The organism is Sphingomonas sanxanigenens DSM 19645 = NX02, from assembly GCF_000512205.2.
Lineage (GTDB): Bacteria > Pseudomonadota > Alphaproteobacteria > Sphingomonadales > Sphingomonadaceae > Sphingomonas_D > Sphingomonas_D sanxanigenens.
Map to the genome: position 1 here is coordinate 1,804,299 of NZ_CP006644.1, position 57,073 is coordinate 1,861,371.

Here is a 57,073-nt window from a genome sequence, read left to right on the forward strand (position 1 = left end):
GAATATAGGCGCCGGGCGCCAGATCGATACCGGAGCCGTTCTCAACGTCCGCGACCTCGGTCGTGATCGTTAGCCGGCCTCCATCGGGCATGGCATCCCGCGCATTGACGCAGAGGTTGAGGATGGCGAGCTCGAGCTGGTTGGGATCGGCCATCGCCGGCGGCAATCCTGCGGCGCACTGCAGGCGCAGCTCGGTGGTTGACCCCAGCGAACTGGCGATCAGGTCGCGCATGCCTTCGATCAGGGCGGCGATGTCGACAGGGCGGTTCTGCAACTCCTGCCGCCTTGCGAAGCCCAGCAGCCGCTGGACCAGTGTCTTGGCACGCTCGCCCGACTGCAAGGCGTTGCCGATCCAGCGTTGGACCGAGGCATCTTCGTCCTTGAACCGCCGCTGCAGAAGATCGAGCGCACCGATGATCGGTGTGAGCAGATTGTTGAAATCATGCGCGACGCCGCCGGTCAGTTGGCCGATCGTCTCCAGCTTCTGCACCTCGTGAAGCTGCTTGAGTGCGAGCTGGCGTTCCGCGGTTCGCTGTTCGACGCGCTGCTCGAGTTCGGCTGCAAGTCCGTGAAGTTCCTCCAGCCGGGACCGCGCATCATATTGCCGCCGCCGGGCGCGGCGGGCCGACTGGGCCAGGCTGATCATCGTCGTGGGATGGAACGGGCGCTCCAGGAAGGTGACGTTGCCCAGCATCTCCAGATAGCGCCTGGCGGCCGGATTGCGCTCCAGCCCCCCGCCGCGCAACGTCAGCAGGATGAAAGGAAAGTCGGACCATTCCGGCTGCGCCGAGATCCAGCGCGACAGAGCGTTGAGATCGGCCGTGCGCAACTGCTCTTCGGTCACCAGCGCGAAGCCGGCGCCTTTTTCCATTTCCTCCACGAGGTGCCCGATGGACCGGCAGGACAGGCTCGTGAACCGGGCTTCGCGGAGCATGGCGCTCGCGACGTCGGCATCGCGGCCTTGTGGTGCGAGGATCAGCGCGCGTTCGGATATGTACGGAGTCAATTCTCGGGGTCCAGAAGCGGCATCGGGCTTTCGTCGACCAATGTCGGCACGCCGCGCAGCACGCCGTGAAAGCGCTTGAGCGGGTGGCCCAGCGTGATGCCCCGGCTGTCGATCACATATTCCCGGATCGTGTTTTCGTGCGGGCCAGTCCGCTTCTTGATGACAGACATCGCGCGCCGAACCTCGCCGACGGCCTCGAAATAGCGCAGCAGGACGACGGTGTCGGCCAGGTAGGTGACGTCGACCGGAGCCTTCATGTCACCGACCAGCCCGTGTTGCGCAACGGTGAGGAAGGTCGACGCGCCTTGGCGGTTCAGATATTGCAGCAACTCGTGGATGTGCAGGATCAGTGCCTGTTCTTCAGGCATGGCGGCCTGATAGCCGTTGAGGCTGTCGATCACGACGGTCTTCACCCCACGGGTCTCAACGCAGATCCGGACCCTCTCGGTAAATTCGCCCGGACTAAGCTCAGCCGCATCGACCTGTTCGATCACGAGCATGTCGGCTGCGACCATCGCCCCAAGGTCGATGCCCAGGCCGAGCGCCCGGTTGAACAGAAGGTCCCGCTCCTCATCGAAGATGAACATCGCGGCGCGGTCGCCGCGTGACACCGTGGTCACCACGAACTTGAGCGCCAGCAGCGATTTGCCGGTGCCGGCCGGTCCCAGGATGAGCGTGCTCGATCCGCGTTCGATCCCGCCGCCGAGCAGAGCGTTGAGTTCCGGTGAGTTGGTGGTGACCAGGCTGCGGTCGTATCCCGTCCGGTGCTCCGCGGAAACCAGGCGTGGAAAGACCCGCACGCCGCCGGGTTCAATCACGAAGTCGTGATATCCGCCGCGGTACTTCTGGCCGCGATACTTGATGATCCGGGTGCGGCGGCGCTCCGCGCCATAGTCGGGCGACATCTCTTCGAGATGGATCACCCCATGCGCGATGCTGTGCATCGTCTTGTCGTTCTGCTCGGCGGTCAGGTCGTCGAGCATCAACACGGTGGCGCCGTTTCGGGCAAAATAGTGCTTGAGCGACAGGATCTGGCGGCGATAGCGCAAAGGGCTCTGCGCGAGCAGCATGATTTCCGAGAGGCTGTCGACCACGACGCGCTGCGGCTTGACCTCTTCGAACACCTTGAAGATGCGTTTCGTCGTTTCGCCCAGTTCGAGATCCGACGAGTAGAGCAGGCTTTGCTGCTGCTGCTCGTCGAGAAGATCTTCGGGCGGAAGCAGTTCGAAGATATCGATGCCGGACAGGTCCCAGCCATGCGATGCGGCGCCGACGCGGAACTCGTCCTCGGTTTCGGACAAGGTGATGTAGAGGCACCGCTCGCCCGCCGCGGCGCCGGTGATCAGGAACTGCGTGGCGATGGTGGTCTTGCCTGTTCCCGGGCTCCCCTCCAGCAGGTACAAGCGACCGCGGGCGAGCCCGCCTGCAGTAATGTCATCCAGACCCGGAATACCGAGTTTCGCCTTCTCGCTCAGCGCCATCGTTCCTCGCTTTCACCTGCTGCCTAAACAGGTCGATGGCCGCTTTCTATCCGTCCGTTCGACAAATAGGAGCGATCGAGAGGTTTCGCGGCGGACGGGACAATCGGCCTTCAAGGTCGCGTCGCACGCCAAACCGCACCTGATCCGTCAGCACGTTCTCCGCCGACCCGCCCCTCCGCCTCGGCAAGAGCGCCGGGGAGAGGGGCAGTCGAGCGGAGCGGGCAGCGTCGTCATGTTCAGCACCCGAATGCCGCGCATTCCGCGGATCGTGCCCTGCCGGATCTGCTCACCGGCGCTGACGCCATCAATGCGCCTGCGCCTCGGGCGCCAGCGGGTGGACTGCGTCCACGGCAATTCCCGTGCTCCGCGCCGTCACGATCGCCTGTGCGGCGTCAGCATGCGGGCTGCGCAGTCCGTCGATCATCGCACCGCGCACATCGTCGAGCAGCACTGCCGGGCGGCCGTCCGGCTTGTCGACCGCGAAGCTCACATCGTTGAGCGCGATGTTGCGGGCGTGGCGCACGTAGAGGCCATGCGCGGGGAAGACGCCCATGAAGCTGGGCTCGAGGCTCGAATTCACCCGTTCCGGAATCTCGCGCATCGCGTCCGCCGCGGTGCCGCCGCCGGCGGAGCGGATATGAACGTCGGAAAAGCTGACATCCTCGATGATGCCTTCGGGGATGCCGACCACGCCGCAGCTATAGGCGCTGGTGGCGCCGGAGACGTTGATCCCCTCGAAGCGCAGCCGTCGCACGATGCTGGTGCCGGCGCCCTTCGGCGCACGGTTGCGCATCGAGAGGCGCACGAAGATCGGGTGGTTCACCGGGTTGCGCAGGTTGATGTCTCGGAAGGTCACGTCTTCCAGGGTACCGCCGTCGATGCCGCCCATCTGCAGCCCGCGCGTATTCTCGCAGGTGCAGCCGGAAACGAGCACGTTGCGGAAACCGCCGGCGGAATCGGTGCCCAGCTTGATCCGCCCGAGCACGCCGACATTGTCCGTCGAACGATAGGGGGAAGGGCGATAACTGCCATCGACCACCGACCCCAATATATAGCCGCTGGTCTTGCAGCCGATCACGCTCACATCCTCGCAGACGATCTTCTCCTTCAGCGCCATGCTGCTCTTGAGCACGATCGCATCGTCCTTGGGTGCGTTGACGATGCAGTTGGAGATGCGCACGTCGCGGCAGCAATCGATGTCGATGCCATCGCGATCGGTATCCACCGTGACGTTGTCGATCGTCACGTTGCGCGACCCGAGGACATAGCAGGCGAAATGCCCGCCCTGCAGGATGGTGAAATCGCGCAGCAGCACGTTGCGGCAGCGGGTGAGGCCGATCGCCTTGTTGCCGCGGCCTTCATAGACCATTTCGCGCGGATCGGCCCGCCGGGCGGCGTCGGGGCTCAGCCCCTGTTCGGCGGGACTGCGCCAGCCCTTCACGCCGTGCCAGCGGGGTGCCGGCCCCTCGCGATCCAGCCCGAGGCCATGGATGAGCCCGCGGCCGACGATCGCGATATTGTCCGCGCCATCGCCATAGAACAGGCTGTTGTGGAAATGGGCGAGTCCGTAATCGACGAACTGCTCCTCGAACACGCCTTCGGGCAGATCATATTGGCCTTTGTGGCGGCGCGGATCGGCGGCCTCGATCACCGATCCGGGCATCAGCATGATCGTCACATGGCTCAGCAGCCGCATCGAAAAGCAGATGTAATGGCCCGCAGGCACGACAACCGTGCCGCCGCCCGCCTTGTAGGCCGCCTGGATTGCGCGGTTGATCGCAGGGGAGTCGATCGCGATGCCATCACCCTTCGCGCCGTAATTGCGCACGTCGTGAAAGCCGGTCAGCGATCCGGTCGCGCCCAGCGCCGACGGGGCCAGCGCGAAGGCCGCGCCGAAGCCGAGCGTCACCGCACGACGGCTGAACGCTGCGCGTTCAAGAAAAAGGGTCATCCATTCCTCTCCATGATCAGATTATCGCGTGTCAGTTCGTTCACCGCTCGCGCGCCGCTAAGCGCCATCGCCACGCGCATGCCGTCGGCGATCAGCCGCAGCAGGTTGGCCACGCCGGCTTCGCCGTCCGTTGCAAGCGCATAGACATAGGCGCGGCCGAGGAGCACGCCGCGCGCCCCGAGCGCCAGCATCCTCACCACATCCAGCCCGGTGCGGACGCCGCCATCGACGAGCACGGTCAGCGCATCGCCCACCGCATCGGCGATCGCGGGCAGGGCGCGCGCGGTCGACTGCGCGCCGTCGAGCTGGCGGCCGCCATGGTTGGACACGACGATGCCGTTGGCGCCGAAGCGCACCGCGTCCCGCGCATCCTCGGGATCGAGAATGCCCTTCACGATCATCTCGCCGCGCCAGGTGTCGCGAATCCATTCCAGATCGCGCCAGCTGATCGAGGGATCGAAGTTCGCCCCCAACCAGCCGATATAATCCTGCAGGCTGGTCGGTTGGCCGCGATAGGCGGAGATATTGCCAAGATCGTGCGGACGGCCTCGCAGCCCGACATCCCATGCCCAGGCGGGGCGGCCGACCGCTTGCAGCATCCGGCGCAGGGCGGCGTTGGGGCCGCTCATCCCGGAATGGCGATCGCGATAGCGCGCGCCCGGCAGCGGCATGTCGACGGTGAACACCAGCTTGGTCGCACCCAGCGCCATCGCCCGATCCAGCGCATCGCGCATGAAGCCGCGGTCCTTCAGCACATAGAGCTGAAACCAGATCGGCCGGCCGCAGCCCTCCACCACCTCCGCCGCCGAACAGACGCTGACGGTGGAAAGGATGTAGGGGATGTTCGCCGCGCACGCCGCGCGCGCCGCCTGCACCTCGCCGCGCCGGCGCGTCATCCCCGCAATGCCGATCGGAGCAAGCGCGATCGGCATTGCCATTTCTTCACCGAACAGCTCGGTTTCGAGGCTGAGCGCCGAGACGTCGCGCAGCACGCGCTGGCGCAACTGCACATCGGCAAGATCATTGCGGTTACGCGACAGCGTTTCCTCACCGAACGCCCCGCCATCGATATAGTCGAACAGGAAGCGCGGCAGGCGCCGCCGCGCGGCTTCGCGATAGTCGGTCGGCGAGGAGATGATCATCGGGCGTCCTGCGGTCGGCGATCGGCGTCGAGCCGGATGGTCAGGTCGGCGCGCGTGGGAATTTCGGCGAGAATCGCGCGGGTCAGGCGCTCGTAATGCCGGATGAAACGGTCGATTCCGGCCGCGTCCATCAGGCCGGAGGTGTCGTCGCCCTCGATGGTGCGGCGACGGCGCAGCGCCTCTTCCTGCTCCAGCCGCCAGCCATGGACGACCTGGAAGCCGGGCGCGGCGAGCAGGACCAACCGGTCGATGCGGCCGAACAGAGCGGCATAGGGGCCCGCCAGCGCGGCGTTGACAGCGCGGCGCCAGATGCCGTCGCCATCCTCGTCGCGTTCCAGTGCGTTGACCGGCGTCACCAGCGCGGCCTCATCCTCGGGCCGCGCGCCGACGCACCAGCCTTCGAACAGGATCAGGTCTAAGGGCGGCGAGACGCTTTCCCACTTCGCCTCTGGCAGCGGCTCGTCGGCCGCCTTGTTGAAGCGCGGCACACGCACGGGTCGGCCGGCGCGGAGGTCGTCGATCAGGCGAATGCCCAGCGCAACGTCGTGCGTTAGCGGCACGCCGCGCGTCCGCAACAGCGGGTGGATGTTCCGCGCCAGCGCCGCGCGTGCTTCGCCGGCCAGGTAGAGATCGTCGAGCGAAAGGATCGCCGTCCGCCGGCCCATTGTCGCCAGCCGTTCTGCAAGGGCGGCGGCGAGCGTCGTCTTGCCCGAGCCCTGCGAGCCGCATAGCCCGAGCACCAGCGGCACGCCGCCCGCCGCGTCCAGCCACCGCAGGGTGGCCGTGGTCACGCGGTCAAGCGATGCGGTCAAGGGGCGGCTCGCCGTCGAAGAAGCGATCCAGATTGTCCGCAACCTTCATCCCCATCGCCGTGCGCGTCTCGATCGTCGCGCTGCCGAGATGGGGGAGGAGGACGACATTGGGCAGCGCGATCAGCGCGCTCGGCACGTTGGGCTCGCGTTCGAACACGTCGAGCCCGGCGGCGGCGATGGTGCCGGCCGCCAGCGCTTCGGCCAGCGCGGGTTCGTCGATCAACGTGCCGCGGCCGGTGTTCACCAGCACCGCGTGCGGCTTCATCCGCATGAGTAGCGCGGCATCGACCATGTGCCTGGTCTCGGCGCCGCCGGGTGCGTGCAGAGAGAGGATGTCGACAACCTCCGCCAGGCCCGCCAAGGTCGGGTAATAGGCCTCTTCCGGCATGTCCGCCGCTGGCGTGCGGCTGTGATAGGCGATGGTCATGCCGAACGCCTTTGCACGTTCGGCCATGGCGCGCGCGATGCGGCCGTAGCCGACCAGCCCCAGCGTCTTGCCGGCCAGCGACTGGCCCAGCATGTGCGTCGGCCGCCAGCCGGTCCAGCGACCAGCCCGCAATTCGCGCTCGCCTTCGCCGGCGCGGCGCGTCGCCATCAGCATCAGCAGCATCGCGATGTCAGCGGTGGCGTCGGTCAGGACATCGGGCGTGTTGGTGACGGTGATGCCGGCGGCGCGCGCCGCCTCGAGATCGATATGCTCGAACCCGGCGCCGTAATTGCCGATGATCCGCACGCGCGCGCCGGGCGTGGCGATCACCGATGCGGGCACCTTGTCCGTCACCGTCGGGCACAGCGCGTCATACTCGCGCATCGCCGCCGCCAGCGTGTCGAGGTCGAGCGGCTGGTCGCCCTCGTTCAACGTCACGTCGTACCGTTCGGCCAGCCGTGCCTCGACCGCCGCAGGCCAGCGGCGGGTGAGCAGGATGCGCGGGCGGCTCACAGCAGGCCCCGCGCCGCCAGGTTGCGCATCAGCGCGGCGGCGCCGAACTGCCACGGCGGGCAGGCGTCGGTGGCGGCGACGCGGTTGACGAGCGCGCCCAGCGGGGCGCAGGCGATGCGGACGATGTCACCGGGCTGGTGCGTGAATCCCATGCCCGGCGCGCCGCGGTCCTTGGTCGGTGCGAACATGGTGCCGAGATACAGCGCCAGCCCGTCCGGATAGCAATGGTGCGTGTTGATCGCCTGCGCGGCGAGATCCGCCGGCGGCCGGCTGATCGCCGCCATCGGCGATCGTCCATCGAGCACGAAACCGTCGGTGCCGCTGATCGTCAGCGCGACCTCGATCGTCTCGACATCGGTCAAGGTGAAGCCGGCATCGAACAGCCGCACGAACGGGCCGACCGCAGCCGCGCCATTATTGTCCTTCGCCTTGCCGAGCAGCAGCGCCGAGCGTCCCTCGACGTCGCGCAGGTTGACGTCGTTGCCCAAGGTCGCGCCGACGATCGCGCCGCCGGAGGCGACGATGAGCACGACCTCCGGCTCCGGATTGTTCCAGTGCGATCCGGGATGCACGCCGATCTCGCCTCCGGTGCCCACCGTCGACAGCGGCTGCGCCTTGGTGAAGATCTCCGCATCGGGGCCGATGCCGACTTCCAGATACTGGCTCCACGCCCCGGCATCGATCAATGCCTGCTTCAGCGCCATCGCCTCGGACGAGCCGGGGCGGAGCTGGCGAAGATCGTCGCCGACAAGCGCGCGCACCTGATCGCGGATGCCCGACGCCGCGGAAGCGTCGCCGCGGGCGCGCTCCTCGATGACGCGTTCGAGCATCGAGGTGGCGAAGGTCACGCCAGCGGCCTTCACCGCCTGCAGGTCGATCGGGCTGAGCAGCCACGGCTGCGACGGATCGCGCGTGGCGGGATCGGTGTTGGCGAGCAGGTCGGCGATGCTGCCGACATGCTCGCCCTCGGCCATGCGCAGTGCCGTTGCGGGCCCGGCGGCTTCGCACAGGTCTCGCGCGGTGGGAAAAACGCGGGTGACGTCGATCAGCCGGTCGCCATCGACGCGGACGACAGCGGGACCGTTCACGTCGGGGCGCCAGACCCGGCCGAACAGGCAGGCGCGCGGATCGGCGGGGAGGATGTCTTCGGCGGACTGAATCATCATTCAGCGCCGGCGAAACACGGGCGCGCGCTTCTCCGCGAACGCGGCACGGCCTTCCTTGGCGTCGTCGGTCGCGAAGCAGATCGCCTGCAGGTCACGCTCATATTCGATCGCCTTGTCATAGGGCATCGTGTGCGCGGCGCGCAGGTTGAGCTTGCCGGTTTCCGCCGCGATCGGTGCGCGCGACGCGATCGTCTTCGCGATCTCCTCGGCGCGCGGCAGCAGCGCATCCGGCGCATGCACCTCGCTGACGAGGCCCCAGGCGAGCGCCTGTTGCGCGTCGATCATGTCGCCGGTCAGCAGCATCATCGCCGCGTTGGAGGCGCCGACCGAATGGGCGAGGCCCGCGGCCATGCCGCCACCGCCGATCCAGCCCAGCTTGATCTCCGGCGCGGCGAAGCGGGCATTGGTGGAGGCGATGCGGATGTCGCACGCCATCGCCGTTTCCAGCCCGCCGCCCAGCGCATAGCCGTTGACGGCGGCGATCACCGGCTTGCGGCAAGCGCGCAGCGCGTCGCAATAATCGGCGCGGTTGCGGAAATCCCACGGCGTTTCATAACCGTCGAGCGTGCTGATGTCCGACCCCGCGGAGAAGGCCTTCTCGCCCGCGCCGGTGACGATCAGCGCGCGGACATCGTTGGAGCCGTTGCAGGTCGTGACCGCGGCCACCAGCGCTTCGGCCATCGCCGGTGTCATCGCGTTGAGCTTCTGGGCGCGGTCGATTAAGATCTTGGCGACGCCATCCGCGATGGTGAAGCGCAAATCCTCGGTCATGTCTCGGTCCCTGCGGGGTGATGGTGGCGATAGGCGGCCTCGACCGCGTCGAGCGTCGCGTCGGCATCGGCTTCGGAAAGCAGGGCATCGCGCAGCAGCTTCGAAGCGTCGGTCTGGAACAGGATCGCGCCGTCGTGGCGCGGGCGCAGCAGCGCCTGTTCCACCGTGTCCTTCGTTGCATGGTAGAAACCGTTCGCGGCGGCGTTGACGGCCTCGTCCTGCCAGGCCGAACGCAGCGAGGGCTGGCCGTCATGCTGGGGAATGAAACCGCGCTGCACCGCGTCGGACATCAGCCAGCGGAGATGGTCGAGCAGTTCGGGCGTCACCGTTGTGCGGCGCGACACGGCGATGCCGGTGCCGCCCAAGGTCGATCCGATCCGCCCGCCGGGGCCCTTCGGGGCATTGGCATAGGCGACCGAGCCGGCGGCGGCATAGTTTACATAGCCGTAGATCAGCGGGCACAGCGCCGGCCCATCGCCCGCCCCCATCGCTTCCAGCATCGCGATCGGGTTGTGCGTGGCAAAGCGGCGGGTGGCATCCCCGGTAAGGCGCGCCATGATCGCGAACGCTTCATGCGCGAGAGCGCGGTCGACGAAGTCATCGCGGGGGCTCAGCGGCTCGAAGCCGAGCGCGCCGCAGATCGATTGGAAGCTCAGCGCTGCGTGCGGCCCCGCGAGTGACAGCGCGACATTCTCGGTCTCCGCCAGCGCGATCACGCCGTCCCAGTCTGTCGGCGGCGTCGTCACCTTGGCCGGCTGATACGCCATCACCTGCGTGGCGGCATCGAGCGGCAAGGCCCAATGCTGGCCGGCATAGCGATAGCTCAAGAAGGATGGGCCGGCGGTGCCCGCCTGCCACGCGGCGATCTCCTCCGCGTCGAACAATGCCTCGATCGGCACCAGCGCCTCGTCCGTCACCGCCTCGCCGACATGGGGATGATCGATCACCACCAGGTCGAAGCGCGCGCATTGATCGGCGATCGAATGCGATTCGAAGCCCTCCAGCGGATGGCGATGCCAGTCGATGGCGAGACCATCGAGCGTTTCGGCCGCGGCGGCGAGCGCGTTGTAACCGCGCGGATGGTCCCAGGTGAGCCCCCGATACTGCGCCGTCATGCGTGCTGCCGGACCACGCCGGATTCGATGAGTTGCTCGATCGTCTCGGCGTCGAAACCCGCCTCCGCCAGCAGTTCGCGGCTGTGCTCGCCGACCAGCGGCGCGCCACGGGTGATGGCGGACGGGGTGCGCGAGAAACGGATCGGGAAGCCCGGCGTCTTCACATGGCCCTCGGTGGGATGATCATATTCCACGAAGGTCTGGTTGTGCTTGATCTGCGGGTCCTCGACGAGGTCGGCGTAGCCGTAGACGGGGCCGCTCCAGATATCGACCGCGCGGAACCGCTCCAGCCATTCGGCGCTGGTCGCGCCGACCAGCTTCGCCTTCACCGTCGCGAAGATCGCATCGCGCAGCGTCCAGCCGTCGCGCTCTTCGTCCAGCCCGGCGAGGAATTCATCCTTCAGCACGGCGCCCAGTGTGGCGAGCTTGGCCATGGCGAGCGTGATATAGCCGTCGCTGGTCTGGAACACGCCATAGGGCGCCCGGATATAGCTGTGCGCGTGCGCCTCGGCAGAGCGCGCCTGCGGCTTGTTGCCGACCGTGAACACCGACAATTCCTGCATCTGGATGGTCGTGATCGCATCCAGCATGTTGACCTGCACAAGCTGGCCCTCGCCGGTGCGCTCGCGGTGGAACAGCGCCGCGAGCGCACCCTCGAACGCGCTGTAGGCGGTGACCGCATCGACCAGATATTGCCCGGCGGGGGAGGGCGGGGCGTCTGCGGAGCCCGCAGAGAGCATCGCGCCCGACATGCCCTGCAGCAGCAGATCCTGCCCCGGATACATGCGGTAGGGGCCATCCTCACCATAGCCCGACATCGAGACGTAGATCAGCCGCGGGTTGATCGCGGAGAGCGTCGCATAATCCACGCCCAGCCGCTCGGCGACGCCGGGGCGGTAGTTCTGCAGGAAGATATCGGCATTCCTGACCAGCTCGATCAGGATCGCCTTGCCCTCGGGCGCCTTGAGATCGACCGCCAGCGAACGCTTGTTGCGGTTGAGCGAAAGGAAGGAGACGTTGATCTTGTTGCCGGTGGCGCCGCCCGCCGAGGCATGGCGCTGCCACTCGCCGCTGGTCGGCTCGACCTTGATCACGTCGGCGCCCATGTCGCCCAGCCGCTGCGCGGCGAAGGGGCCAGCCATCGCGATCGAACAGTCGAGCACGCGGATGCCGTTCAAAATGCTCATTCTGTTCTGGTCCTCAGGCCATGACCCAGCCGCCGTTGACGTGCAGCGTCTGGCCGGTGATGAATCCCGCCTCGTCGGCGGTGAAAAAGGCGATCGCGTGCGCGATGTCGCCGGCGTTGCCCCGGCGCTTGATCGACTGCGCATCGAGCACCATGCGGTCATAGCCTTCGGGGTCCGGGTGAATCTTCTCCGCGTCGGTCGGGAAGGCGCCCGGCGCGATCGCGTTGACGGTGATCCCCCAGCCGCCGAATTCGCGTGCCCAGGCGCGCGTGAGGCCGATCAGCGCCGCCTTCGATGCGACATAGGGCGACAGATTCTCCCAGCCGCCGGAGATGGTGATGCTGGAGACGTTGACAATCCGGCCGAAGCCGCGCGCGCGCATCCCCGGCAGCGCGGCCTGCACCGCGACGATGCCGGCATCGACATTGATGCGCTGGACGTGCTGATGCTCCTCGATCGAGAATTGCTCGAACGGCTTGGCGGGGTAGATCGCGGCGTTGTTGATGATCACGTCGATACCGCCGGTCTCCGCGATCAGCCGGTCGAGTTCGGCGCGATAGGCGGCGAGGTCGGAGAGGTCGGTGGTCGAGACGATCAACTTGCCCGGGCCGGCACCGGCCGCCGCGCTTTCCAGCGCCACAACCTTCGCCGGATCATTGTCGACCGCGATCACCGTCGCGCCACGCTCGATCAGCAGCACGCTCGTTTCGAGCCCGAGCCCGCCCGCGGCGCCGGTGTAGAGGATGGTGCGGCCGTTCATGCCGCGGCTCCGTTGATCGGCGGATACTTGCCCGAGGGCTGCGGATAATCCTCGTCCGGCTGGCGCGCGACGTCCTGGATCCGGCGCACCGCATCCGCCACTGCCACACCGTCCGGCAGAATGCGGAAGATGCTGTCGTAGCGCCGCTCCTCGCCATGTTCGAGCCAGATCAGCTCGCCGCGTTCGCGCGCGAATTCCTTGCCGAGAACATGGTTGGTCGAGGGTTCGATCGCGATGGCATAATGGCCGGCGTGAAGGTTCTGCCACTCGTACATCGCCGGGAACTGGCTCTTGAGCGTTTCCACCTCGAAGCCGAAGCCCCGCGCCTCGTTGACGATCGCGACATTGACGCGGCCCTCGGCATCCGGCGCCATGTCGTGCTGCCAGACTTGCTCGTGGAAATTGACGATCGGAGCGGGGACGGTGCGATAGCCGGTGCCCTGCGCCCGATAGGTCTCGACATGCGCCGCCCACAGCACGTCGCGGATCGGCGCGACATAACGCGCGCCCTCGTCGACCACCGGATAGCCGACATTGATGTGATAGCAATACATGTGCGGCGTGCGGTAGAAGCCGTGGTTGACGACGCGGTCGTGCAGCCGGATCTCGTCGCCGCCCACCGTCGCCTCGATGCGGCGGATCAGGTGGAGATCCTCGCCGAAGACCGTCGCCTGCTGGACGATGCCCTCGGCCCACAGGATGCACTCGTCGCCCACCCAGGTCTCGCCATAGCCGGTAAGGCGCGCGGGAATGGTGCCGACCCGTCCGTGCAACGAAGAGGAGACCGCCTTGCGGGGCGCATAGACATAATGCTCCGCCGGGTCGTCGTGCATGAACAGGGTGTGGTCGAGACCGCAGGTGACGACGAGGCCGGAAAGCGAGCGCAGCCAGGCGAGGCCGTCTTCGCCCTCATAGTCATGCAGCCCCGGATGGCGAAAGCCGGCGGGCGAATGCCAGGCGACGGCGCGGCCGGCATGCTCGCATTCGGCGATGTCCATCGCGCGATCGACAAGTATGGTGAAGCGCAGTCCGCTGCCGGTCCGGAACTCGAGCTGGCGCACACCGCGCTCGAGCCCGTCACCCAGCGTCGAGAGCCTGACACCGGCGAATTGGGAGAGGGCACCGGTCCGTTCGGCCAGGCTTCGCCGCGTCAACGACTGAGCGTAGAGGGAAACCAAGATCCACTCCCGATTATTACTTGTAAGACGTATGATGTCTAAGCAGAGTGACTCGACCAGTCAACCGCCGGGATGCCAGAATGACGCTCGTCCGCCGCTGTTTCGCCGTCGATCTTCATGGCGACCCCGAACGGATCGCCCGCTACCGCGCCTGGCATGCGGCAGGCGCGGTGCCCGCCGCCGTGTCGGCGGCGATCCGTGGCGATGGCGTCGCGTCGCTCGAGATCTGGCTGACCGGCGATCGCCTGTTCATGATCATGGAACAGGACGCAGAAGCCGCCGAGGACGACGCAGCCAAACAGGCACGCGACGCCGCCAATCCGGACGTGCGGGCATGGGACGCATTGATGCGCAGCTTCCAGAAGCCGCTCCCGTTCGCGCCGGAGCAGACCTGGGTGGAAATGGAGCGAATCTACGCGATGTCGGAGCAGGTGTGAATTTCCGCTCCTCAGAAGGAAGGCAGGTCAGCCGTTCTGTGGCCCCTGCGCACGCCGGCGCGCCCAGCTTCCTTCGATATGCTCGCGCATCGCGCGCGCTGCGCCATCCGAATCGCCGCTGACGATCGCGTCGCAAATCCGGCGATGGGCTTCGTGCGTCTCGCGGACATGCTCAACATTGAGCTTGCCGCTGTAGCCGTGCGTGCGCAACGCTTCGGACTGCACGCCATCGATCACCGCTTTGCTCAGCTTGTCGCCCGAAATGCGCATGATGATATCGTGGAACGCAACGTCCTCATGAACATAGGCGGCAGGCATCTGGATAAGCGATTCGAGCTTCTCGATCTGCGCTTTCAACTCGGCAATGGTTTCCGGCGTACGGCGCTGTGCCGCCTTGGCGGCCATCGCGCCTTCGAGCAGCGATCGGATCTCGGATAGATTGTCGAGATAGGCGAGGCCATCCTCGCGGCGGAACAGCGCGGCGAGGATCATCGGGTCGAGCATGTCCCACGCGTTCGCCTCCCGCACGATCGTGCCGCGGCCCTGCTGCGAGACGACCAAGCCTTTTTCGGTCAGCGCCATCGTCGCTTCGCGCACGACAGTGCGGCTGACCTCATACATGTCACCGAGAATGCCCTCCGGCGGTAGCGCGGAACCGGCCGGATAGGTCTCGGTGACGATCGCGTTGACAAGATCCTCGACGACCGCTTCGGCGAGGCGGGGGCGGCGGCGGACACGCTGGAGAGAGGGCGGCACTGGGCTGGTCATCTGTTGGTCTTGCCTGCAACGGGTCGAAACTGGACGCCGACCGTACCATTTTGTGAAACCGCAATCGTATCACCCCGTCAAGGCTTGCCAACCGTCAAAGATAATACATAATATGTGTTATCCCGCGCGCTGCGGGAATCCTGTATCAGGGGCATGTGGATGAAAGTTACTGGCTATCGCAGCCTCGTCACCTCGCACGATTGGGGGCGTCCGGTTGGCGACGCCAATGGGGTGGTGCAGGGCGGCGTCACCGACACGCCTATCCTGATTCTGGAAACAGACGGCGGTCTCGAGGGTGTCGGGCTCGGCCAGCACGCGGATATCGCGAGAATCTTTCCCGCGGTCGAGGGGCAGGATCCACGCGCGACCACGGCGCTCTATGATTCGATGCTCTCGCATGTGTTCAAGAGCGGTCATGCCGGCGCGACATATGGCGCAATCGCCGCCGTCGACATGGCGCTGTGGGATCTGAAGGCGAAGCTGGCGGACGAGCCGCTCTGGCGCACATTGGGTGCTGCGGACCGCTTCGTGCCCGGCTATGCCTCCGGGCTGTGCTACGGCCTCGACGACGACGCCTTCGGTGCGCTCTACCGCCGCTTTGCCGATCGCGGTTTCAGTTCCGCCAAGGTGAAGGGGGGCAGGGACATCCGGCGGGACATCGCGCGACTGAAGCTGGTGCGAGATATATTTTCGGTGAACAGCGCGCGTCCGGCGCTGATGCTCGACGTCAATGAGAGTTGGAACCGCAAGCAGGCGATCCGCCACCTTGCGGAGGTCGAAGCGGCCGGCATCGACCTGACCTGGATCGAGGAGCCGGTGCGCCGCTGGGATGCCGCCGGCCATGCCGCGATCACCCGTGCCGCGCGCTGCGCGGTCGCGACCGGCGAGAACCTCACCGGGCTCGATCAATATGCGCCGTTGCTCGATGCCGGTGGGGTCGATGTCGTCCAGGCCGGAAGCGTGTGGGGAATCACCCATTTCATGCGCGTGGCGCTCGCGGCGCATGCGCGCGACCTGCCGGTTTCGCCGGTGGGTTATGACGCCAACCCGGTCGCGCATGCGGCGGCGGCGATCCCCAACATGATCGGCATCGAGGTGCAGGATCTTGATTGGCCGACCGGGCTCGACGTCGACCAGCAGATTGCCGACGGCGGCATCGTCCTGGGCGATCGGCCCGGCCTCGGGATCGTTGTCGACGAGGCGGCGATCGCGCGCGACCGCAAGGACGGGGCATGGAGCGCCGATGGCGGCGGCCCGCACCGCCGGCCGAGGGAGGCCGGGCTCAGCCTCGTTCCCGACCGGCGCGTCGCCGGCGGATAAGAAAAGAAGCGTGGAGAGGACAGGATGCACGGCATGACCAGCCCGGCTTTCGTTACCGGCGGGCAGCGCACGGTGCTGCAACTCTCGCTGATGGTCAATTTCTTCCTGCTGATGGCGCTCTACAGCGGCGTGCTTGGCGTGCTGTTACCCAACCAGATCGCGGCGCTCGATCCCGGCAACAAGGCGAACAACCTCGCCCTCATGTTCGCGATCACCTCGATCTTCTCGACGCTCGCGACGCCGATCGCGGGAGCGCTTTCCGATCGCACGCGCGGACCCTGGGGCCGCCGTGCGCCGTGGATCGCGATCGGATCGTTGATCGGATCGATCAGCCTGTTCGGCGTGTCGTGGATGACCAGCTTCTGGTCGATGATGGTGCTGTGGGTGATGGCCGCCATCGCCTACAACTCGATGCAGCCGGCGATGACGACCTTGATCGCGGATCGCTTCACGCCTGAAACGCGCGGGTCGGTCTCGGGCATCGTCGGCGCGGGGATGACCGCGGGGCTGACCGCCGGCACCTTCGTCGCCGGCCACCTCGCGGGGCAGCAGATGCTGGCCTATGGCCTGTTCGCGGCGGCGATCGCCGCCTCCTGCCTCGCCTTCGTGCTGATCAACCGCGAGCCTTCGAGCGCGGCGCTGCCGGCGCGGCGCTTCGACTGGGGCGATTTCGCGCGCGGCTTCTGGATCTCGCCGCGCGAACATCCCGACTTCGCCTGGGCGTTCCTGAGCCGCTTCACCATCTATATGGGCTATCAGGCGGTCGCCGCCTATCTGCTCTACATCCTGCGGGACTATATCCGGCTGAGCGACGACGCCTCCAACGTCGCGATTGCGAACATGGCGATGGTCACCTTCGTCTGCCTGGTCGTCACCTCGCTGGCTTCGGGCTGGCTGTCTGACCGGATGCAGCGCCGCAAACCCTTCGTCATCGCCGGCAGCCTGATCATGGGATGCGCGATGGTCGCGCCGCTGGCGGCGCCCAACATGTCCGGCATGTGGGTCTACGCCGCGGTGATCGGCGTCGGCTACGGCATGTTCATGTCGATCGACATGGCGCTGATGACGCAGGTGCTCCCCAAAAGCGAACTGGGTGAGGAGGGCAAGGATCTCGGCGTGCTCACCACCGCGGTGAACATCCCCCAGATCATCAGCCCGGTCATGGCGGCGGTGCTGCTCTCGCTGAGCGGTGGTGACTACCGCACGATCTTCTGCGCGGCGGTGCTGTTCGTGTTCGGATCGGCGCTCTGCGTGCTGCCGATCAAGTCGGTGCGTTAAATCATATTACGTATGACGACAGTTGACATATCTTTCGTATAGCTTCAGATTGACCCTCATAAGCTTGGAGGGGAAAAAAGATGAAGTGCCGCAAAGGACAGGTTCGTACCGCGTTGCTCGCCGCCACAGCGATGATGGCGATGGCAGGAACCGGCACCGCGTTCGCGCAGACTGCAGAGCCCGCGGCCGCAGCCGCTGCTCCGGCCGACCAGCCGTTGAGCGATGGCGAAGCGGAAGAAATCATCGTCACCGGCATCCGTGCCAGCCAGGCCGCGTCGATCGACATCAAGCGCGAGGCGATCGGTGTCGTCGACTCGATCGTTGCCGAGGATCTCGGCAAGCTGCCCGACCAGAACGTCGCTGAATCGCTTCAGCGCATCGCCGGCGTCACCATCGAGCGCAACCGCGGCGAGGGCCGCTTCATCACCGTTCGCGGCTTCGGCCCGAAGTTCAACGCGGTGACGGTCAACGGTCGCACGCTCGCCACCGACAATAATGGCCGCGAATTCTCGTTCGACGTGCTGCCCGCGGAAATCATCAGCGGCGCCGACGTCTACAAGTCGCCGCAGGCCAACCTCAACGGTTCGTCGATCGGTGCCACCGTCGACGTTCGCACGCTCCGTCCGCTCGACCAGAAGAAGGCGTTCGTCGCGACCGGTTCGGGCACGATGCAGTGGGCGGAACTCGCCGACTCGTTCAACCCCGAGGTTTCGGGCGTGGTGGGCTGGCGCAACGAGGATCGTACGTTCGGCGTCGCGGTCTCCGCAGTCTATTTCGATCAGGATCTGCGCAACGATGAATTTACGATCGGTGCCGGCCATGTCCGCCGTTCGAGCACCGACAGCTATTACAACCGTGGCGGTGTTGCCGGCGCCCGGATCGGCCCGGACGTCGCGCCGTTCAACAGCGTGTCGATGCCGTCCAACCTCTCGCCCTTCTTCTTCGAACGCCAGCTCAAGCGGCTCGGCCTCAACGGCTCGATGCAGTTCCGTCCGGTCGACCGCCTCACCATCACGCTCGATGGCCTTTATTCCAAGGCCGATTTCACCGAGCAGCAGACCGGCCTTGCCTATGACTTTGCCGGCGGCACGCTGGTGGAGCAGGTCGTCGAGGGTGGCGAGGCGCTCTATCAGCGCTATCAAGGCGGATTCGTCGACGAGATCATCCAGTATGACGAGCGCAACGTCACGACCTATCAGTTCGGCGGCAACCTCAAATGGGAAGCTAGCGACCGCCTGACGGTAAGCCTCGACGCGTCGCGTTCGAAGGCGGAGCGGCGCGGCAAGGAGAACAACCTGTTCACCACCATCCGCCGCAAGAATGTCGACCTGTGGTTCGATCGGCGGACCGGGAGCCCGATCTACAGCTATGGCTTCGACAGCCCCAACTATGCCAATGCCGCGACCAATCCGCAGGGTCTGACCGCGCATTACTATATCTGGGGCGGCGGCACCGATGTAGACGACAAGATCGAGGAATATCGCGGCGACGTGCAGTGGAAGGCCACGGACACGATCACCCTGTTCGCAGGCGGCCTGATCGCGAACCGTACGAAGACGCTGACCGGTGACGAGATGCCGTTCGGCGAGCAGTGCGCCTATTGCGACTCCAACCGCGTGCTCCCCACCTCGCTGTTCAGCTCAACCAACCGCAACTTCTTCCAGGGCGGCGGCGGTGACATCCTGCATGACTGGATCATCTACAGCCCGCAGGAACTGGTTCGCCTGATCGATCAATACGCGACGCAGGATGGCAAGGCGTTCAACCCGGCGGTGTTCTCGCCGTCCGCCTCGTCGGTGGTCGATGAGAAGGTGAAGGCTGCCTATATCATGGGCACGCTCGACACGGAGGTCGGCGGCATGCCGCTGGCGGTCAATGTCGGCCTGCGTTTCGAGGACACCGACTATACCTCGACCGGTGCCTCGCGCACCGTGATCAGCGCGCGCCCCACCGGCGGCGGCCAGAACGAAATCGTCGTCTCGCCGGTCGTGCCGGTCGGCTTTGCCGGCCATTATCAGGACTGGCTGCCGTCGTTCAACGCGCGGCTCTCACTCACCGACAGTCTGATCTTCCGCGTCGCGGCGTCGAAGGTGCTGACGCGGCCGACGCTGTCGGACCTGTCGCCGCGCCAGAGCATCCAGACCAACCCCGGCAACGAAACGATCCGGCGTGGCAACCCCGATCTGCAACCGTTCCGCGCGACGCAGTATGAAGCCGGCGTCGAATGGTATTTCGCGCCTTCCTCGCTGCTTTCGGCAGCCGCCTTCTACAAGGACATCAAGTCGTTCGTGACGTTGGTGACGACGCCGCAACTCGTCGATCAGGTGACCTTCCAGGTCACGGTGCCCGACAATGGCGAGGGTGCGACGGTGAAGGGCGTCGAAATCGGCTATCGCCAGGCATTCACCAGCCTCCCGGCACCGTTTGACGGCCTCGGCCTGCAGACCAGCTTCAACTATACCGAATCCAACGCCGAGTATCGGAACGCCGTTGCCAATGTGAGCTTCGGTCTCGAAGGGCTTTCCAAATATTCGTACAGCCTCGTCGGCTTCTACGAGAAATACGGCATCCAGGCGCGCGTCGCCTATACATGGCGTGATGACTTCCTGCAGGTCGCCTCGGGCCGCAACGGCGAGCCGGAATATTTCTCGTCCTACGGCCAGCTCGATACGGGCCTCTCTTATGACGTGAACGCGCAGTTCACCGTCTTCGCCGACATCACCAACCTGAACAACGCCAAGGAATTCATCTATTCGGTGAGCCCGGATCGGACGAAGGAATATCGCAAGGTCGGCCGGCGCATCGCCGCGGGCGTTCGTTTCCGCTTCTGAGCCGCCAATCCGGCTGAACAGGCCCCCTTCGTCCGGCGCGAACGGAGGGGGCTTTTGCTTGTGTCGCGGTCGATCAGCTCCGCACCAGCCCTTCCATCGGCCGCACGGCACGACCGGTCTGTGCGAGCGTCCGCGCGACCAACGCGGGATCGAGACCGAACGTCTCCGCACTGCATCCGGCGATCAATGCGTCCAGATCCGTGGTCGGCCGCAAATCCCGCCCATCGAGCAGCGCGTTCTGACCGAGCCCCGGCCAGTCTGCCAGAACCCGGCCGCCCTTCACCGCGCCGCCGATCAGCATCGCCGCGGATCCCGTGCCGTGATCGGTACCGCCGGTGCCGTTGGCGGCGGCGGTGCGGCCGAACTCGGTTGCGACCAGCACCACCGTATCGTTCCACACCGGGCCGAGGCCCTCCCGAAACGCGCCGAGCAGCGTATCGAGCTGCCTGAGCTGACCCGCCAGCCGCCCGTTCTGGCCGCTGTGCGTGTCCCACCCGCCGGTCTCGATCATCGCGATACGCGGGCCGTCTGCCTGGGTGAGGAAGGTCGCGGCGAGTTTGCCGAGGCTGGCCGGATCCTGTTTCGGCCCTGAATCGCCGGCAAGACCACGCGCCTCCATCGCCGCGCTCCACAGGCCGTGGAGCATCGGATCGCGGGCATAGAGCTGCTGCACGCGCGCGAGCAGATCGTCGCTCGCCTGCGGCAGGTTGGAGGCGGCGTAGGAACTCACCTCGGTCTGCCCGCGCAGCGCCAACGGGACGGTCGGCGCGAAGGCGATCGCCTCGTCGCGCTCCTTGGGAAGCAGCCCGGTCAGCCGGTTGAGCCAGCCATCCTTGACCGCATAGGGCCTGGCCCCGCCGGTCTCGAGCACGTTCTGGCCATCGAAATGCGAGCGTTCGCGATAGGGCGAGGCGACCGCCTGGACGAACAGCGCCTGGCCTTCACCGTAAAGTTTGCCGACACCCGCCAAGGAGGGATGCAGGGAAAACTGACCATCCAGCTTGATGGCGCCAGCCGCGTCGATCGCCAGCGCGCCGCGCAGCCGGGCGTAATCGGGATCGCCGTGCGGCACCACGATATTGAGTCCGTCGGCGGCACCACGCTGGATCACGAAAAGAAAGCGGCGGTCGCTGACGACGCGCGCCAGGGCGAGGTGCGGCGCGACGAACAGGCTGCCGGCACCGAGTGCGGCGACGCCGAGGAAGCGGCGGCGGTCGAACATCACATCATCTCCTCTGGAACTCGGGCGAGACGAGCAGCAGTGCAAGGCCCGTGGGCTGGCTCTCGGCGCGGCCGATCGCCTCCACCGTCTCGGCGCTCGCGGCGCCTGGCAGCAGCTTGGCCGCGGCGCTGCGCGGATCGATGCGGTCGCCCACGCGCAACGCGATCCGCTGCGCCACCTCGACGCGGCGGACCAGCGCGTCCGGTGCCGCCCAGCTCTGCGCGATATCGTCGAACCCGGCCGGGCTGCCCGGCCGCCACACCGGCTGGCCGAGTTGCTGCATCAGCGGCGCGATCTGCATCTCACCCGGCGCTTCCATGCCGATGCCGCGCAAAGACGATACGAGCCAGTCCCACGGCGTCTTGAACTTGGCGCTGGTCCCCGCCCAGCTTTCCGGCGCGTCGACCAGCGCGCGATAGACCGTCGGCAGGTCACCGCCGCTCTCCTGAAACGCGGTGGAAAGGCGCTTTACCAACCCAGCTGGCGGCTCGTCGGCAACGAAATGCCGCGCGAGCTTGGTCGCGATATGGTCGGCAGTGGCCGGCGCGCTGCCGAGATCGTGCAGCACCGCGCGCGCCTGCGCCTCGCCAGCCTGGGCATAGCTCTTGCCCATGATCGTGCGGGTGCCGGGCTCGTGGATCGCGGGGCGAAAGGCGAAGCGGCCCGGCTCGGCGCGGTCGTTGGCGGCCTGCCGGCCCAGCCCCCCGACGCTCCACCCCGTCATCGCGCGCGCGAATTCGGTCACGTCGGCCTGAGCATAGCCGCTGCGCACACCGAGCGTGTGCAATTCCATGATCTCGCGCGCGAGATTCTCGTTGAGGCCGGGCTTGCGCGCCGGCCGGCGCATCGCGACCCGCTCGGCAAGGCGGCTCTCGGGGCCGGTCGAGCGCACCTGATCGAGATAGAGCAGCATCGCCGGATGGCGCTCGGCGGCGAGCAGCAGATCCTCGAACTTGCCCAGGATATTGGGCCGGATCGCCTCCGCCTCGAAGGCACCGATGAAGGGCAGGCAGATCATCTTGTCGGCCGAGACCGCGAAATGATTGGCCCAGAAATGCACCAGCCGCTCGGCGAAGGGGGCCGGCGCAATGAGCGCGCTGGCCATGCGGGCGTTGACCGCGGCGCGATAGAGTTGGCGATTGTCCTGGCGAAGCTGCTTGCGCGCCATCTGCTTGGCCTCGCCATCCGCCTGCCGCATCTCGCGCCGATCCTCGACATAGTCGCGGGCGATCTGCGGACTTGCGGGCAGACCGCCCCACGCAGTCGGGCGAGGCTCATAGCGCGCGAGTTGGTCGAGCAGCCAGTGCCGGGGTCGTTCGGGCGGGGCCTCGTCAGGGCGGGCTCCCAGACCGAAGCGGTTGAGCGCGATGGCAGGTGCGGACACGCCTGTCTCCTTTCGGCCGTTCAACGGATGGGAGGGCGGGTATCCGTCGCGAGCGGGAAAGGATTTTTCCGGGACATGGGAAAGGGGTTTGTGCCGCTACCCCGATCGATCGGGAAAGGGGGCAGTTTCGCCACCGGCCCTTGCCGCCTTGCCCCGTCGGTTCCGCGGCATGCGCAACGCACCGGAATTCTCCAGGCCCTTCGCGAGCACTCGCCGTTCTTCAACGGGCAGGGTGGCGACGACGCCGATGACGCTTTGTTCAAGCCGCGTGCGGATCGCCAGATCGTCGGCGCGGGCGCGGGCGAGCGCCGCATCGAACGCGGCGCGATCGAAGTCGGGCTTTTCCAGCAATTCACGCGCCTCGATCCGCGCGGCACGAGCGCGCTGTGCCTGCGGGCGTACCGAGCGCACCGCGCCGCGCACCGCCTGCCTTAGAGCGCGGCGATTGTCAGGTTGCAGCTCTTCCGATGCCTGGCGCAGCCGGGCAGGGCGACCGATGCCGTTCAGCGGCCGCTTGGTCTCGGTCCGCGACCACATGATCGCGGCACCGGTGATGCCACCCACCAGGAACATGTTGAGCACCAGCGAGACGATCAGCAGGATGCGCAAAGAACGGCTCGTCATCGGATCGCTCCGTTCAGGTCGATGTCGCCGAACACGGTCTGGCTGTCGGCGCTGTCGGCAAAGCGATGCTCGGCGAGCATCGGCGTGGCGAGCCACAATGCGGCCGCGCCGGCAAGACCCCCGGCCAGCCCCGCACCGGCGAGACCCAGCCCGGACCACCATAGTTTGGCGCGCGACCAGCTCGATCCTGACTGCGGCGCGTGCGCCAGAACCCGTCCGATCAACGCTGCGCCAGGCGATGCGACGCGGTAGGCGGCGAGCAGATCATCGAGACGGGCGGCATCGATCAGCACGCCGCGGGATTGCGGATGAACGGCAAGATGCGCTTCTGCAGCAGCGCGCAGATCGGCGGGCCAGCGCCGCAGATCGGCGCCATAGGCCTCTGCCAGCGTCGCGAACCGCTCGGCGCTCAGAATATGCTCATCCATCCGCAATCTCCGCCAGCGACGCGCGCAACGTCCTGCGGCCGCGCGCGAGCAGGCTTTCCAGCGCCTCGACGCTGATCCCCATCACTGCGGCCGCCTCTCCATTGGACAATTCCTGATAATATTGCAGCACGATCGCTTCGCGCTGGCGATCCGGTAGCGCCCGAAGCGCGCGGCCGACCCGGTCCGACATTTCGGCTTCGACCAGCCCCGCGTCGGGCGCTGCTTCGGGATCGGCGCGGTCCGGCAATGTGCCGGGCAGATCCTCGCGCCGTTTGCGTAAGCGATCGTAGCAGAGGTTGATCGCCACGCGGTGCAGCCAGGTGTCGAACCGCGCACCGCCCGTCCGCCAGCGCCCCGCCTGCCGCCACAGCCGCACGAAGCTCTCCTGTGCGACATCTTCGGCCTCCGCAGGATCGCCGAGCATCCGTGTCGCCAGTCGCAGCAGGCGCGGCAGCTTGCGGTCGACCATGGTCCGTGCGGCAAAGCCGTCGCCGCGTCCGATCCGGTCGAGTAGCGCGACGTCCTCGTCGTCGCCGGAGTCGGCGGTCAAGCGGGTGGTCTCCGGCCGCGTTCAATCGTCGGCGGCCTTCCTGCCTGCCGTGCGCTCCTCGGGCATGACCATCCCGTCGCCATTCGCATCGAGCCGCTTGAAGCGGCGCGCAAGCAGAGTGTCGATTTCGCTCGCTTCCAGTTGGCCGTCACCATTGGCATCGAGCCTGCCGAACATGCGTGACGGATCGCGCTTCGCGTTCTTGCGGCCCGCAGCCCATTCCTCCTTGCTGATCTTGGCGTCGCCATTCGCATCGGCACGCAACAGTCGCTGGCGACCGGCTGCCTGAAAATCGGCGAGCGATACGCCCTCACCCTCGCCGGCGGCGAGGGCAGGGATCGGCATCGCCAGCAAGGCCGCCGCCATCGTGATCAGGTTCATCTCGACTCGCAACATTATCCGACCTCCAGCAGGCAGCGTCTCTCTCTCCGCGCGGGAGAGGCATTTCCTATCACCATCCCCGGCGATTATGCTTCTTGGCATAGATCCTGGCGCTTGCGCGATCCTGGCGCGCGTGCAGACGGGCGCGTTCGCGATAGCTGAAGTGACCGTCGGAGCGCATCCGCGCCTCGGTGCGGCCGATGCGATATTGCTGCCGGCCCAGCCGGTAGGTCTCACGCGGGGTGAGTTCGCCCGATCGCCAGCCCTGCGCAATGCGATCACGCTGGTTGTGCTGGCGTCCGTTAACACCCGCGACGGCGGGGGTCGCGACAAGGGTGCCGATCGCGGCGATGGCGAGGATGATCCGCTTCATGTCCATACTCCCGAAACGCTTTCACGCGGCCGCCACGCATGCGGCGGCCATCGCTTGAACGGGGCAGGCGCGCATATCCGTCGCGCTTTTTTTCGGGAGGCCGGAATCAGAAGGGGCCGCCGGATCGCTCCGGCGGCCCCATCCGATCAAATCGATCGTGATCGGCTTACTTGGTGTGGCAGCTCTGCGCGCCCTTGCCGGGCAGCGTGATCGTGACTTCCTCGCCGTTGCCGGCCAGCTTGACGCCATCGGCCTCGAAGGCTTCGCCGGCCGCCGCCGCCTTCAGGACATTGGCCTTGCCGTCCTTCTCGGTGCGCAGGTTCGCCGTCATGTCGTCGGTCATGAAGTCGACATAAGCGACGCTGTTGTCCTTGCAGCGATAGATCTTCTGCGCCTTGATCATCAGCGGCATCGGCGTCGCGACGTTCGCCGCGTTCAACTCCGCGCTCTCGGCATCGTTCGCCGTGTCGACGGTGGTGGAGGTTTCGCTGCCGCAGCCGGCAAGCGCGAGGAGAGCCGCCATGGCGGCAAGCGGAAGGGAATGCTTCATGGTCATAGCATCCATGCAATGAAGAGCGCTTTGCAGTGCGTCAACTGTAACAATGTTACAACGCGTTGGCAGCGTCGTGCCACCCCCCTCCCGCACAGCCGTTCGATTTGCCATCAAGAAGAACATATCTGACCGGATGCAAATAGAGTGCCCACGCATGCGGGATTCAAAATATGAGTGTCGAGTTGAAACGCGTTATGCTGCCATGCAGCGACTGATTGGCGAAAACTCACCGGAGTTCGTCTAGACGCATCGCTTCGCAGCGTGCGTCCATCACAGCTTGAAAACACTGCGGGCGTGGCTGCAGGTGACATAAATTTTAGTCGGAACGAGGTGCACCCTTTAAAGTCGGGACTGTCGGCCCCCCCCCGCAAAAATTTTTTTTGCAGTGCACAAGTTTTACTCATGAAATTCTGCCATCTCGGGTATCCGGCCGAACGCGATTTTCGTGCCGACCGAATCGATGCGCCCCCCCGTCAATGGCCCCAGCGTCACCGCGTTGCGGCCGAAACGCTCATTGATCCGGTCCATTGCGCGGCTGAGCGACAAGGTGCGCGTCTCGCGCGCCAGCGGGTCGTGGGGGTCGAGCAGCGCGAACAGCGAATCCTGTTCGCCCGCCACTGGCTCGATCTCCGCCAAGGTCACGCCCACCATCCGTACGCGAAAGCCCCCCGGGCGGGCGCGGCCGGTGGCGACGAGCTGTGGCCAGAGATGCTCGAGCGCGGCGAGCATCGCGAAACTGTCCTGCGTGGACGGCAGTCGGCGGCTGATCCGCCATGCGCTCTTGTCGTTCTCGAAGCGGACGTGGAGCACCAGCAGCCGCGCGTAATAGCCCTCGCGGCGTAGCCGGCTCGCCGCTTTCAGCGCGAGGCGGCGGGCGGTGAGCCGGGCCGGCTCGGGGCCCCGGTTGCGCGGCGAAAGGACATGGCTGTGGCCGACGGTGCGATGCTGCGTCGGCTTTTCCGGCAGATCGACGCCGTGGAGCAGCCACCACAGCCGGTCGCCATTGACGCCGCCCCATGCCGAACCGGCATCGCGCGGCCGGCGCGCGCAGAGTTCGGCGATGTCGTTGATCCCCTCGCGTGCAAGGCGTCGCTCCATCTTCGCGCCGATGCCGGCGATGTCGGTGAGCTTGAGATCGAAGAGGCGTCCGGGGAGCTGGTCGGCTGACAGCACGACCAGCCCGTCCGGCTTCATCATGTCCGATGCCAGTTTGGCAAGCAACCGATTGGGCGCGATGCCGATCGAGGAGGTCAGGCATTCGCCCACATTAGCGCGGATGCCGGCCTTGATCCGCGCGGCGAGCGCACGTGCTTGCGCCTCGCTATTCTCATTGTCGAGGAGGCGGCAGGCGACCTCGTCGATCGAGCAGACGCGCGTGACCGGGACATGCTTCCACACCTCCGCGATCACAGCATCGTGGAATTCGACATAGCGGCTGTGCTGCGCAGGCACGACGACGATGTCGCGGCATCGCTGCCTGGCCTCCCACACCGGGGTGCCGGTGCCGATGCCGAAGCGCTTGGCCTCCACCGAGGCAGCGATCGCAACGGTAGTATCCGTGTTCACAGGTGCGACGATGATCGGCCGTCCCCGCAGGGCGACATCGAGTTGCTGCTCGACGCTGGCGAAATAGCTGTTCAGGTCGAGGAACAGCCAGCGCAGCGGTCGCGGCGGCAGATCGGGCGCGGGGCAACTCGTTCCCATGCAGGGAACATTATGGGAACATCGAATGGAAAGCTAGTCGGTGGCGACGAGCGGACGGAGGCGCAGCCAATCGGCTTGCCGAACGGCGGTGGTGACCGCGCAGGCACCGCTGCTCGACAGCAGCCGGATTATTTCATAGCCCTCCGCCACGGGCCCGAGCTGGCTCAGGCCCAGCCGCGCCGCTGTGGCGCCGTTGAAGGCGATCGCGCGGAGCGCCGGCAATGAGCGTACGACCGCAGCGAGGTCTCGCACGCGGGGATCACGGATCGCGCTGTCGAGGCTGCCGGCGCGGGTCGCGTCGGCGATGACATCCCATAGGCCGATGCCGTGGCGGAGAAGCGCCGCGAGACGGTCATCATAGGCCAGCGCGGGAAGATCCTCGCCGGTCACTAGTCCCATCAGCCGCCAGAAATGATTGCCGCGATTGGCATAATATTCGCCCGCCGCGAGCGATTTCTCGCCAGGCAGGCTGCCGAGCACGAGCAGCCGGGTGCCGGCATCGGCGACGAGCGGGAAGGAGGCCTTTCGGGGAACGGACGTCATACCCCTTCAGATCGGGCGATGCCGGTGGGCGCGCAAGCGTCGCCGTCGGCGAGCAGGTCGTTGACCACCGCGCCGCGGGTTTCGACCAGCAGCGTGATCGCGCGGTCCATCGCATCGTCGAAGCGGCGGCGGCGCGCGTCACTCACCGCGTCGCGATAGAAATGACAGAGGTTGGCGGCGGCGAGCGGCGAACCGAACGCCGCCATGTAGCGGCCGCACAGGTCGGAGCCGCCCGCGGCGATTTCGGCGATCATCGCCGGCGTCAGCAAGCCGACATGGTCGATCGCGGGGAAGGGGTGGCGGGTCGCCATTCGCGTGAGCAGCTGGGGGCCAGCAATCGTGCGGGGGATGGGACCATCGGTGTGCCGGCGCACGATCTCCTCGACCGCCCACCGATAGGTCGCGAAGCGCGGATCGTCCGGCGCGCTGCCGAGGATCGCGCCGTTGATGTTTTCGGGGCCGATCGTCGGGCACCGGTTTCGATCGAGCAGCAGCGCGCGTTCGCGGATACCGAAGAATCCCGGTGTCGCGTCGATCGCCAGCGAATCCGGATCGAAGATCAGCACGTCGGCATCGATCCAGACCACGAAGCCCGCGCCGCGATCGAACAGCCGCTGCATCAGCACCAGCCGCGCGATGTCGGTCATCGGGCCGGTTTGGGGGCCGCAGATTGCGCGGAACCAGTCCGGCACAGCCTCGAAGAAGCGATCGGTGAAGGCGTAGCCATAGCTCCGCGCAGCCGCCCACTGCCGCACCGAATCGAGGCAGCGCGCAATCCAGCCGGGCAGCGACGGCGCTTCATAGGCCTGGAGGATCGTGATCGGCGGCATGCCCGGTTGCTTCTCCTCATACCGGGCTGGCGGGGGCGGCCCGGAGCGCCTAAATCGACCCCGTGTCCGAGAAGCCCCAAAGTCCCGATCGTTTCAACGAGGAAAAAGCCACCTACGCCATCCGCGGAACCGACGTGCCCGACATCGAGGCGGGCGTCGCGGCGATCCGCGAGGTGGTGAAGACCCTGCCGCAGCGCCCCGGCGTGTATCGCATGCAGGATGCGCGCGGCGACGTGCTCTATGTCGGCAAGGCGCGCAGCCTGAAGAACCGGGTGACAAACTACATCCAGGTCGCCCGACTGCCCAGGCGACTGAGCCGGATGGTCGCGCAGACCCGCTCGATGACGATCGTCACGACCAACAACGAGGCCGAGGCGCTGTTGCTGGAAGCGCAACTCATCAAGCGTTTCCGCCCCGCCTACAACGTGCTGCTGCGCGACGACAAAAGCTTTCCGTTCATATTGCTGCGCTCGGATCATGAATATCCGCGCATTCAGAAGCATCGCGGCGCGCGCCGCTTCAAGGGCGATTATTTCGGGCCGTTCGCGAGCGCTGGGGAGGTCGGGCGAACGCTCAACGCGCTCCAGAAATTGTTCCTGCTCAGAAGCTGCACCGACAGCTTCTTCAACAATCGCGATCGACCCTGCCTGCTGTACCAGATCAAGCGCTGCTCGGCGCCCTGCACGGGCAAGATCGACGAGACCGGCTATCGCGAATTGGTGGGCGACGCGCGCGACTTCCTTTCGGGCCGTTCGACCAAGGTCCAGGCCAAGCTGGCGGAATCGATGCAGAAGGCCAGCGCCAACCTGGATTTCGAGCAGGCGGCGGTGTTGCGGGACCGGTTGCGCGCGATGACCTTCATCCAGGGCAGCCAGGCGGTGAATGCCGAGGGTGTCGGCGATGCCGACGTGTTCGCGCTGGCGCACAAGGGCGGCACCATGTGCGTGCAGGCCTTCTTCATCCGCGGCGGCCAGAACTGGGGCCACCGCGCCTTCTTCCCCGCGCACACCGCCGAGGTTGCGGAGGACGAGGTGCTCGCGAGCACGCTGATGCAATTCTACGAGGAAGTGCCGCCGCCGCGCACCATCCTTACCGACCGCGTGCTGCCCGAGGCCGAACTGCTCGGCGAAGCGCTATGCGAGCGCGCCGGGCACAAGGTGACCGTGTCGGTGCCGCAGCGCGGCGACCGCCGCCGATTGATCGACCAGGCCAGCCGCAACGCGGTGGAAGCGCTCGACCGGCGGCTCGCCGAATCGACCACCCAGGCGCGCATCTTCCGCGAGATCGGCGAACTGCTGGAGTTGGAAGGCCCGCCCGACCGCATCGAGATCTATGACAACAGTCACATCCAGGGCACCAACGCGCTCGGCGCGATGGTGGTCGCGGGCCCCGAGGGGTTCCGCAAAGGCGGCTATCGCAAGTTCAACATCCGCAAGAAGGACACGGTGCCCGGCGACGACTTCGCGATGATGCGCGAGGTGATGGAACGCCGCTTCGGCCGCGCGCTCGACGAGGATCCTGATCGCGAGAGCGGCGAATGGCCGGATCTGCTGTTGATCGACGGCGGCAAGGGGCAGGTGAGCGCGGTGAAGGGCGTGCTCGACGCGCTGGGCATTGAGGATGTGCCTTTCGTCGGCGTCTCCAAGGGGCCGGATCGCAATGCCGGGCGCGAGATCTTTCACTTCCCCGATGGCCGCGAACTGACCTTGCCGGTCAATTCGCCGGTGCTGTTCCACCTCCAGCGCCTGCGCGACGAAGCACACCGCTTCGCGATCGGCGCGCACCGCCAGAAGCGCGCGAAGGCGATCACCACGAGCCCGCTGGACGAGGTTCCCGGCATCGGCCCCGCCCGCAAGAAGGCGCTGCTGCTCCACTTCGGTTCGGCCAAGGCCGTGCGCGGCGCCGCGCTGGAGGATCTTAAGAAGGCGCCGGGCGTGTCGGCGGCGATGGCGCAGGCGGTGTACGACTTTTTCCACGCGGGCGGGTGAAGGGGGGCGGTCGCGTGCGGAAGATCGCATGCTGTCATCACAGCGGTTCGGGTCGGAATGCCGATATCAGTGCCGGCGGGTTGAGCAGCGCAACGGACCTGCGTTCGATCCCATCGGCGTCCTCGCTGTCCGAAACGCTCACGAACAGCGTCACATCGGCCAGCTTGTCGGCGCGTTCGGCGCGAAGAAGGGCCAGCGCATCGGTCATCGCCTCGATCGTGCGATCGAAATGCGCGGGGGAGGATGTACCGCCGATCACTTCGGCGAACAGCGGCTTGTTGATGCGGCGCATGAAGACATCGCCATGCGCATCTTCGCTCCATTCCTCGGGCGTCCAGCGCAGATAGGCTTCATACGCCGGCGTCATCTCGTCGGCCTCCGCCTCGGATGCGCGCCTGCGCTCGAAATCTTCCTCGGTTGCGGCCCAGAAGCCCACGCTGCCGCCATCGTCATCGGTCAGCAGGCAGATTGCATAGAGCCTATGCCGCCCGATCGATGCCAGAAGATCGTCGGCCACCGCGATCACTGCCTCGCCAAGGTCTTTCGTGATTGCCTTCCAGTCTATCATTCTCGCTCCTGAAGCCGTTGAAGCCGTGCGCTTGCCTGCAGTGCGCGTGATCGCCCACCGACAACGGCGCGAAGGTGACAAAGGTTACGGAGGATTTCGCCGCGTTTGTGCCTCCTGTCCGTTTCTGCGCCGAGTCGGACGCCGATGGTTCAACGCGGGCGGGGTTTCGCTGCGCGGTGGTCTATCGAAAGCGCGCGCCCCTATTGAATCGGGAATGCGCCCGTCGCCGATAGCCCGTCAAACCCCATTGACCCCCCGCAGTTGCGCCCTAACCCGGCACGATGCACGTCCGCGCCGCCGCCATCATTTGTTCGATCCGCGTGCACGGCGAGCATGGCGCGATCGTGCGGGCGCTGACGCCGGAGGATGGCCTTCTGCCCGGCTATGTCCGTGGTGGGCGATCCCGGCGGCTGCGGCCGGTGTTGATCCCGGGCAATCTCGTCGAGGCGGAGTTCAGGGCGCGGTCGGAGGAGCAGCTGGCGGGCCTGACCGTCGAACTGCTGCACAGCCGGGCGCCGCTGTTGGCAGAACCGCTGGCCGCGGCCGCGATCGACTGGGTGACCGCGCTGACCGCCGCGACCTTGCCCGAAGGAATGCCGGTGCCCGCGCTTCACGACGCGCTCGACGGGGTGCTGGCGGCGATCGAGGCGGCGCCGGCGGCAAGGGGCTGGGCCGCCTCGCTGGCACGCTACGAGCAACTCGTGCTGCGCGAACTCGGCTATGGCGCGGAGGCGGGGGCCGAGCTGTTGGTCCAGGCCGACTGGCCGGGCATCCTTGCCGCGCTGGAGCGCACTGGCATGCGGCTGGGTGACGAACTGCTCACTGGCCGCCGCGGCGAGGTGCTCGCTGCGCGCGAGCGACTGGTAATGCGGCTGAAGCGCGCCGCCGGCTGATCGCTCTGGGGGCAGGTCAGTGCGACGCACCCTTGCGACTTCGCCGCGGTGCGGGCATGGGCGCGCGGTCAGGAATGAGGGAGATCCACATGCTCGTCGCACTGCTGCCCGGAGACGGAATCGGGCCGGAGGTCATCGCCGAAGCGGTGCGGGTGCTCGACGCGGCGGGCGTCTCCGACCTCAGCTATGAGACTGCGCCTGTCGGCGGTGCCGCCTACAAGGCGGAAGGCCATCCGCTGCCCGAGGCAACGCTGGCGCTCGCCAGGCGCGCCGACGCCCTGCTGTTCGGCGCGGTCGGCGATCCCGATTGCGACCGGCTGGAGCGCCGGTTGCGCCCCGAGCAGGCGATCCTCGGCCTCCGCGCCGCGCTGGGCCTGTTCGCCAACCTGCGCCCTGCCAAGCTCTTCCCCGAGCTGGCCGACGCCTCCGCGCTTCGCCCCGAAGTCGCCAGCGCGATCGACATGGTGATCGTCCGCGAATTGAATGGCGACGTCTATTTCGGCGAAAAGGGCATGCGCACGACCCCCGGTGGGCTGCGCCAGGGCTATGACGTGATGTCCTATGACGAGTCGGAAGTGGCGCGCATCGCCCGCGTGGGCTTCGAGACCGCGCGCGCGCGCCGCGGCAAGCTGACCTCGGTCGACAAGGCGAATGTTCTGGAAACCTCGCAGCTCTGGCGCGACGTGGTGACCGAGATCGCCGCCGAATATCCCGACGTCGCGCTCAGCCATCTTTATGTCGACAACGCCGCCATGCAACTCGTGCGCAACCCCGGCCAGTTCGATGTGATCGTCACCGGCAACCTGTTCGGCGACATCCTTTCGGACCAGGCGAGCATGTGCGCCGGCTCGATCGGCATGCTGCCCTCCGCGGCGCTCGATGGCGCGGGCAAGGGGCTGTACGAGCCGATCCACGGTTCGGCGCCCGACATCGCGGGGCAGGCCAAGGCCAACCCGCTGGCGACGATCCTCTCCGCGGCGATGATGCTGCGCTATTCGCTCGGCAAGCCGGACGACGCCGATCGCATCGAAGCCGCCGTAGCGGCGGCGCTGGCCGCCGGCGCGCGTAGCCCGGATCTCGGCGGGTCGATGACGACCACCGAGATGGGCGACGCCGTCATCCGCGCACTCCGGTAAGCCGCGCGCCCGTGTCCGGCGATCCGCCGCTCGCGCTTGCCGTCGTCGTCCCGACCTTCAATGAGGCGGGCAATGTTGCGACGTTGATTGCGCGGCTGGACGTGGTGCTGGCGGGCATCGCCTGGGAAGCGATCATCGTCGACGATGCCAGCCCGGACGGCACGGCGGCGGTCGCCCGCCGGCTGGCGCTGACCGACCGGCGGGTGCGGGTGATCGAACGGATCGGCCGCCGCGGTCTCTCCTCCGCCTGCATCGAGGGCATGCTCTCGACCGCCGCGCCCTATGTCGCCGTGATCGACGGCGACCTGCAGCATGACGAGAGCCTGCTGCCGCGGATGCTCGGGCGGCTGAAGGAGGGGGGCGTCGATCTCGTCGTCGGCACGCGTTTCGCAGAGGGCGGAGGCACCGGCGAATGGGATCGTGACCGGCTGGCCAAGTCGCGCTTTGCCGCGGGGCTCAGCACGATCGTGCTCAAGGCCGAACTCTCGGATCCGATGAGCGGCTTCTTCATGATCGAGGCGGAGGCGCTTCGCGCGCTGGCGCCGCGGCTGTCGGGGATCGGCTTCAAGATCCTGCTCGACATCATGACCGCGGCGCCGCAGCCGCTGCGCGTCGCCGAACTTGGCTATGTCTTTCGCGAGCGCACCGAAGGGGAGAGCAAGCTCGACCATGTCGTTGCGCTCGAATATCTGATCGCGCTCTACGAGAAGCTGTTCGGCCGCATCGTGCCGGTGCGCTTCGCACTGTTCGCCAGCGTGGGCGCGGCCGGTATCCTCGTCCATTTCGCGGTGCTGACGGCGATGTTCGAGGGGCTGACGATCGCCTTCGCCGCCTCTCAGGCGGTGGCGACAATGGTCGCGATGACGTTCAATTTCTGGCTCAACAACCTGTTCACCTACCGCGACCGCCGGTTGCGCGGGGCGCGGGCGCTGCTGCGTGGCTGGATCTCCTTCTGCCTCGTCTGCGGGTTGGGCGCTTTGGCGAATATCGGCGTGGCGGCCTTCCTGTTCGAGTATCGCAATATGCTGTGGGGCGTCTCGGCGCTGGCCGGGGTGCTGGTCGGGGCGGTGTGGAACTTCGCCTTGTCTTCGCGCTTCACCTGGGGGCGCTACTGAGGGTGAGCCGCGCTAAGGCCAGGTCGGAAACCACATCCAGAAGTGGAACGCCTGGTCGCTGGATAGCGGCAGCGCGGCGATGATCGGATAGAAATAGGCGAACAGCCCGCCCGCCAGCGCGGTGAAGAGGAAGGGCGAATAGGGATTGCCGCCGTCCTTGATCTCCTGCCGGAAGGCGCCGGCCAGCGCGATGCACAGGAATAGTGCTGGCAGATAATAGTAATAATAGAAGCCGATCTTCTTGGGGATGACGATCCACAGCGCCATCGAGAAGACCCAGAGCAGGCCCGCGAAGAGCTGCGCGCGATTGCGGTGGAGAATGCCCGTCCACAGCGCGAAGCCGACCGCGAGCAGGCCACCATACATGATCGCAGGGTTGCCGACGAGGAACACGCCGCGCTGGATGCCGTCGACCGGTTCGTAGAAATACCAGATCGGCCGTCGGATCAGCGGCCAGTCCCACCATTCGCTCTGATAGGCATGGTGCGCCAGCGGCATCGTCTGCTGGCGGTACATGTCGAGCTGGAACGGCAACAGCGTCGCCAGTGTCAGCGGTTGCGAATGATAGAAGAAGGCGGGGATGAAGGTGGCGAAATAGGCAATCGCCATCGCGCCGGCCATCAGCAGTGCGCCGGGCACGAGCGCGATGCCACGCCATGTCTGCCTGGCCGGGAACAGCTTCATGCCGACGAAGACAAGTCCGGCGACCGCGGCATAAGGGAGGGCGGCCCATTTCGCGCCGATCGCGAGGCCGAAGCAGAGCCCCGATCCGATCAGCGACGCATGGCGCCGCTCGCCGAGCGCCGCGCCCATCGCCAGAGCGACACCCCACAGCAGGAAGGCGCCCATGATGCCATCAAGCATGCCGATCCGCGCCTGGATGAAGACAAGTTGGTTGAGCATGCCGAAGATTCCGGCGAGCAGCCCCGCCCGAACGCTGCCGAACAGCAGCGAGGTGATGCGGAACAGCGCGAGGATCGTCGCCACGCCGGCGATCAGGCTCGGCACGCGCCACGCGACAGGATTGTCGCCCAACAGGCCGATGCTGAGCGCGATCAGCGCCTTCGCCAGCAACGGATGTTCGATGTTGATCGGCCGTTCAAGCGCCAGCAACACGCGCGCCGCGCGGACATAATGCGTCTCGTCGAACATCAGCACCGATGGCTGGCCGATGTTGAAGCCGAACAGCAGCAGCGATGCGAGCGCAAGGAACAGCGCGGCCCGGCCCGCGTCGAGCCCCTTCAGCCATGCGATATCGCGAACGCCCCCGGTCACGACGCGATCCTAGATCGGATCCTGTTGCATGGCGATGACAGAAATGCGCATCCGGAATGCGCTATGACCCGGCTGGCGCGATCGCCGATTGACGGCCGCCGCCTGCCCGGCGCAAAGCGGCGCGCATGAAGAGGCATACCGGACAGGACCGCAGCGTTACCAACACCTGGCGCCCCGCCACACAGGCCGTGCGGGGCGGCACCATGCGCTCCGAATGGGGCGAAACCTCCGAGGCGATCTTCATGACCTCGGGCTACGCCTATGACTGCGCGGCAGACGCCGCGGCACGGTTCGCAGGCGAGCAGCAGGGGATGACCTACAGCCGCTTGCAGAACCCGACGGTGGAGATGCTGGAGCATCGCATCGCGCTGCTGGAAGGCGCCGAGGCGGCGCGCTGCACCGCATCCGGCATGGCGGCGATGACCGCCGCGCTGCTGTGCCAGCTCAAGTCGGGCGACCATGTCGTCGCCGCGCGCGCCGCGTTCGGATCGTGCCGCTGGCTGGTCGATACGCTGCTGCCGCGGTTCGGGATCGAGACGACGGTGATCGATGCGCGCGAGACCGCGCTGTGGAAGGAATCGATCCGCCCCAACACCAGGGTCTTCTTCTTCGAGACGCCGGCCAACCCGACAATGGACATTGTCGATCTCGCCGCGGTGTGTGCGATCGCCAGGGATGCCGGCATCACCACCGTGGTCGACAACGCGTTCGCCACGCCCGCGCTGCAGAAGCCGATGGAATTCGGCGCGGATGTCGTCGCCTATTCGGCGACCAAGATGATGGACGGGCAGGGCCGCGTGCTCGCCGGTGCGATCTGCGGCACCGAGGATTTCATCACCAACACGCTGCTGCCCTTCCATCGCAACACCGGACCGACGCTCAGCGCGTTCAACGCCTGGGTGGTGTTGAAGGGGCTGGAGACGCTTGACCTGCGCATCCGCCGCCAGAGCGAGAACGCGCTGGCGGTCGGCCGCTTCCTCGAAGGCCGCGTGCCGACCATCCTCCACCCGGGCCTGCCGAGCCATCCGCAGCACGAGTTGGCGATGCGGCAGATGTCCGCCTGTGGCCCGATCTTCGCGATCGTGCTGGAAGGCGGCCGCACGCAGGCGCATGGCCTGCTCGACGCGCTGCAACTCATCGACATTTCCAACAATATCGGCGACTCTCGCTCGCTGATGACGCATCCGTCGTCCACCACCCATAGCGGTGTGGCGCCGGAAGCGCGCGAGGAGATGGGCGTGGGCGAGGGTATGTTGCGGCTGAATATCGGGCTCGAGGATCCGCAGGACCTGATCGCGGATCTCGATCAGGCGCTGAGCGCCGTCGGGCTGTGAAGGCGTTCTTCCCTCACGCGGAAACGACGCGGGGTATCACCGTGCGCGTCTCGGTGAGCTTCCTGCCGGAACAGTCGGAGCCGGCGCGCGGGCGCTGGTTCTGGGCCTATCATATCCGCATCGAGAATGAGGGCGATATGGCGGTGCAACTCATGACCCGTCACTGGCGGATCACCGACGGCCGCGGCGCGCAGCACGAGGTCGAGGGCGAGGGGGTGGTCGGCGAACAGCCGCTGATCGTACCCGGCGGCGCCTTCGACTATGTGTCCGGTTGCCCGCTGACGACGCCGACGGGCTATATGAAGGGCAGCTATCACATGATCGGCGAGGATGGATCGACCTTCGACGTAGCGATCCCGCGCTTTCCGCTGACCGCGCCCGCGGTAGCAAATTAAACCGAGTAACGGGATCAGCCGGGAATGAAGCGTACCCACCTTCCGCTGAACGGCCTGCGCGTGCTCGACGCTGCCGCGCGGCATCTCAGCTTCACGCGCGCAGCCGACGAGTTGGCGGTGACGCCCGCCGCGGTCGGCCAGCAGATCCGCGCGCTGGAAGACACGCTGGGCGTGGTGCTGTTCCGCCGTACGCCCAAGGGACTGGAACTGACGCCGGAGGCCGGTGCGGGGCTCGATAATCTGCGCGCGGGCTTCCTGCAGTTCGAGGAATCGGTGCGGGCGATGCAGGCGGGCCAATCCTCCAAGGCGCTGACCATCGCCGCGCCGCGCGACTTCACCGCCAAATGGCTCGCCCCGCGGCTCGCCGCCTATGGCCGTAGCGATCCCGAACTTCGGTTCGTGCTGATCGCGGCGGACAGCGACCTCGATTTCACCGAAGCCAATCTCGACCTCGCCATCCGTCTCGTCGACGGGCCCGGCGAGCATGAAGGGGTCAAGCTGGCGGACGGCGCCTTCGTCACCGTCGGCATGGCCGATGCGGGCGAGATGCCGATCCACTGGCCGGGGTGCCCGGGCGAGGATGGCGCGGCCGCGCTGCGCGTGGCCGATGCCGGCCTTGCCATCGACGCGGCTGCCGCCGGCTTCGGGCGCGCCAACGTGCCCGCGCTGCTTGCCGAAGGTGACCTTGCCGCGGGGCGGATCGTTTCGCTGGGAGAGCCCAGGCCGACATCAAAGGCCTTCTGGCTGATCGCACCGCTGCCGCAATGGCGCCAGAAGAAGGTCAAGGCGCTCGTCGCCGCGCTGACGGCATGAGCCGCTTTCCCTCGATCGACACGGCGCGGCTCCGCCTTCGCCCGATCGAGTTGAGCGACGCCGCGGCATTGCACGCAGCGCTTTCGGACCCGGTGACGATGCATTGGTGGTCGAGCGCGCCGCGCACCTCGCTGGCCGAAACCGAGGCCTATGTGCGGGTTAACGTCGAGGAGAAGACGTGGCGATGCTGGGCGATCACCGAGCGCGGCGACGACCATGCGCTCGGCTGGGTGAATCTGTCAGAACGGCGGGCTGCGGTGTTCGAGGTCGGGTATATCCTCGTGCCGCAGGTGCGGGGCAGGGGGATCGCCGCAGAGGCAGTGTCGGGCGTGATCGACCGGATGTTCGCGGACGGCGCGCGGCGGATCTTCGCCGATGTCGATCCCGACAATGCCGCGTCGGTCGGACTGCTCGAACGGCTGGGGTTCCGCCTCGAAGGTCGGCTGCGCGAGGAATGGGAAACGCATATCGGCGTGCGGGATACGTTGCTCTACGGGCTGTTGCGGCGCGAATGGCGCTCGTGATGCGGACGGCGCTAGACCTTCGCGTGACAGACACGCGCCCGATTTCGTGACACGGCGCGGCAGGCGCGCAGGATAGCGGAGATCGCGGTGCAGCAGAGAAGGAACGAACTCGCGACCACGCTGCTCGGCAGCGAGTTTCAGGATCTCGAGCATGACGAGCAAGCGGTGCTGTCCGGTATCGCTGCCGGCGTACCGATCGCGCAGGACGCCAGCGACCTCGACGACGCCAATGCCGACCTCGCGGACCGGCTTGCCGATCGGGTCGCGGCGATCGGCGGATCCTGGTCGTTCATCATCGGCTTCGCGCTGGTGCTGTTCGGCTGGATGCTGCTCAACAGCGAGGTGCTCGCCCATTTCGGGATGGCGTTCGATCCATATCCCTACATCTTTCTCAACCTGATGCTCTCGACGCTCGCCGCGATCCAGGCGCCGGTGATCATGATGAGCCAGAACCGGCAGGCGGCGAAGGACCGCATGGCGGCAAAGCTCGACTATCAGGTCAATCTGCGGGCCGAACTGGAAATCCTGCGCATCCACGCAAAGATCGACGAGGAAATCATCGCGCGGCTCGATCGGCTGTCCGAACGGCTGGACAGGACGGGATAAACGAAAAGGGCCGACGCGCAGCGCCAGCCCTTTCGGTGTTCGGTCGTGCCGGGCGGCTTTGTCTATCAGCCCTCGATCACACGATCCGCGAGCACGGTCAGGCCCTTTTCGCTGACCTCGGCGAAGCCGCCTTCCACCTGCAGGATCTCGGGCGTGGCGCCCTCGGTGCGGTAGATCTTGAGCGCACCGTCCTTCACCGTCGACATGAACGGCGCGTGGCCCTGAAGCACGCCGAACTGACCTTCGGTGCCGGGGACGACGACCATGTAGACCTCTTCCGAGCGGACGAGCTTCTCGGGGGTCACCAGTTCGAAATGCAGTGCCATGGTTTCTTCCTTAGCCCTTCCTCCCCCTCAGGAGGCGGGGTGGGGTGGGGGACGCTGGAGCGTGCGCATCGGCTTGCGAGCAAGCGACAGGCCCCACCCCGACCCCTCCCCTGAAGGGGAGGGGCCCGTCCATCATCACGCCGCTTCGGCGGCCAGCTTCTGCGCCTTGGCGACGACATCGTCGATGCCACCCACCATATAGAAGGCCGCTTCCGGCAGATGGTCGTACTCGCCGTCGACCACCGCTTTGAACGACTTCACCGTGTCCTCGATCGCCACGAACTTTCCGTCGATGCCGGTGAACACCTCGGCGACGTGGAACGGCTGGCTCAGGAAGCGCTGAATCTTGCGGGCGCGCTGCACGGTCAGCTTATCCTCTTCGGAAAGCTCGTCCATCCCCAGGATCGCGATGATGTCCTGCAGCGACTTGTACCTCTGCAGCAGCGACTGGACGGCGCGGGCGGTCTCGTAATGCTCCTGGCCGACGACGCGCGGCTCAAGCACGCGGCTGGTCGAGTCGAGCGGATCCACGGCCGGATAGATGCCGAGTTCCGAGATTGCGCGGTTGAGCACGGTCGTCGCGTCGAGGTGGGCGAAGGAGGTGGCCGGCGCCGGATCGGTCAAATCGTCGGCGGGCACATAGACGGCCTGCACCGAGGTGATCGACCCCTTGTTGGTCGAGGTGATGCGCTCCTGTAGCGCGCCCATGTCGGTCGACAGCGTGGGCTGATAGCCCACGGCCGACGGAATACGGCCGAGCAGAGCGGACACTTCCGCGCCTGCCTGCGTGAAGCGGAAGATGTTGTCGACGAAGAACAGAACGTCCTGACCTTCCTGGTCGCGGAAATATTCCGCGATGGTCAGGCCCGACAGCGCCACGCGCGCACGGGCGCCCGGCGGCTCGTTCATCTGGCCGAACACCAGCGCCACCTTCGAACCCTCAGGAGTCGGGTTGCCGTCGGCATCCTTGGCGATGACGCCCGCATCCAGGAACTCGTGATAGAGATCGTTGCCCTCGCGGGTGCGCTCACCCACGCCGGCGAACACGGAGGTGCCGCCATGGCCCTTCGCGATGTTGTTGATCAGTTCCTGGATCAGCACGGTCTTGCCCACGCCGGCGCCGCCGAACAGACCGATCTTGCCGCCCTTCGCATAAGGGGCGAGCAGGTCGATCACCTTGATGCCGGTGACGAGAATGCTGTTGTCGGTCGACTGGTCGACGAACTCCGGCGCCTTCGCATGGATCGGCGCGCGCAGGTCGGTGGTCACCGGGCCGCGCTCGTCGATCGGCTCGCCGATGACGTTGAGGATGCGGCCGAGCGTCGCGGGGCCTACCGGCACCGAAATCTGCGAACCGGTGTCGCGAACGGCCTGGCCGCGGGTCAGGCCCTCGGTCGTGTCCATCGCGATCGTGCGGACGGTGTTCTCACCCAGGTGCTGCGCGACCTCGAGGACGAGGCGGTTGCCGTTGTTGTCGGTTTCGAGCGCCGAGAGGATCGCCGGCAGGCTGCCGTCGAAGCTCACGTCGACGACGGCGCCGATGACCTGGCTGATGCGGCCAGTGGAGGTGGGGGCGGTTGCCATGGGTCTCTGTCCTTGCCTTCTTGTGCCGTTAGAGCGCTTCGGCGCCCGAAATGATTTCGACCAGCTCGGTGGTGATCGCCGCCTGGCGGGTCCGGTTGTACTGAATGCTCAGGCGATTGATCATGTCGCCCGCGTTGCGCGTGGCGTTGTCCATCGCATTCATTCGGCTGCCCTGTTCGGACGCGGCATTCTCCAGCAGCGCGCGGAAGATCTGGATCGCGACGTTCTTGGGCAGCAGATCGGCCAGGATCGATTCCTCGTCCGGCTCATATTCCACCGCACCGGTCGCGCCCGTCGCCTTGTCGCCCGCGGGCAGCGGCACCGGGATGACCTGCTGGCCGGTCGGCTCCTGCACCAGCGCTGAGACGAACTTCGCGTAGAACAGGTGAGCAACGTCGAACCCGCCCGCCTCGTAGCGCGCGATCACATCGTCGGCGACGATCTTCGCGTCGGCGAAGGCGACGTTCTTGATGTGGCCCATCTCCTGGTCGTGCAGGATCTGCTTGGCGTGGAAGCGCCTGAGCACGGCGCGACCCTTCTTGCCGGCGATGTAGAACTTCACCGTCTTGCCGGCGGCGACCAGCTCATCCGCCTTGCGGCGCGCCGCGCGGACGATGTTGGTGTTGAACGCACCCGCGAGACCACGCTCGGAGGTGGCGACGATGATCAGGTGAACATCGTCGCGGCCGGTGCCGGCGAGCAGCTTGGGGCTCTGCGGGCCGACGACGATCTTGGAGGCGAGGCTTGCCATCACCTTCTCGAGCCGCTCCGCATAGGGGCGGCCGGCGACGGCGGCTTCCTGCGCGCGGCGAAGCTTCGCCGCGGCGACCATCTTCATCGCCTTGGTGATCTTCTGCGTCGACTTCACCGAGTTGATGCGGAGCTTGAGCGCTTTGAGCGAGGCCATTCCTGGTCGTCTCTTCTTTCTTACTCCCTCTCCCCTCCGGAGAGGGGGCGGGGAGAGGGGACTTCCGTCTGGGAGAAGAGCGTGATCGCCCGTCTCCCGACCCTCTCCCCGGCGGGGGAGAGGGCTATTTCCTGTTACGCGAAGGTCTTCGCGAACTGGTCGAGCGCGGCCTTCAGCTTGCCCTTCACCTCGTCGCCCAGATCCTTGGTGGTCCGGATCGTGGTGAGCACGTCGGCGTGGTTGGCCTTGAGGTCGGCGATCAGCGCCGCCTCGAAGCGGGTCACCGCATCGACCGGGATGGTGTCCAGATAGCCCTGGGTGCCGGCGAAGATCGAGGCGACCTGCTCTTCGAACGGCATCGGGTTGAACTGCGGCTGCTTGAGCAGCTCGGTGAGGCGCGCGCCGCGGTTGAGCAGCTTCTGCGTCGAGGCGTCGAGGTCCGAACCGAACTGGGCGAACGCGGCCATCTCGCGATACTGCGCCAGTTCCAGCTTGATCGAGCCCGCGACCTTCTTCATCGCCTTGGTCTGCGCGGCGGAACCGACGCGCGACACCGAGAGGCCGACGTTGATCGCCGGGCGGATGCCCGCGAAGAACAGGTCGGTTTCGAGGAAGATCTGGCCGTCGGTGATCGAGATCACGTTGGTCGGGATGTAGGCGGAGACGTCGCCGGCCTGCGTCTCGATGATCGGCAGCGCGGTCAGCGATCCGTTGCCGTTGGCATCGTTGAGCTTGGCGGCGCGCTCAAGCAGGCGGCTGTGCAGGTAGAACACGTCGCCCGGATAGGCTTCGCGGCCCGGCGGGCGGCGCAGCAGCAGCGACATCTGGCGATAGGCGACGGCCTGCTTGGAAAGATCGTCATACACGATCACGGCGTGCATGCCGTTGTCGCGGAAATACTCGCCCATCGCGACGCCGGTGTAGGGCGCGAGATACTGCAGCGGCGCGGGCTCCGACGCGGTCGCGGCGACCACGATCGAATATTCCATCGCGCCATTTTCTTCGAGCTGGCGGACGATCTGCGCGACGGTCGAGCGCTTCTGGCCGATGGCGACGTAGATGCAGTAGAGCTTCGCCTTCTCGTCGTCGCCCGCGTTCGCGGTCTTCTGATTGATGAAGGTGTCGATCGCGACGGCGGTCTTGCCGGTCTGGCGGTCACCGATGATCAGCTCGCGCTGGCCACGGCCCACGGGCACCAGCGCGTCGAGCGCCTTGAGGCCGGTCTGCACGGGCTCATGCACCGACTTGCGCGGGATGATGCCCGGCGCCTTCACCTCGACGCGGCTGCGCTTCTCGTAGAAGATCGGGCCCTTGCCGTCGATCGGGTTGCCGAGGCCGTCGACCACGCGGCCGAGCAGGCCGCGGCCGACCGGCACGTCGACGATGGTGCCGGTGCGCTTGACGGTGTCGCCCTCGCGGATCTCGGCGTCGGAGCCGAAGATCACGACGCCGACATTGTCGGCCTCGAGGTTGAGCGCCATGCCCTGGATGCCGTTGGCGAACTCGACCATCTCACCGGCCTGGACGTTATCCAGCCCGTGGACGCGCGCGATGCCGTCGCCGACCGAAAGCACCTGGCCGACTTCCGAGACCTGCGCCTCGGAGCCGAAATTGGCGATCTGGTCCTTGATGACCTTCGAGATTTCTGCGGCGCGGATATCCATGTTCAGCCTTTCATCGCGTGCGCGAGGGTGTTCAGACGGGTGCGGATCGAGGAATCGATCATCTGCGAGCCGATCCTGACGACGAGCCCGCCGAGGATGGCGGGATCGACGGTGAGGTCGACGGAAACGTCACGGCCGACGCGGGCCTTCAACTGCGCCTTGAGCGCGTCGACTTGATCGCCGGTCAGCGGGTGGGCGGAGGTGACCTGCGCGCTCGCCTCGCCGCGATAGGCCGCGGCAAGCTGTCCAAACGCGCGGGAAATGTCGCCGAGCGCCGCGAGACGGCGGTTGGAGGCGAGCACGCCCAGGAAGTTCACCGTCAGCGCATCGATGCCCATTTCGCGGGCAGCGGCGGTCACCGCCCGGCCGGCCGCGCTGCGCGAGACGAGCGGGCTGGTGGTCAGCTGGCGGAAGTCGTCGGACTGGGCCAGTGCCGCGCGCAGCGTCGCCAGGCTTCCCTCGACGACGGCGATCTGATTCTGGTCGCGCGCAAGATCGAAAAGCGCGGTGGCATAACGCCCCGCCAAGCTAGCCTGAATGCCGCCGGAATTCTCCACGCGTCCGTTGCCCCTCTTCGAACCGGAAATGTCGACCTACGCCGAAAGGGGGCCGCAAGCGCGCCCCCGATCTCGGTCGCGGGGCGGTTAGCATCGGCTTTCGCCCGATGCAAGTCGAGCGGACGGGGCACAGCGCCGCCGCTCGGCCAACTGTAACGATTTGGTCACGCCGGCGCAGGGTTGGTAGCGGTAGCAACCATTGTCTGCGGCGGACCACATATGTGCTTGAGGAGTACAGCCGACGATCGATGAATGGCGGCTGTACGCGGTGCGTGATTCGCGGACATGCGGGGAGTGGTCGGCGCGAGATTGGCGGATGAGGCAACGCGCCAGGTTGGTGCCCGTAAATGCCGTGCGCGGATCCTGGCGTCCGGCCGCGAAGACCTAGCCGCCCGCCGCGCGCTGCTCTTCCAGAAAGCGGTGGATCGCCTGCACTACCACCGATCCTTCGCCGACGCCCGAGGCGACGCGCTTGACCGAACCGCTGCGCACGTCGCCGACCGCGAACAGACCGGCGCTCTCGGTTTCGAAAGGCGAACGCTCGGTGCCGGTGGGGATGAAGCCGGATGCGTCGAAATCGAGGCAGCCGGTGAGCCAGCCGGTGTTGGGCGCAGCGCCGATCATCACGAACAGCGCCGCGGCTTCCTGCCGGATCTCCTCGTCCGTCTGGCGATCGCGCCAGCGGATCGCGGAGAGCTGCGCGTCGCCCTCCAGTCCCGTAACCTCGCAATAGGGGTGGAGCGTGATCTGCCGCGAGGCGACGATCCGCTCGATCAGATAGTTGGACATCGTCGCGGCAAGACCGGCGCCGCGCACGAGCATGTGAACGTGCGAGACGCTGCGCGACAGGAACATCGCCGCCTGTCCCGCGGAATTGCCGCCGCCGACCACGACGACGGGGCGGTTGGCGCAGAGCCCGGCCTCCATCGCGGTGGCGGCATAATGAATGCCGGATCCTTCGAACCGGTCGTAATCGGGCAGGTCGAGCTTGCGATAGCGCGCGCCGGTCGCGACCACCACGGCGCGGGACTGAATCGTGGCGCCGTCCGCCAGGGTCAGCTTGTAGATGTCCGTGCTGCAGTCGAGCGAGACGACGTCGCGCGACACGGCGATCCGCGCACCGAACTTCTGCGCCTGCATCTGCGCGCGTCCGGCCAGTGCCTCGCCCGAAATGCCGGTGGGGAAGCCGAGATAATTCTCGATCTTGGAACTGGTGCCGGCCTGGCCGCCGGGTGCGGTGCCCTCGACGATCAATGTCGAGAGCCCTTCGGACGCGGCATAGACCGCCGCGGCGAGCCCCGCAGGGCCGGCGCCGACCACCGTCACGTCATGCACGAACGCGGGGTCGATCTCGATCGAGAGCCCAAGGCAGTCGGCCAATTCGTGACTGGCGGGGTTGCGCAGCACGTGCCCGTCGCACAGCACCACCGGCAGGTCGTTCGCACCGATCCCGAAGTGGCGCAGGAAGCCATCGCCGGTTTCGTCTTCCTCGGTGTCGATCACCCGGTGCGGATAGTTGTTGCGCGTCAGGAAGGCGTTGAGCCGCACCATCGCGGCGCCGTGGCCGGGGCCGATCAGGGTGACGCCGCCATGCTGGTGGCGGATCAGCCCGACGCGGCGCAGGATGAACGCGCGCATGATGACTTCGCCGATATCGGGTTCCGCCGCGATCATCCGACTGAAGTCGGCCGGACCGATGCGCGCGACGCGGGTGTCGCCGGCGGCGCGGCCGCTCACCAGCGTCTTGCGATCGTTGAACAGGTTGACCTCGCCGGTGAACTGTCCGGCGCGGTGTGAATGGAGCAACTGCGTGCGGCCGCAATCGTCGAACATCAGGATGTCGATCGATCCGTCGAGCACCAGGAAGAAGTCGGCCCGCCGCTGGCCGCGCTCGAACACATAGCGACCGTCGGGCACGGATTCCTCCCGCCCATAAGCGCAAATCCGCGCGACCATCTCGCGCGGGAGTACGGGAAAAGTCTGCGCTTCCCTGAAATAGGGGTCGGTGGGATCGAGCGGTGAGGATTCTGTATCGGCCATGTGCAGAGCCTATGCCGAAGTCGTGTTGCAATCACCTGCTCGTTGCGCAACTTTGACGTGCATGAGCGGATGCAGCCACCTCGATCAGTTCGCGGACGTCAGCCCCAGCGCGGACGGCTGCGAGGAATGCCTCGCGAACGGAGGCCGCTGGGTGCATCTCCGTATCTGCCGCGTCTGCGGTCATGTCGGCTGCTGCGACGATTCGCCGAACCGCCACGCGACCAAGCATTTCCATGCTACCGGCCATCCGATCATGGAAAGCTATGATCCGCCGGATCCATGGGGCTGGTGCTATGTCGACGAGGTGATGATCGACCTCGGCAACAATGTTACCGAACATCCGCCCGGCTGGCGTTACTGACGGCGCCAGTAACCTCACGCGTCGTTTCGGTGGCCCGATATGCGGGCAGCCGCGGCGTGGGCGGACGTCGCTCGATCATCGGATTGAAGGCGTGCCCCTGACCCCCGATCCTTCCGCTGCCGACGAACTCACCCGTGACGCGATCGGCCGGCTGGTGCGGGAGACGCCCCGGCACCCGAAGGGCCGTGCCGTGCTCAAGGCCGGCTGGATCGAGACGCCGATAGGCGGGATGCTGGCGGTGGCGGACGAGGCGCGGCTCCATCTCCTCGAATTCTTCGGTCGCAAGGTGCTGCCCGCCGAACTCGCCCGGCTGCGACAGACGATGGATTCGTCGATCGATTTTGGCGAGGCGCCGCCGATCGCGATGGCGGCCACCGAACTCGACGCGTATTTCGCCGGCCGCTCCGCCGCGTTCGAAACGCCGCTGGCGACCCCCGGCAGCGGCTTCACCGAAGCGGTCTGGGCCGAGCTGCGCCGGATCCCGCCCGGCGAGACCCGGACCTATGGCGCGCTCGCCCGCGGAATGGGTCGGCCGCAGGCGGTGCGCGCCGTGGGCCGTGCCAATGGCGCAAACCCGATCGCGATCGTCATTCCCTGCCACCGCCTGGTCGGCGCCGATGGCGCGCTCACGGGCTACGGCGGCGGGCTGTGGCGGAAAGAGTGGTTGCTGCGGCATGAGCGCAGCAGCCACTTCATCCCCGTGCCTCAACCGATCACTGCCACCTGATACAGAAAATCGGCAAACGCCGCCGAGGCATCGTCCATCCCCATCACCTTCGGGTTGCTGCTTTCGATGACCAGATATTCGTCCGGCGCGTGCGCGCCGCTGCCATGGCCGAAGCCGAACTGGCCGGCGGGCAGCGATACGGGTGCCGAGGTGAAGACATAGCCCGGCCATGAGCCGGCAAGGCGCGGATAGATCGAGGTCTTGATGCCCGCGCGCTCATAGGCGGCCAGCTCTGCCTTGATCAGCTTGGAATCCTCGGGCGTCTCGGTGGGGTCGTAGCCGCCGGACACGTTGACCGCGATATCGCCGAACCCGCGCTTGACGAGATGCGCCTTGATCTTGGCGACGCAGTCTTCATAGGTCTGGTCGGGCACCAGCCGCATGTCGAGCTTGGCGACCGCGCGCGCGGGCAGGATGGTCTTGCCGCCCGGCCCGGTATAACCCGACACCAGCCCTTCGATATTGACGGTCGGCATCGCCGCCAGCCGTTCCAGCGCCTGCTGCCAGGGCAGGTCGTCGACGAGATGGCGGACGCCCATCTGCTTCATCTCATGCGCCTGATCGCGCTTCGCGGCGGAATCGGCGATGAGCGCCTTTTCCCGCGGTGTCAGCGGACGGACCTTGTCGAACCAGCCGTCGATCGCGGGCGTGTTGCCATCGGCGCTGACCAAGGTCTGCAGCGCCTGCACCAGCCGCCATGCCGGGCTGTCGACGATCGCCTTGTTGCTCGAATGGAGATCCTTCGCCGGCCCGCGACCCCAAGCTTCGCCGGTGACGACGAGTTCCAGTTCGATCACGCCCTTGGCGCCCAGATTGACGGAAACGCCGCCATCGACGGGCGACTGCCAGCTCGCGGGGATGATGATGCCGCTGCACTTTTTGAGCGCGGCGAGCACGCGCGGGCTGCGCACGATCTCGGCGAAATTGGGAGAGCCGATCTCTTCCTCGCCCTCGGCAACGAGCACGAGGTTGACCGGTGGCTTGGCGCCCGCCTTGCGGAAGCCCTGGAGAGCCGCGAGCACCAGCGATTCCGGGCCCTTCTGGTTGACCGCGCCGCGGCCGATCAGCACCTGGCCCATGCCCGGCCGGTCGACGATCCTGCTTTCGAGCGGAGGCGAACTCCATTCGGCTGGGTCGAACTGCTTCACGTCATACATGAAGTAAAGGCCGAGCGTGGTTTTCGCGCCATTGTCCATCGTCGCGAACACGCCCGGGATGCCCTTGCTCGGCACCCGCTCGACCTGCTGGAAGCCCGCCTCACGTGCGAGCTGCATCATATGGGTGCAGCCCTCCTCGATGTTGCGGCTCTCGGCGGCGATGGTGGGGAGGGCGATCCAGTCCCGCAGGCGTTTGAGATTGGCCTCATGATCGTTGCGGATCGCGGCCTGCACCTTGGCGAGGTCGCCATCGCGGGCGGCATGCGCGGCAGCGGGCGCGAGCATCATCGCGCCGGCAGCGGCGCCGCGCAGCAGATCCCGGCGGCTGGCGTGCGGCGAAGAGGATTCATCCATCGTGCTGATTCCCGCTGAATTTTCGTGGGAGATCAGTTGAATGGAGAAGGCGGGTGCCGGTCAAGCCTCCATCGCGCTGGCGCGCGCGGCGCCCGGCATCGTCGCGGCGACGCCACGTCCGCTGCCGGGGCTGGTCCGTCGCGTCAGGTCAGCGCGACGAACGCGAGACCGAACAAGGCGAGTGCTGCGGCGCTGGCGGAACAGAGCAGCCCAAAGTCGCACTCGCAGATCCCTGCGTCGAGTCGTTCCATGACGTCTCTCCCAACTGCCGTCACCATATCGCGGCGATCGACACCGGGGATTTTAGCATTTGAGGGGGCGGCGCGGAAGCTTTGCTGCATCGCCACGTGATGCCTGGGCTCGCGTCAGGGCTGGTCAAGCGCGCCGATCAGCTTGACGAGCATGCCGTCGAACTGCGCGCGCTCCTCATCGTCCAGCACGCGGAAGAAATCCTCGACGAACTTGCGCCGGATCGGTTCGGCGGCGGCGACCGCGGCCGCGCCGGCCTCGGTGATCGCCAGCCGTTTTACGCGGCGGTCGTCGGGGTCCGGGGTGCGCTGGATCATACCGTCGCGCTCCAGCGCGTCGAGCGCTTCGGTAACGGTGCGAGGCGCCTGGCCGAACAGGTCGGCAATGTCCGCCGCGCGCGCGGCGCCGCATTCGCCGGCGATGTACATCAGTAGCTTGACCCGCGCGAGCGATGCGCCCTGGCCCGCCAGAAGCTGGTCCATATGCCGCCGCATCCGCTGGTACAGCACGGACAGATGGCGCAGCAGATTTTCGTCGGCCTGATTCATGAGGGCCCTCATTATATGGTATTGCGTTATGCTGCAACTGCGTGCATTGCGACGCGCCACGGAGACTCACGAGGTCTAGGGAATGGTCGCGGACACGTCTGGTAAGCCCGAGTCGGGCGAAAATGGTGGGCAGAGCGGGCGGACGCCGCCATTGAAGCGACCGCTGGTGCGCATCATGCTGCTGCTGGTCGTCGCCGCGATATTGGTCGGCGGCGTTCTCTGGTTCATCCGCCACCAGAGCTACGGCAAATATCAGGAGTCGACCAACGACGCCTATCTGCAGGCCGATGGCGTGACGGTGTCACCCAAGGTCGGGGGCTATGTGGAGCAGGTGCTGGTTGCCGACAACCAGATGGTGAAGGCGGGTCAGCCGCTCGTCCGCATCGACGCGCGCGATTATCAGGCGCAGGCCGCGCAGTCGCAGGCGCAGATCGACGTCGCGCGTGCCAATGCCGCCGGCATCGAGGCGCAGATCGACGAGCAGCAGGCGACGATCGCGCAGGCACGCGCCGAACTCGCTTCAGCGCGGGCGGATGCGGCGTTCGCATCCGGTGAGGTCGCGCGCTATACGCCGCTCGCCGAAAGCGGCGCCGAGACGCGCGAACGCCTGTCGACGCTGCGTAATCAGTCCAAGCAGGCGAACAGCCGGGTCGCTGCCGCGCGCGCCGGCTTGGCCAGCGCCGAACGACGCGTCGGCACGCTGCGCGCGCAGGTCCGCCAGGCATTGGCGCAGGGTGAGGGTGCGCGGGCGCAGCTCGACGCCGCCAACACCGATCTCGGTGCCACGATCATCCGCGCCTCGATCGACGGCCGGGTCGGCGACAAGACGGTGCGGCTCGGCCAGTTCGTCCAGCCAGCCACGCGGATGATGACGATCGTGCCGATGGACAAGATCTATATCACCGCAAATTTCAAGGAGACGCAGGTTGGGCTGATGCGCGCCGGCCAGCCGGTGATGGTTGAGGTCGATGCGCTCCCCGGCGTCGAGATTCCGGGCAAGGTCGATAGCATATCGCCCGGCACGGGCGCGCAATTCTCTGTACTGCCGCCGCAGAACGCGACGGGCAACTTCACCAAGATCGTGCAGCGCGTGCCGGTGCGCATCGCGATCAGCGCCGGGCCGCAGACGCGCGCGCTGCTTGTGCCGGGCATGTCGGTGGAGGTGAGCGTCGATACCAGGTCCGCGCGCGACTCCGCAAAGCGCATGCGCGCGGAGCAGGAAAAGCACAACGAGCGGGCCGCGCGATGAGCGCCGCGGCCGCTGATGCCGGCCGCGTGACCGCCGCGCAGCCCGCACCCGAACGCGCCGACGCAGCCGCGTGGATGGCGGTCGCGGCAGGCAGCCTCGGCGCGATGATGGCAACGCTCGACATCTCGATCGTCAATTCCGCGCTGCCCACGATCCAGGGTGAGATCGGCGCGAGCGGCACCGAGGGCACCTGGATCGCAACCTCCTATCTGGTCGCCGAGATCGTCATCATCCCGCTCGCCGCCTGGCTGGAGCGGGTGCTGGGGCTCAGGACGTTCCTACTGATCGCGGCGACATTGTTCACCGGCTTCTCGATGGTGTGCGGGATCGCCACCAACCTGACGGTGATGATCATCGGCCGGGTGGGGCAGGGCTTCACCGGCGGCGCGCTGATCCCGACGGCGATGACGATCATCGCCACGCGCCTGCCGAGGTCACAGCAGCCGATCGGCACGGCGCTGTTCGGCGTCACCGCGATCCTGGGGCCCGTGCTCGGGCCGCTGATCGGCGGTTGGCTGACGGAGAATGTCAGCTGGCACTATGCCTTCTTCCTCAACCTGCCGGTGGGCATGGTGCTCGTCACCCTGCTGCTGGTCGGCCTGCCGCATCGGAAATCGCACCTCTCCGAACTGCTGCGGGCGGATTGGCTGGGCATCGCAGGCCTCGCGCTCGGGCTCGGCGGCCTTACCGTGGTGCTGGAGGAGGGGCAGCGCGAGCAATGGTTCCAGAGCCGGGAGATCATCGAATTGTCGATCGTCGCGGCGGTGGGCTTCGTCCTGCTGTTCGCCGGCCAGTTCGTTTCGGAGCGGCCGGTGATCCGGTTGAAACTGCTGCTCGATCGTCAGTTCGGATCGGTCGTGCTGATGGGCATCGTGCTGGGCATGGTGCTGTATGGCACCGCCTTCGTGATCCCGCAGTTCCTTGCCTCGATCGCCAACTACAATGCGCTGCAATCGGGGCAGATCGTGCTGGTATCGGGGATACCGAGCCTGTTGCTGATGCCCTTCACGCCGTTCCTGATCAAGCGGGTCGATATCCGCATCGCGGTAACGTGCGGCATGCTGATCATGGCGGCGAGCTGCTGGGTGGATACCGCGCTCAATGCCAATGCCACGGGCGGCGACTTCATCGAATCGCAGCTCCTGCGCGGTGTCGGGTCGATCCTGACCTTCCTGTTCCTGAACCAGGCGGCGATCGCCGCAGTGAGCCGGGAGGAAGCGGGCGACGCCGCCGGGCTGTTCAACGCCGCGCGCAACCTCGGCGGGTCGCTGGCACTGGCCGGCATCGCGACTGTGCAGGATCAGCGCGTGTGGTTGCACAGCCGCCGTATCGAGGAGACGCTGAACGCCAATTCGCAGCGTGTTCAGGAGTATATCTCCAGCCTCGGCGACGCGCTCGGCGGGCCTGCGGCGGCGCTGCGATCGCTGGCCGGAACGATCGAGCGCGATGCGCTGGTGATGACCTACAACGATATCTTCTGGCTGCTGGCGATGGGCATCCTCATCGTCCTGCCGCTCGTCCTGTTCCTGCGTCCGCTGCCCCAGGGGCAGTCGGTCTCGATGCATTGAGGCTTTGGCTGATGCGTAGATATGTTTCGCTTGCTGTGCTGGCCGCGCTCGCCGGTTGCACCGTGGGGCCGGACTACAAGGGCCCCGAATCCGCGGGCGCGGTGGCACCGCCGGCGCGCTTCAGCCGTGCCGATGCTGCCGCACAGGTGGCGGCACCCGGCGCGGCCGACTGGTGGACGGGCTTCGGCGATCCCGTGCTCGACGATCTGGAACGGCGGGCGCTGGCCGCCAACCCCGATCTCGGCGTCGCGCAGGCACGGCTGCGGCAGGCGCGCGCGGCGCTGCGGCTCGAGCGTGCCGACGGGCTGCCAAATGCCAATGCGCAGGCGATGGGCGTGTTCGCCAAGCTTCCCGGCGTCGATCTGGGCAGCGGGAGCGGCGGCGAATCCGCGGAGATCGACAGCGACGTCCAGTTCTACAATCTCGGGTTCGATGCGAGCTGGGAGGTCGATCTGTTCGGCGGCCATCGCCGTCAACTGGAGGCGGCGCGCGCCTCGATCGGCACGGCCGCGGCGAACCTCGCCGATGCGCAGGTCAGCCTGACCGCGGAGGTCGCGCAGGCCTATATCAACCTCCGTGATCGCCAGCACCGCATCACCCTCGCGCGCCGGTCCGCCGACATGCAGCGCAGGATGCTGGTACTGACCGAACAGCGCCAGGCCGCCGGTACCGCCTCCGAATTGCAGGTGGAGCAACTGCGCGGGCAGGTGGAACAGAGCGACGCCGCAGTGCTGCCGCTCAACGCCGAACGCGATGCCTATCTCAACGCGCTGGCGGTGCTGGTGGGCGAGGCGCCGGGCGCGCTCGATGCGCTGCTGACCGCGCCGGGCGCAGTGCCGCTGCCGCCGGAAGCGGTGCCGGTCGGCGATCCGGCCGCATTGATCGCGCGCCGGCCCGACGTGCGCGCCGCCGAGCGCCTGCTCGCGCAGCGCACCGCGCAGATCGGCACGGCCAAGGCGGCGGCGCTGCCGCGGATCAGCTTCATGGGGCTGATCGGCATCGGCGGTACCAATCCCGGCGACACGCTCGATCCCGACAACCTTGCCGCGCTCGCCATCCCGCAGCTCTCCTGGAACGTGCTGGACTTCGGCCGTAACGCGGCAAGGATCGGCCAGGCGGAAGGGGTGCGTGACGAGGCGGCGGCGCAGTATCGCAGCGCCGTACTGAGTGCGCTGCAGGACGCCGAGGATGCTTTGTCCCGTTTCGGCGCGCGCCGCCAGACCGTCGCGAGTGCGGCACGCAGCAAGGTAACTGCCGAGCGCACCGCGGCGCTGATGCGCAAGCGCTATGCGGGCGGAACCGTCACCTTGATCGACACGCTGGATGCCGATCGTCAGGCTGTCGCGGCCGATCAGTCTCTGATCCAGGCGAAGGCAGCGATGACGGCGGACTATGTGGCGCTGCAGAAGGCGCTGGGGCTGGGTTGGGCACCGGCGGACGAAAAGGCGCAGGCCGGCCGCTGATCGCTGCTGCCGGGCGTTAACGCTTTGCGTCGCGGGATGCGCTAAAAGGGCGCATGCGGCTCGCGACGATCATCAACCTCGCTTATGGTGCCACCGTCCTGCTGACGCTCGCGTCGGGCACCACGATGTTGCTCGCGTCGAACGCGCTGGATCGTGAGCGCGCAGCGGTCGCGCAGCGTGAGCAGCTCGATCGGGCGAGCGCGGACCTCGGCAAGGACGCCCTCGTGCTCAGCGAGCATGCCCGCCAATATATCATCACCGGCCATGCCGCCGATCTCGAGGCCTATGATCGCGAATTCGCACGGTTGCGCGCGGATGAGAGCCGCATCCGCAAGCTGGGCGATGCCGGCGCCGGGGTGGACGAGATCGGGGCGGTGCTCGATGCGATGCGCCTGGCCGAAACCCTGCATGACGAACAGCGGACAGCGATAGACGCCCAACGATCGGGCAATGAGACGCAAGCCCGCGCGATCGTCTTCGGTGCGCCCTATGAGCGGCAGCTCGATCGCGTCGAGGAGCAGGTCGACCGCTTCCAGGACCGGCTTAACCGCAGAATCGATGCCGATGTCGGCCAAGCCACCGGCATCGCGCGCCTTTGGCGGACGACGTCGGCAATCGTGCTCGTCGCCACCGGCCTGCTGTTCGTCTTCGTGCTCGCCTTCGTCATCCGGCTGCGGGTGCTGCGGCCGGTGGTGCGGCTGAGCGACGTCGTCACGCGGCTCGCCGCGCAGGATTACGCTGCGGAGATGCCTGCGACCGATCAGATCGACGAGATCGGCGACATGGCGCATGCGATCCGCGTCTTCCGCGAGAACGGCCTCGAACGCCAGCGGCTGGAGGAGGAAGCGAAGGACGACCGGGCGACGCGCGACCTGCTGTCGCGCATGATGCAACGGCTGCAGGGCGCGGACACGATGCGGGACCTGACCGAGGTGGTGCAGCGCTTCGTGCCCGAGATCGTCCAGGGTATGTCGGGAATCCTCTATCTGCACGATCGTCATCGCAACGCGATGGTCGAGCGCTGCCGCTGGAAGCTGCCGCGGCATTCACGCTCCGAGTTCACACCGATAGCCTGCTGGGCGCTGCGCCGCGGATCGAGCCATCGGCCTGAAGGCGCGATGATCGACGTGCCCTGCGACCATCTCGACCGAATCCCGGGCGCGATTGTCAACAGCATCTGTCTGCCGCTGATCGCGCAGCGTGAAGCATTGGGTCTGCTCTATTTCGAGCCGATCGCCGATGCGGGTGAACGATCCGCGACCCCGGAAACCTACATGCAGATGCTCGCGGAAAACATCAGCCTCGCGGTCGCCAGCCTCAGGCTGCGCGACGCGCTGCGCGAAATGGCGATGGCGGATCCGCTGACGGGTCTCGCCAACCGGCGCCAGTTGGATACGATGCTGGATCTGCTGCTGGCCGAGTCCGAGCGGAGCGGCCAGACGGTGAGCGCGGTGATGCTCGACGTCGACCATTTCAAGCGCTTCAACGACATGTTCGGGCATGACGCCGGGGATCTCGTGCTGCGGGAAGTGGGGGCGGTGTTGCGCGATGCCGTCCACGATGGCGGGTTGGCCTTTCGCTATGGCGGTGAGGAATTCCTGCTGGTGCTGCCCGCCGTCGGCACGTCGGGCGCGATCGACCTTGCCGAGCAGATCCGGCAACGCATCGCCGCGCTGCATCTCGTCCATGACGGACGCCCGCTGGGGGCGGTGACTGCCTCGATCGGCGTCGCCAACACGCCCGATCATGTCGCCGGTGGCCGTCTCGTGCGCGCGGCGGATGCTGCGCTGCTGCATGCCAAGCAGCACGGTCGCGATCGGGTGATCGTTGCCGTCCGCGACGGCGAGGAAGAGGACGCCGCCTGACGCCGCATGACGCCGCTGTTCGGCGATGCATCCTTGGCACTGGACGCGGACGACGCCTTCGCCTTTGATGCGCCGCAACAGACCTGACCGATGGGCCAGGGCACAGAGGAGAGATGCGTGGCGACTGTCGACGAAAGCCTGGCGAACAAGGATGGCGAGCCGCGCCATCATGCCGCGACGCAAAACGAGAAACTGGTCATCGCCGCCTCGTCGTTGGGCACCGTGTTCGAATGGTATGATTTCTACCTCTACGGCCTCCTCGCCACCCACATCTCCGCGCAGTTCTTTTCAGGCGTCGACGAGACCACCGCCTTCATCTTCGCACTCGCCGCGTTTGCCGCAGGCTTCGCGGTGCGGCCGTTCGGTGCGCTGGTGTTCGGGCGGATCGGCGATCTGGTCGGGCGCAAGAACACATTCCTCGTGACCATGGCGATCATGGGGCTTTCCACCTTCGCGGTCGGCCTGTTGCCGGCTTACGGAACGATCGGCGTCGCCGCGCCGATCATCCTGGTGATCATGCGGTTGGCGCAGGGGCTGGCGCTGGGCGGTGAATATGGCGGTGCCGCGACCTACGTCGCCGAGCATGCACCCAACAACAAGCGGGGTCTCTACACGAGCTGGATCCAGACCACCGCCACCTTCGGCCTGTTCGCGGCGCTGCTGGTGGTGATCGGCTTCCGCTTCGCGGTGGGGGAGGAGGCGTTCGCGGCCTGGGGCTGGCGTCTGCCTTTCCTCGTGTCGATCCTGCTGCTCGGCGTTTCGATGTGGATTCGGCTGCAGCTCAACGAAAGCCCGGTTTTCCAGAAGATGAAGGATGAGGGCACCACGTCCAAGGCGCCGCTCACCGAGGCGTTCGGCCAGTGGCGCAACCTGCGCTGGGTGCTGATCGCGCTGTTCGGCGCGGTCGCGGGGCAGGCGGTGGTCTGGTACGCGGGCCAGTTCTACGCCCTGTTCTTCCTCGAAAAGACGCTGCGTCTGGATGGCGCCACCGCCAACATCCTCGTCGCGGTCGCGCTGGCGCTGGCGACGCCCTTCTTCGTGCTGTTCGGCTGGCTGTCGGACAAGATCGGCC

54 protein-coding genes (2 of these 54 only partly in view) are annotated in these 57,073 nt (G+C 66.8%); 20 read left to right on the forward strand and 34 right to left on the reverse strand.

Annotated features, from left to right (window positions below; all coding sequences use genetic code 11):
* The 12 genes from NX02_RS08270 to NX02_RS08325 all read right to left on the reverse strand — a co-directional run.
* Positions 1–871, reverse strand: the 5' portion of a protein-coding gene (locus NX02_RS08270) for a response regulator (RefSeq protein WP_162232667.1). The gene continues 638 nt to the left of window position 1, outside the view; the window shows 871 of its 1,509 coding nt (coding positions 1–871); the start codon lies at positions 869–871; the stop codon falls past the left edge of the window.
* A 131-nt stretch (positions 872–1,002) separates the two neighbouring features.
* Positions 1,003–2,487 carry an ATPase domain-containing protein gene (locus tag NX02_RS08275; RefSeq protein ID WP_025291726.1) on the reverse strand — a complete coding sequence of 495 codons (1,485 nt, stop codon included), beginning with the start codon at positions 2,485–2,487 and terminating at the stop codon, positions 1,003–1,005.
* Positions 2,488–2,791: 304 nt separating this feature from the next.
* Positions 2,792–4,438: a rhamnogalacturonidase gene (locus tag NX02_RS08280; RefSeq protein WP_039996486.1), complete on the reverse strand. Its 1,647-nt coding sequence runs from the start codon at positions 4,436–4,438 to the stop codon at positions 2,792–2,794.
* On the reverse strand, positions 4,435–5,580 hold the full coding sequence (gene lldD, locus NX02_RS08285; protein ID WP_025291728.1) for an FMN-dependent L-lactate dehydrogenase LldD: 1,146 nt from the start codon (positions 5,578–5,580) through the stop codon (positions 4,435–4,437). The genes NX02_RS08280 and lldD overlap by 4 nt, the downstream gene beginning before the upstream one ends.
* Complete coding sequence (locus NX02_RS08290; protein WP_025291729.1) at positions 5,577–6,392, reverse strand: kinase; 816 nt, start codon at positions 6,390–6,392, stop codon at positions 5,577–5,579. The genes lldD and NX02_RS08290 overlap by 4 nt, the downstream gene beginning before the upstream one ends.
* Positions 6,376–7,332, reverse strand: coding sequence for a 2-hydroxyacid dehydrogenase (locus NX02_RS08295; RefSeq protein ID WP_025291730.1), 957 nt, complete (start codon positions 7,330–7,332; stop codon positions 6,376–6,378). The genes NX02_RS08290 and NX02_RS08295 overlap by 17 nt, the downstream gene beginning before the upstream one ends.
* A complete protein-coding gene (locus NX02_RS08300) occupies positions 7,329–8,498 on the reverse strand; it encodes a fumarylacetoacetate hydrolase family protein (protein WP_025291731.1) in 1,170 nt (389 codons plus the stop codon). Before NX02_RS08300 ends, NX02_RS08295 begins: the two co-directional genes overlap by 4 nt.
* A complete protein-coding gene (locus NX02_RS08305) occupies positions 8,499–9,269 on the reverse strand; it encodes an enoyl-CoA hydratase/isomerase family protein (RefSeq protein ID WP_025291732.1) in 771 nt (256 codons plus the stop codon).
* Positions 9,266–10,384: a type 2 periplasmic-binding domain-containing protein gene (locus NX02_RS08310; RefSeq protein ID WP_025291733.1), complete on the reverse strand. Its 1,119-nt coding sequence runs from the start codon at positions 10,382–10,384 to the stop codon at positions 9,266–9,268. The genes NX02_RS08305 and NX02_RS08310 overlap by 4 nt, the downstream gene beginning before the upstream one ends.
* Complete coding sequence (locus NX02_RS08315; protein ID WP_025291734.1) at positions 10,381–11,571, reverse strand: CaiB/BaiF CoA transferase family protein; 1,191 nt, start codon at positions 11,569–11,571, stop codon at positions 10,381–10,383. Before NX02_RS08315 ends, NX02_RS08310 begins: the two co-directional genes overlap by 4 nt.
* Before the next feature lie 13 nt (positions 11,572–11,584).
* Positions 11,585–12,331, reverse strand: coding sequence for an SDR family NAD(P)-dependent oxidoreductase (locus NX02_RS08320; protein WP_025291735.1), 747 nt, complete (start codon positions 12,329–12,331; stop codon positions 11,585–11,587).
* Entirely contained in the window at positions 12,328–13,509 is a 1,182-nt protein-coding gene (locus tag NX02_RS08325) for an aldose 1-epimerase family protein (protein WP_025291736.1), read from the reverse strand. Before NX02_RS08325 ends, NX02_RS08320 begins: the two co-directional genes overlap by 4 nt.
* 80 nt (positions 13,510–13,589) lie before the next feature.
* On the opposite strand from NX02_RS08325, the gene NX02_RS08330 reads away from it, so the two are divergent.
* Complete coding sequence (locus NX02_RS08330) at positions 13,590–13,946, forward strand: L-rhamnose mutarotase (RefSeq protein WP_025291737.1); 357 nt, start codon at positions 13,590–13,592, stop codon at positions 13,944–13,946.
* Between the two features lie 27 nt (positions 13,947–13,973).
* On the opposite strand, the gene NX02_RS08335 is transcribed toward NX02_RS08330, so the two are convergent.
* Positions 13,974–14,714 (reverse strand): FadR/GntR family transcriptional regulator, encoded by a 741-nt coding sequence (locus tag NX02_RS08335; protein WP_025291738.1) that lies wholly within the window; start codon positions 14,712–14,714, stop codon positions 13,974–13,976.
* A 159-nt stretch (positions 14,715–14,873) separates the two neighbouring features.
* On the opposite strand from NX02_RS08335, the gene NX02_RS08340 reads away from it, so the two are divergent.
* The 3 genes from NX02_RS08340 (at position 14,874) to NX02_RS08350 (ending at position 20,143) form a co-directional block, all read left to right on the forward strand.
* The gene (locus NX02_RS08340; RefSeq protein WP_025291739.1) at positions 14,874–16,034 is read left to right on the forward strand and encodes a mandelate racemase/muconate lactonizing enzyme family protein; all 1,161 of its coding nucleotides are present in this window, start codon (positions 14,874–14,876) and stop codon (positions 16,032–16,034) included.
* A gap of 33 nt (positions 16,035–16,067) precedes the next feature.
* Positions 16,068–17,312, forward strand: a complete 1,245-nt coding sequence (locus NX02_RS08345) for an MFS transporter (RefSeq protein WP_039996489.1) — start codon at positions 16,068–16,070, stop codon at positions 17,310–17,312.
* Positions 17,313–17,392: 80 nt separating this feature from the next.
* Positions 17,393–20,143 (forward strand): TonB-dependent receptor, encoded by a 2,751-nt coding sequence (locus NX02_RS08350; RefSeq protein ID WP_039996490.1) that lies wholly within the window; start codon positions 17,393–17,395, stop codon positions 20,141–20,143.
* A 73-nt stretch (positions 20,144–20,216) separates the two neighbouring features.
* On the opposite strand, the gene NX02_RS08355 is transcribed toward NX02_RS08350, so the two are convergent.
* From NX02_RS08355 to NX02_RS08405, 11 genes are all read right to left on the reverse strand, one after another.
* Complete coding sequence (locus NX02_RS08355; protein ID WP_025291742.1) at positions 20,217–21,365, reverse strand: DUF1501 domain-containing protein; 1,149 nt, start codon at positions 21,363–21,365, stop codon at positions 20,217–20,219.
* A gap of 4 nt (positions 21,366–21,369) precedes the next feature.
* Complete coding sequence (locus tag NX02_RS08360; protein WP_025291743.1) at positions 21,370–22,749, reverse strand: DUF1800 domain-containing protein; 1,380 nt, start codon at positions 22,747–22,749, stop codon at positions 21,370–21,372.
* Between the two features lie 96 nt (positions 22,750–22,845).
* Positions 22,846–23,373, reverse strand: a complete 528-nt coding sequence (locus NX02_RS08365) for a periplasmic heavy metal sensor (protein WP_025291744.1) — start codon at positions 23,371–23,373, stop codon at positions 22,846–22,848.
* Positions 23,370–23,801 (reverse strand): hypothetical protein, encoded by a 432-nt coding sequence (locus NX02_RS08370; RefSeq protein ID WP_053000614.1) that lies wholly within the window; start codon positions 23,799–23,801, stop codon positions 23,370–23,372. Before NX02_RS08370 ends, NX02_RS08365 begins: the two co-directional genes overlap by 4 nt.
* On the reverse strand, positions 23,794–24,351 hold the full coding sequence (locus NX02_RS08375) for an RNA polymerase sigma factor (RefSeq protein ID WP_025291746.1): 558 nt from the start codon (positions 24,349–24,351) through the stop codon (positions 23,794–23,796). The genes NX02_RS08370 and NX02_RS08375 overlap by 8 nt, the downstream gene beginning before the upstream one ends.
* Before the next feature lie 21 nt (positions 24,352–24,372).
* A complete protein-coding gene (locus NX02_RS08380) occupies positions 24,373–24,717 on the reverse strand; it encodes an EF-hand domain-containing protein (protein WP_245648803.1) in 345 nt (114 codons plus the stop codon).
* Positions 24,718–24,802: 85 nt separating this feature from the next.
* Complete coding sequence (locus NX02_RS08385; RefSeq protein WP_039997294.1) at positions 24,803–25,105, reverse strand: hypothetical protein; 303 nt, start codon at positions 25,103–25,105, stop codon at positions 24,803–24,805.
* A 166-nt stretch (positions 25,106–25,271) separates the two neighbouring features.
* Complete coding sequence (locus NX02_RS08390; protein ID WP_025291749.1) at positions 25,272–25,655, reverse strand: hypothetical protein; 384 nt, start codon at positions 25,653–25,655, stop codon at positions 25,272–25,274.
* Positions 25,656–26,054: 399 nt separating this feature from the next.
* Positions 26,055–27,362, reverse strand: a complete 1,308-nt coding sequence (locus tag NX02_RS08395) for a Y-family DNA polymerase (protein ID WP_025291750.1) — start codon at positions 27,360–27,362, stop codon at positions 26,055–26,057.
* A 33-nt stretch (positions 27,363–27,395) separates the two neighbouring features.
* Positions 27,396–27,905, reverse strand: coding sequence for a DNA-deoxyinosine glycosylase (locus NX02_RS08400; protein WP_025291751.1), 510 nt, complete (start codon positions 27,903–27,905; stop codon positions 27,396–27,398).
* Positions 27,902–28,735, reverse strand: coding sequence for a hypothetical protein (locus tag NX02_RS08405; RefSeq protein WP_025291752.1), 834 nt, complete (start codon positions 28,733–28,735; stop codon positions 27,902–27,904). The genes NX02_RS08400 and NX02_RS08405 overlap by 4 nt, the downstream gene beginning before the upstream one ends.
* Before the next feature lie 62 nt (positions 28,736–28,797).
* Between NX02_RS08405 and uvrC the strand changes: the two genes are divergently transcribed.
* Positions 28,798–30,723, forward strand: a complete 1,926-nt coding sequence (uvrC, locus tag NX02_RS08410) for an excinuclease ABC subunit UvrC (protein ID WP_025291753.1) — start codon at positions 28,798–28,800, stop codon at positions 30,721–30,723.
* A 37-nt stretch (positions 30,724–30,760) separates the two neighbouring features.
* Here the strand turns inward: uvrC and NX02_RS08415 are convergent, their stop codons facing one another.
* Positions 30,761–31,291 carry a DUF4303 domain-containing protein gene (locus NX02_RS08415; protein WP_025291754.1) on the reverse strand — a complete coding sequence of 177 codons (531 nt, stop codon included), beginning with the start codon at positions 31,289–31,291 and terminating at the stop codon, positions 30,761–30,763.
* Between the two features lie 281 nt (positions 31,292–31,572).
* Here NX02_RS08415 and recO point away from each other — a divergent pair, with 281 nt between their 5' ends.
* The 3 genes from recO to NX02_RS08430 all read left to right on the forward strand — a co-directional run bounded on the left by recO (position 31,573) and on the right by NX02_RS08430 (position 34,435).
* The gene (gene recO, locus NX02_RS08420; protein WP_025291755.1) at positions 31,573–32,184 is read left to right on the forward strand and encodes a DNA repair protein RecO; all 612 of its coding nucleotides are present in this window, start codon (positions 31,573–31,575) and stop codon (positions 32,182–32,184) included.
* A gap of 89 nt (positions 32,185–32,273) precedes the next feature.
* Positions 32,274–33,320, forward strand: a complete 1,047-nt coding sequence (gene leuB / locus NX02_RS08425; RefSeq protein WP_025291756.1) for a 3-isopropylmalate dehydrogenase — start codon at positions 32,274–32,276, stop codon at positions 33,318–33,320.
* An 11-nt stretch (positions 33,321–33,331) separates the two neighbouring features.
* A complete protein-coding gene (locus NX02_RS08430) occupies positions 33,332–34,435 on the forward strand; it encodes a glycosyltransferase family 2 protein (RefSeq protein WP_025291757.1) in 1,104 nt (367 codons plus the stop codon).
* A 12-nt stretch (positions 34,436–34,447) separates the two neighbouring features.
* Here the strand turns inward: NX02_RS08430 and NX02_RS08435 are convergent, their stop codons facing one another.
* The gene (locus NX02_RS08435; RefSeq protein WP_025291758.1) at positions 34,448–35,710 is read right to left on the reverse strand and encodes a glycosyltransferase family 39 protein; all 1,263 of its coding nucleotides are present in this window, start codon (positions 35,708–35,710) and stop codon (positions 34,448–34,450) included.
* 125 nt (positions 35,711–35,835) lie between these two features.
* On the opposite strand from NX02_RS08435, the gene NX02_RS08440 reads away from it, so the two are divergent.
* The 5 genes from NX02_RS08440 (at position 35,836) to NX02_RS08460 (ending at position 39,382) form a co-directional block, all read left to right on the forward strand.
* The gene (locus NX02_RS08440; RefSeq protein WP_025291759.1) at positions 35,836–37,044 is read left to right on the forward strand and encodes a trans-sulfuration enzyme family protein; all 1,209 of its coding nucleotides are present in this window, start codon (positions 35,836–35,838) and stop codon (positions 37,042–37,044) included.
* On the forward strand, positions 37,041–37,439 hold the full coding sequence (apaG, locus tag NX02_RS08445) for a Co2+/Mg2+ efflux protein ApaG (protein ID WP_025291760.1): 399 nt from the start codon (positions 37,041–37,043) through the stop codon (positions 37,437–37,439). The genes NX02_RS08440 and apaG overlap by 4 nt, the downstream gene beginning before the upstream one ends.
* 24 nt (positions 37,440–37,463) lie before the next feature.
* Complete coding sequence (locus tag NX02_RS08450) at positions 37,464–38,252, forward strand: LysR family transcriptional regulator (RefSeq protein ID WP_025291761.1); 789 nt, start codon at positions 37,464–37,466, stop codon at positions 38,250–38,252.
* On the forward strand, positions 38,249–38,776 hold the full coding sequence (locus tag NX02_RS08455) for a GNAT family N-acetyltransferase (RefSeq protein ID WP_025291762.1): 528 nt from the start codon (positions 38,249–38,251) through the stop codon (positions 38,774–38,776). The genes NX02_RS08450 and NX02_RS08455 overlap by 4 nt, the downstream gene beginning before the upstream one ends.
* An 87-nt stretch (positions 38,777–38,863) precedes the next feature.
* Positions 38,864–39,382 carry a DUF1003 domain-containing protein gene (locus NX02_RS08460; RefSeq protein ID WP_025291763.1) on the forward strand — a complete coding sequence of 173 codons (519 nt, stop codon included), beginning with the start codon at positions 38,864–38,866 and terminating at the stop codon, positions 39,380–39,382.
* 65 nt (positions 39,383–39,447) lie between these two features.
* Here NX02_RS08460 and NX02_RS08465 read toward each other — a convergent pair whose 3' ends face one another.
* The 6 genes from NX02_RS08465 to NX02_RS08490 all read right to left on the reverse strand — a co-directional run bounded on the left by NX02_RS08465 (position 39,448) and on the right by NX02_RS08490 (position 46,460).
* A complete protein-coding gene (locus tag NX02_RS08465; protein WP_025291764.1) occupies positions 39,448–39,708 on the reverse strand; it encodes an ATP synthase F1 subunit epsilon in 261 nt (86 codons plus the stop codon).
* A gap of 135 nt (positions 39,709–39,843) precedes the next feature.
* Entirely contained in the window at positions 39,844–41,292 is a 1,449-nt protein-coding gene (gene atpD / locus NX02_RS08470; RefSeq protein ID WP_025291765.1) for a F0F1 ATP synthase subunit beta, read from the reverse strand.
* Between the two features lie 28 nt (positions 41,293–41,320).
* Positions 41,321–42,199, reverse strand: a complete 879-nt coding sequence (locus tag NX02_RS08475; RefSeq protein WP_025291766.1) for a F0F1 ATP synthase subunit gamma — start codon at positions 42,197–42,199, stop codon at positions 41,321–41,323.
* 134 nt (positions 42,200–42,333) lie between these two features.
* Positions 42,334–43,863 (reverse strand): F0F1 ATP synthase subunit alpha, encoded by a 1,530-nt coding sequence (atpA, locus tag NX02_RS08480; RefSeq protein WP_025291767.1) that lies wholly within the window; start codon positions 43,861–43,863, stop codon positions 42,334–42,336.
* 2 nt (positions 43,864–43,865) lie between these two features.
* Positions 43,866–44,420, reverse strand: coding sequence for a F0F1 ATP synthase subunit delta (locus NX02_RS08485; RefSeq protein WP_025291768.1), 555 nt, complete (start codon positions 44,418–44,420; stop codon positions 43,866–43,868).
* A 384-nt stretch (positions 44,421–44,804) separates the two neighbouring features.
* On the reverse strand, positions 44,805–46,460 hold the full coding sequence (locus NX02_RS08490; protein WP_025291769.1) for an FAD-dependent oxidoreductase: 1,656 nt from the start codon (positions 46,458–46,460) through the stop codon (positions 44,805–44,807).
* A 61-nt stretch (positions 46,461–46,521) separates the two neighbouring features.
* Between NX02_RS08490 and NX02_RS08495 the strand changes: the two genes are divergently transcribed.
* Both NX02_RS08495 and NX02_RS08500 read left to right on the forward strand, forming a co-directional pair.
* Positions 46,522–46,821 carry a UBP-type zinc finger domain-containing protein gene (locus tag NX02_RS08495; protein WP_025291770.1) on the forward strand — a complete coding sequence of 100 codons (300 nt, stop codon included), beginning with the start codon at positions 46,522–46,524 and terminating at the stop codon, positions 46,819–46,821.
* Between the two features lie 91 nt (positions 46,822–46,912).
* Positions 46,913–47,548, forward strand: coding sequence for a methylated-DNA--[protein]-cysteine S-methyltransferase (locus NX02_RS08500; protein WP_025291771.1), 636 nt, complete (start codon positions 46,913–46,915; stop codon positions 47,546–47,548).
* Here NX02_RS08500 and NX02_RS08505 read toward each other — a convergent pair.
* Both NX02_RS08505 and NX02_RS08510 read right to left on the reverse strand, forming a co-directional pair.
* Entirely contained in the window at positions 47,527–49,059 is a 1,533-nt protein-coding gene (locus NX02_RS08505) for a M20/M25/M40 family metallo-hydrolase (protein WP_025291772.1), read from the reverse strand. The genes NX02_RS08500 and NX02_RS08505 overlap by 22 nt on opposite strands.
* Positions 49,060–49,424: 365 nt before the next feature.
* Positions 49,425–49,856: a MarR family winged helix-turn-helix transcriptional regulator gene (locus NX02_RS08510; RefSeq protein WP_025291773.1), complete on the reverse strand. Its 432-nt coding sequence runs from the start codon at positions 49,854–49,856 to the stop codon at positions 49,425–49,427.
* Between the two features lie 82 nt (positions 49,857–49,938).
* On the opposite strand from NX02_RS08510, the gene NX02_RS08515 reads away from it, so the two are divergent.
* The 5 genes from NX02_RS08515 to NX02_RS08535 form a co-directional block, all read left to right on the forward strand.
* Complete coding sequence (locus NX02_RS08515) at positions 49,939–51,105, forward strand: HlyD family secretion protein (RefSeq protein WP_025291774.1); 1,167 nt, start codon at positions 49,939–49,941, stop codon at positions 51,103–51,105.
* Positions 51,102–52,673, forward strand: coding sequence for an MDR family MFS transporter (locus tag NX02_RS08520; RefSeq protein WP_025291775.1), 1,572 nt, complete (start codon positions 51,102–51,104; stop codon positions 52,671–52,673). Before NX02_RS08515 ends, NX02_RS08520 begins: the two co-directional genes overlap by 4 nt.
* Before the next feature lie 11 nt (positions 52,674–52,684).
* A complete protein-coding gene (locus NX02_RS08525) occupies positions 52,685–54,136 on the forward strand; it encodes an efflux transporter outer membrane subunit (RefSeq protein WP_025291776.1) in 1,452 nt (483 codons plus the stop codon).
* Between the two features lie 53 nt (positions 54,137–54,189).
* Positions 54,190–56,001, forward strand: a complete 1,812-nt coding sequence (locus NX02_RS08530; RefSeq protein WP_025291777.1) for a diguanylate cyclase — start codon at positions 54,190–54,192, stop codon at positions 55,999–56,001.
* Between the two features lie 117 nt (positions 56,002–56,118).
* On the forward strand, positions 56,119–57,073 hold the 5' portion of the coding sequence (locus tag NX02_RS08535; RefSeq protein ID WP_245648805.1) for an MFS transporter. It continues 731 nt past the right edge of the window; the window shows 955 of its 1,686 coding nt (coding positions 1–955); the start codon lies at positions 56,119–56,121; the stop codon falls past the right edge of the window.

Excerpts from the sequence above, each read along its gene's own strand:
- NX02_RS08275 (WP_025291726.1), bottom strand. The coding sequence starts at position 2,487 with ATGGCGCTGAGCGAGAAGGCGAAACTCGGTATTCCGGGTCTGGATGAC.
- NX02_RS08280 (WP_039996486.1), bottom strand. The coding sequence starts at position 4,438 with ATGACCCTTTTTCTTGAACGCGCAGCGTTCAGCCGTCGTGCGGTGACG.
- lldD (WP_025291728.1), bottom strand. The coding sequence starts at position 5,580 with ATGATCATCTCCTCGCCGACCGACTATCGCGAAGCCGCGCGGCGGCGC.
- NX02_RS08300 (WP_025291731.1), bottom strand. The coding sequence starts at position 8,498 with ATGATGATTCAGTCCGCCGAAGACATCCTCCCCGCCGATCCGCGCGCC.
- NX02_RS08305 (WP_025291732.1), bottom strand. The coding sequence starts at position 9,269 with ATGACCGAGGATTTGCGCTTCACCATCGCGGATGGCGTCGCCAAGATC.
- NX02_RS08310 (WP_025291733.1), bottom strand. The coding sequence starts at position 10,384 with ATGACGGCGCAGTATCGGGGGCTCACCTGGGACCATCCGCGCGGTTAC.
- NX02_RS08315 (WP_025291734.1), bottom strand. The coding sequence starts at position 11,571 with ATGAGCATTTTGAACGGCATCCGCGTGCTCGACTGTTCGATCGCGATG.
- NX02_RS08320 (WP_025291735.1), bottom strand. The coding sequence starts at position 12,331 with ATGAACGGCCGCACCATCCTCTACACCGGCGCCGCGGGCGGGCTCGGG.
- NX02_RS08330 (WP_025291737.1), top strand. The coding sequence starts at position 13,590 with ATGACGCTCGTCCGCCGCTGTTTCGCCGTCGATCTTCATGGCGACCCC.
- NX02_RS08335 (WP_025291738.1), bottom strand. The coding sequence starts at position 14,714 with ATGACCAGCCCAGTGCCGCCCTCTCTCCAGCGTGTCCGCCGCCGCCCC.
- NX02_RS08340 (WP_025291739.1), top strand. The coding sequence starts at position 14,874 with ATGAAAGTTACTGGCTATCGCAGCCTCGTCACCTCGCACGATTGGGGG.
- NX02_RS08345 (WP_039996489.1), top strand. The coding sequence starts at position 16,068 with ATGACCAGCCCGGCTTTCGTTACCGGCGGGCAGCGCACGGTGCTGCAA.
- NX02_RS08350 (WP_039996490.1), top strand. The coding sequence starts at position 17,393 with ATGAAGTGCCGCAAAGGACAGGTTCGTACCGCGTTGCTCGCCGCCACA.
- NX02_RS08355 (WP_025291742.1), bottom strand. The coding sequence starts at position 21,365 with ATGTTCGACCGCCGCCGCTTCCTCGGCGTCGCCGCACTCGGTGCCGGC.
- NX02_RS08365 (WP_025291744.1), bottom strand. The coding sequence starts at position 23,373 with ATGACGAGCCGTTCTTTGCGCATCCTGCTGATCGTCTCGCTGGTGCTC.
- NX02_RS08370 (WP_053000614.1), bottom strand. The coding sequence starts at position 23,801 with ATGGATGAGCATATTCTGAGCGCCGAGCGGTTCGCGACGCTGGCAGAG.
- NX02_RS08380 (WP_245648803.1), bottom strand. The coding sequence starts at position 24,717 with ATGGCGGCGGCCTTGCTGGCGATGCCGATCCCTGCCCTCGCCGCCGGC.
- NX02_RS08385 (WP_039997294.1), bottom strand. The coding sequence starts at position 25,105 with ATGAAGCGGATCATCCTCGCCATCGCCGCGATCGGCACCCTTGTCGCG.
- NX02_RS08390 (WP_025291749.1), bottom strand. The coding sequence starts at position 25,655 with ATGAAGCATTCCCTTCCGCTTGCCGCCATGGCGGCTCTCCTCGCGCTT.
- NX02_RS08395 (WP_025291750.1), bottom strand. The coding sequence starts at position 27,362 with ATGGGAACGAGTTGCCCCGCGCCCGATCTGCCGCCGCGACCGCTGCGC.
- NX02_RS08400 (WP_025291751.1), bottom strand. The coding sequence starts at position 27,905 with ATGACGTCCGTTCCCCGAAAGGCCTCCTTCCCGCTCGTCGCCGATGCC.
- NX02_RS08405 (WP_025291752.1), bottom strand. The coding sequence starts at position 28,735 with ATGCCGCCGATCACGATCCTCCAGGCCTATGAAGCGCCGTCGCTGCCC.
- NX02_RS08415 (WP_025291754.1), bottom strand. The coding sequence starts at position 31,291 with ATGATAGACTGGAAGGCAATCACGAAAGACCTTGGCGAGGCAGTGATC.
- recO (WP_025291755.1), top strand. The coding sequence starts at position 31,573 with ATGCACGTCCGCGCCGCCGCCATCATTTGTTCGATCCGCGTGCACGGC.
- leuB (WP_025291756.1), top strand. The coding sequence starts at position 32,274 with ATGCTCGTCGCACTGCTGCCCGGAGACGGAATCGGGCCGGAGGTCATC.
- NX02_RS08440 (WP_025291759.1), top strand. The coding sequence starts at position 35,836 with ATGAAGAGGCATACCGGACAGGACCGCAGCGTTACCAACACCTGGCGC.
- NX02_RS08450 (WP_025291761.1), top strand. The coding sequence starts at position 37,464 with ATGAAGCGTACCCACCTTCCGCTGAACGGCCTGCGCGTGCTCGACGCT.
- NX02_RS08455 (WP_025291762.1), top strand. The coding sequence starts at position 38,249 with ATGAGCCGCTTTCCCTCGATCGACACGGCGCGGCTCCGCCTTCGCCCG.
- NX02_RS08465 (WP_025291764.1), bottom strand. The coding sequence starts at position 39,708 with ATGGCACTGCATTTCGAACTGGTGACCCCCGAGAAGCTCGTCCGCTCG.
- atpD (WP_025291765.1), bottom strand. The coding sequence starts at position 41,292 with ATGGCAACCGCCCCCACCTCCACTGGCCGCATCAGCCAGGTCATCGGC.
- NX02_RS08475 (WP_025291766.1), bottom strand. The coding sequence starts at position 42,199 with ATGGCCTCGCTCAAAGCGCTCAAGCTCCGCATCAACTCGGTGAAGTCG.
- atpA (WP_025291767.1), bottom strand. The coding sequence starts at position 43,863 with ATGGATATCCGCGCCGCAGAAATCTCGAAGGTCATCAAGGACCAGATC.
- NX02_RS08490 (WP_025291769.1), bottom strand. The coding sequence starts at position 46,460 with ATGGCCGATACAGAATCCTCACCGCTCGATCCCACCGACCCCTATTTC.
- NX02_RS08495 (WP_025291770.1), top strand. The coding sequence starts at position 46,522 with ATGAGCGGATGCAGCCACCTCGATCAGTTCGCGGACGTCAGCCCCAGC.
- NX02_RS08505 (WP_025291772.1), bottom strand. The coding sequence starts at position 49,059 with ATGGATGAATCCTCTTCGCCGCACGCCAGCCGCCGGGATCTGCTGCGC.
- NX02_RS08510 (WP_025291773.1), bottom strand. The coding sequence starts at position 49,856 with ATGAATCAGGCCGACGAAAATCTGCTGCGCCATCTGTCCGTGCTGTAC.
- NX02_RS08515 (WP_025291774.1), top strand. The coding sequence starts at position 49,939 with ATGGTCGCGGACACGTCTGGTAAGCCCGAGTCGGGCGAAAATGGTGGG.
- NX02_RS08520 (WP_025291775.1), top strand. The coding sequence starts at position 51,102 with ATGAGCGCCGCGGCCGCTGATGCCGGCCGCGTGACCGCCGCGCAGCCC.
- NX02_RS08525 (WP_025291776.1), top strand. The coding sequence starts at position 52,685 with ATGCGTAGATATGTTTCGCTTGCTGTGCTGGCCGCGCTCGCCGGTTGC.
- NX02_RS08530 (WP_025291777.1), top strand. The coding sequence starts at position 54,190 with ATGCGGCTCGCGACGATCATCAACCTCGCTTATGGTGCCACCGTCCTG.